Origin of the sequence: Burkholderia sp. M6-3 (assembly GCF_050858985.1) — a bacterium.
GTDB lineage: Bacteria > Pseudomonadota > Gammaproteobacteria > Burkholderiales > Burkholderiaceae > Paraburkholderia > Paraburkholderia caledonica.
In genome coordinates this window covers 57,672-115,342 of the sequence record NZ_CP110093.1, presented here as the reverse complement: position 1 = coordinate 115,342, position 57,671 = coordinate 57,672, and the positions used below count along the sequence as shown (strand labels likewise).

The 57,671-nt window shown below is 58.0% G+C and carries 50 protein-coding genes and 6 pseudogenes (1 of these 56 only partly in view); 24 read left to right on the top strand and 32 right to left on the bottom strand.

Translation table 11 applies throughout. The annotated features are described in order from the left end of the window. Positions 1 to 360: 360 nt before the first annotated feature. Both OH764_RS35705 and OH764_RS35700 read right to left on the bottom strand, forming a co-directional pair. Positions 361 to 2,058, bottom strand: a complete 1,698-nt coding sequence (locus tag OH764_RS35705) for a site-specific integrase (protein WP_498851978.1) — start codon at positions 2,056 to 2,058, stop codon at positions 361 to 363. Between the two features lie 60 nt (positions 2,059 to 2,118). Beyond that, positions 2,119 to 3,302 (bottom strand): IS3 family transposase gene (locus OH764_RS35700; protein WP_498848630.1). Its coding sequence is split into 2 segments (ribosomal slippage): positions 2,119 to 3,038 and positions 3,038 to 3,302, totalling 1,185 coding nucleotides; the frame shifts between segments, so codons are not numbered across the junction. Between the two features lie 509 nt (positions 3,303 to 3,811). On the opposite strand from OH764_RS35700, the gene OH764_RS35695 reads away from it, so the two are divergent. From OH764_RS35695 to OH764_RS35685, 3 genes are all read left to right on the top strand, one after another. Beyond that, positions 3,812 to 4,816, top strand: a complete 1,005-nt coding sequence (locus tag OH764_RS35695) for a hypothetical protein (protein WP_498851977.1) — start codon at positions 3,812 to 3,814, stop codon at positions 4,814 to 4,816. 165 nt (positions 4,817 to 4,981) lie between these two features. Further along, the gene (locus OH764_RS35690) at positions 4,982 to 5,713 is read left to right on the top strand and encodes a hypothetical protein (protein ID WP_498851976.1); all 732 of its coding nucleotides are present in this window, start codon (positions 4,982 to 4,984) and stop codon (positions 5,711 to 5,713) included. Positions 5,714 to 5,833: 120 nt separating this feature from the next. Continuing rightward, positions 5,834 to 6,805 carry a DUF2971 domain-containing protein gene (locus OH764_RS35685; RefSeq protein ID WP_498851975.1) on the top strand — a complete coding sequence of 324 codons (972 nt, stop codon included), beginning with the start codon at positions 5,834 to 5,836 and terminating at the stop codon, positions 6,803 to 6,805. Between the two features lie 392 nt (positions 6,806 to 7,197). Here OH764_RS35685 and OH764_RS35680 read toward each other — a convergent pair. After that, positions 7,198 to 7,527, bottom strand: a pseudogene (locus tag OH764_RS35680) (tyrosine-type recombinase/integrase); the annotation flags it as partial. 136 nt (positions 7,528 to 7,663) lie between these two features. Between OH764_RS35680 and OH764_RS35675 the strand changes: the two are divergent. Next, a pseudogene (locus OH764_RS35675) lies at positions 7,664 to 7,951 on the top strand (hypothetical protein); the annotation flags it as partial. Between the two features lie 31 nt (positions 7,952 to 7,982). On the opposite strand, the gene OH764_RS35670 reads toward OH764_RS35675, so the two are convergent. From OH764_RS35670 to OH764_RS35620, 11 genes and pseudogenes are all read right to left on the bottom strand, one after another. Beyond that, positions 7,983 to 8,477, bottom strand: a complete 495-nt coding sequence (locus tag OH764_RS35670) for a DUF3237 domain-containing protein (RefSeq protein WP_498851974.1) — start codon at positions 8,475 to 8,477, stop codon at positions 7,983 to 7,985. A 140-nt stretch (positions 8,478 to 8,617) separates the two neighbouring features. After that, positions 8,618 to 9,367 (bottom strand): SDR family NAD(P)-dependent oxidoreductase, encoded by a 750-nt coding sequence (locus OH764_RS35665; RefSeq protein WP_498851973.1) that lies wholly within the window; start codon positions 9,365 to 9,367, stop codon positions 8,618 to 8,620. 736 nt (positions 9,368 to 10,103) lie between these two features. Next, positions 10,104 to 11,214 (bottom strand): annotated as a pseudogene (locus OH764_RS35660) (alkene reductase). Between the two features lie 94 nt (positions 11,215 to 11,308). Beyond that, positions 11,309 to 12,472 carry an MFS transporter gene (locus OH764_RS35655; RefSeq protein ID WP_498851972.1) on the bottom strand — a complete coding sequence of 388 codons (1,164 nt, stop codon included), beginning with the start codon at positions 12,470 to 12,472 and terminating at the stop codon, positions 11,309 to 11,311. Positions 12,473 to 12,774: 302 nt separating this feature from the next. Further along, positions 12,775 to 12,912 (bottom strand): hypothetical protein, encoded by a 138-nt coding sequence (locus tag OH764_RS35650; protein WP_498851971.1) that lies wholly within the window; start codon positions 12,910 to 12,912, stop codon positions 12,775 to 12,777. 272 nt (positions 12,913 to 13,184) lie between these two features. Then, positions 13,185 to 13,649, bottom strand: coding sequence for a DUF3331 domain-containing protein (locus OH764_RS35645; RefSeq protein WP_498852023.1), 465 nt, complete (start codon positions 13,647 to 13,649; stop codon positions 13,185 to 13,187). A 243-nt stretch (positions 13,650 to 13,892) separates the two neighbouring features. After that, positions 13,893 to 15,002, bottom strand: a complete 1,110-nt coding sequence (locus OH764_RS35640) for an alkene reductase (RefSeq protein ID WP_498851970.1) — start codon at positions 15,000 to 15,002, stop codon at positions 13,893 to 13,895. 38 nt (positions 15,003 to 15,040) lie between these two features. After that, positions 15,041 to 15,760 (bottom strand): hypothetical protein, encoded by a 720-nt coding sequence (locus tag OH764_RS35635; protein WP_498851969.1) that lies wholly within the window; start codon positions 15,758 to 15,760, stop codon positions 15,041 to 15,043. A gap of 256 nt (positions 15,761 to 16,016) precedes the next feature. Then, positions 16,017 to 16,934, bottom strand: a complete 918-nt coding sequence (locus OH764_RS35630; protein WP_498851968.1) for a LysR family transcriptional regulator — start codon at positions 16,932 to 16,934, stop codon at positions 16,017 to 16,019. Positions 16,935 to 17,009: 75 nt separating this feature from the next. Then, a complete protein-coding gene (locus OH764_RS35625; RefSeq protein WP_498851967.1) occupies positions 17,010 to 18,143 on the bottom strand; it encodes an alkene reductase in 1,134 nt (377 codons plus the stop codon). 197 nt (positions 18,144 to 18,340) lie between these two features. Then, complete coding sequence (locus tag OH764_RS35620; RefSeq protein ID WP_498851966.1) at positions 18,341 to 19,267, bottom strand: LysR family transcriptional regulator; 927 nt, start codon at positions 19,265 to 19,267, stop codon at positions 18,341 to 18,343. Between the two features lie 257 nt (positions 19,268 to 19,524). Between OH764_RS35620 and OH764_RS35615 the strand changes: the two genes are divergently transcribed. Further along, the gene (locus OH764_RS35615) at positions 19,525 to 20,781 is read left to right on the top strand and encodes an MFS transporter (RefSeq protein WP_498851965.1); all 1,257 of its coding nucleotides are present in this window, start codon (positions 19,525 to 19,527) and stop codon (positions 20,779 to 20,781) included. 226 nt (positions 20,782 to 21,007) lie between these two features. Then, complete coding sequence (locus OH764_RS35610; protein ID WP_498851964.1) at positions 21,008 to 22,117, top strand: alkene reductase; 1,110 nt, start codon at positions 21,008 to 21,010, stop codon at positions 22,115 to 22,117. A 137-nt stretch (positions 22,118 to 22,254) separates the two neighbouring features. On the opposite strand, the gene OH764_RS35605 is transcribed toward OH764_RS35610, so the two are convergent. From OH764_RS35605 to OH764_RS35585, 5 genes are all read right to left on the bottom strand, one after another. Beyond that, on the bottom strand, positions 22,255 to 23,244 hold the full coding sequence (locus OH764_RS35605; protein WP_498851963.1) for a zinc-dependent alcohol dehydrogenase family protein: 990 nt from the start codon (positions 23,242 to 23,244) through the stop codon (positions 22,255 to 22,257). A gap of 166 nt (positions 23,245 to 23,410) precedes the next feature. After that, complete coding sequence (locus OH764_RS35600; RefSeq protein WP_498852022.1) at positions 23,411 to 24,337, bottom strand: LysR family transcriptional regulator; 927 nt, start codon at positions 24,335 to 24,337, stop codon at positions 23,411 to 23,413. A 117-nt stretch (positions 24,338 to 24,454) separates the two neighbouring features. Next, positions 24,455 to 25,573, bottom strand: a complete 1,119-nt coding sequence (locus OH764_RS35595; protein ID WP_498851962.1) for a Gfo/Idh/MocA family protein — start codon at positions 25,571 to 25,573, stop codon at positions 24,455 to 24,457. 89 nt (positions 25,574 to 25,662) lie between these two features. Beyond that, the gene (locus OH764_RS35590; protein ID WP_498851961.1) at positions 25,663 to 26,409 is read right to left on the bottom strand and encodes an SDR family oxidoreductase; all 747 of its coding nucleotides are present in this window, start codon (positions 26,407 to 26,409) and stop codon (positions 25,663 to 25,665) included. A 172-nt stretch (positions 26,410 to 26,581) separates the two neighbouring features. Beyond that, positions 26,582 to 27,262 (bottom strand): alpha/beta hydrolase, encoded by a 681-nt coding sequence (locus OH764_RS35585; protein ID WP_498851960.1) that lies wholly within the window; start codon positions 27,260 to 27,262, stop codon positions 26,582 to 26,584. A 275-nt stretch (positions 27,263 to 27,537) separates the two neighbouring features. Here OH764_RS35585 and OH764_RS35580 point away from each other — a divergent pair. Further along, a protein-coding gene (locus OH764_RS35580; RefSeq protein ID WP_498846769.1) for an IS5 family transposase occupies positions 27,538 to 28,349 on the top strand; the annotation gives its coding sequence in 2 pieces (ribosomal slippage) (positions 27,538 to 27,877 and positions 27,877 to 28,349; 813 coding nt in all). 15 nt (positions 28,350 to 28,364) lie between these two features. Here OH764_RS35580 and OH764_RS35575 read toward each other — a convergent pair. After that, positions 28,365 to 28,841 (bottom strand): nuclear transport factor 2 family protein, encoded by a 477-nt coding sequence (locus tag OH764_RS35575; RefSeq protein ID WP_498851959.1) that lies wholly within the window; start codon positions 28,839 to 28,841, stop codon positions 28,365 to 28,367. Positions 28,842 to 29,096: 255 nt separating this feature from the next. Here OH764_RS35575 and OH764_RS35570 point away from each other — a divergent pair, with 255 nt between their 5' ends. Beyond that, positions 29,097 to 30,074 (top strand): GlxA family transcriptional regulator, encoded by a 978-nt coding sequence (locus tag OH764_RS35570; RefSeq protein WP_498852021.1) that lies wholly within the window; start codon positions 29,097 to 29,099, stop codon positions 30,072 to 30,074. An 85-nt stretch (positions 30,075 to 30,159) separates the two neighbouring features. Here OH764_RS35570 and OH764_RS35565 read toward each other — a convergent pair. From OH764_RS35565 to OH764_RS35555, 3 genes and pseudogenes are all read right to left on the bottom strand, one after another. Then, positions 30,160 to 30,944, bottom strand: a pseudogene (locus OH764_RS35565) (alpha/beta fold hydrolase). A gap of 137 nt (positions 30,945 to 31,081) precedes the next feature. Next, positions 31,082 to 31,840: an alpha/beta fold hydrolase gene (locus tag OH764_RS35560; protein WP_498851958.1), complete on the bottom strand. Its 759-nt coding sequence runs from the start codon at positions 31,838 to 31,840 to the stop codon at positions 31,082 to 31,084. Positions 31,841 to 32,217: 377 nt separating this feature from the next. Beyond that, a complete protein-coding gene (locus tag OH764_RS35555) occupies positions 32,218 to 32,475 on the bottom strand; it encodes a hypothetical protein (RefSeq protein ID WP_498851957.1) in 258 nt (85 codons plus the stop codon). A gap of 183 nt (positions 32,476 to 32,658) precedes the next feature. Between OH764_RS35555 and OH764_RS35550 the strand changes: the two genes are divergently transcribed. From OH764_RS35550 to OH764_RS35535, 4 genes and pseudogenes are all read left to right on the top strand, one after another. Next, positions 32,659 to 33,432, top strand: coding sequence for an SDR family NAD(P)-dependent oxidoreductase (locus OH764_RS35550; RefSeq protein WP_498851956.1), 774 nt, complete (start codon positions 32,659 to 32,661; stop codon positions 33,430 to 33,432). A gap of 48 nt (positions 33,433 to 33,480) precedes the next feature. After that, positions 33,481 to 33,885, top strand: coding sequence for a nuclear transport factor 2 family protein (locus OH764_RS35545; protein WP_498851955.1), 405 nt, complete (start codon positions 33,481 to 33,483; stop codon positions 33,883 to 33,885). Between the two features lie 191 nt (positions 33,886 to 34,076). After that, positions 34,077 to 34,676, top strand: a pseudogene (locus OH764_RS35540) (YncE family protein); the annotation flags it as partial. 316 nt (positions 34,677 to 34,992) lie between these two features. Continuing rightward, a complete protein-coding gene (locus OH764_RS35535; protein WP_498851954.1) occupies positions 34,993 to 35,463 on the top strand; it encodes a 3'-5' exonuclease family protein in 471 nt (156 codons plus the stop codon). 115 nt (positions 35,464 to 35,578) lie between these two features. On the opposite strand, the gene OH764_RS35530 is transcribed toward OH764_RS35535, so the two are convergent. From OH764_RS35530 to OH764_RS35520, 3 genes are read right to left on the bottom strand one after another with little or no spacing between them, the layout of a single operon-like run. Then, positions 35,579 to 36,997 (bottom strand): hypothetical protein, encoded by a 1,419-nt coding sequence (locus OH764_RS35530; RefSeq protein ID WP_498851953.1) that lies wholly within the window; start codon positions 36,995 to 36,997, stop codon positions 35,579 to 35,581. A 1-nt stretch (position 36,998) separates the two neighbouring features. Next, positions 36,999 to 37,979 carry an ATP-binding protein gene (locus OH764_RS35525; protein ID WP_498851952.1) on the bottom strand — a complete coding sequence of 327 codons (981 nt, stop codon included), beginning with the start codon at positions 37,977 to 37,979 and terminating at the stop codon, positions 36,999 to 37,001. Positions 37,980 to 37,982: 3 nt separating this feature from the next. Then, the gene (locus OH764_RS35520) at positions 37,983 to 39,329 is read right to left on the bottom strand and encodes a hypothetical protein (RefSeq protein WP_498851951.1); all 1,347 of its coding nucleotides are present in this window, start codon (positions 39,327 to 39,329) and stop codon (positions 37,983 to 37,985) included. A 1,178-nt stretch (positions 39,330 to 40,507) separates the two neighbouring features. Between OH764_RS35520 and OH764_RS35515 the strand changes: the two genes are divergently transcribed. Then, positions 40,508 to 40,894, top strand: coding sequence for a hypothetical protein (locus OH764_RS35515; protein WP_498851950.1), 387 nt, complete (start codon positions 40,508 to 40,510; stop codon positions 40,892 to 40,894). A 419-nt stretch (positions 40,895 to 41,313) separates the two neighbouring features. On the opposite strand, the gene OH764_RS35510 is transcribed toward OH764_RS35515, so the two are convergent. The 5 genes from OH764_RS35510 to OH764_RS35490 form a co-directional block, all read right to left on the bottom strand. Continuing rightward, positions 41,314 to 41,676 carry a BON domain-containing protein gene (locus OH764_RS35510; protein ID WP_498851949.1) on the bottom strand — a complete coding sequence of 121 codons (363 nt, stop codon included), beginning with the start codon at positions 41,674 to 41,676 and terminating at the stop codon, positions 41,314 to 41,316. Between the two features lie 160 nt (positions 41,677 to 41,836). Next, positions 41,837 to 42,742 carry a methyl-accepting chemotaxis protein gene (locus tag OH764_RS35505; protein ID WP_498851948.1) on the bottom strand — a complete coding sequence of 302 codons (906 nt, stop codon included), beginning with the start codon at positions 42,740 to 42,742 and terminating at the stop codon, positions 41,837 to 41,839. 61 nt (positions 42,743 to 42,803) lie between these two features. Further along, a complete protein-coding gene (locus OH764_RS35500; protein ID WP_498851947.1) occupies positions 42,804 to 43,769 on the bottom strand; it encodes a fumarylacetoacetate hydrolase family protein in 966 nt (321 codons plus the stop codon). Positions 43,770 to 43,810: 41 nt separating this feature from the next. Continuing rightward, positions 43,811 to 44,272, bottom strand: coding sequence for a VOC family protein (locus OH764_RS35495; protein WP_498851946.1), 462 nt, complete (start codon positions 44,270 to 44,272; stop codon positions 43,811 to 43,813). A 16-nt stretch (positions 44,273 to 44,288) separates the two neighbouring features. After that, on the bottom strand, positions 44,289 to 45,335 hold the full coding sequence (locus tag OH764_RS35490) for a CDP-6-deoxy-delta-3,4-glucoseen reductase (protein ID WP_498851945.1): 1,047 nt from the start codon (positions 45,333 to 45,335) through the stop codon (positions 44,289 to 44,291). Between the two features lie 430 nt (positions 45,336 to 45,765). Between OH764_RS35490 and OH764_RS35485 the strand changes: the two genes are divergently transcribed. Beyond that, a complete protein-coding gene (locus OH764_RS35485; RefSeq protein WP_498851944.1) occupies positions 45,766 to 46,728 on the top strand; it encodes a SphA family protein in 963 nt (320 codons plus the stop codon). Positions 46,729 to 46,759: 31 nt separating this feature from the next. On the opposite strand, the gene OH764_RS35480 is transcribed toward OH764_RS35485, so the two are convergent. Next, on the bottom strand, positions 46,760 to 47,236 hold the full coding sequence (locus tag OH764_RS35480) for a MarR family winged helix-turn-helix transcriptional regulator (protein ID WP_498851943.1): 477 nt from the start codon (positions 47,234 to 47,236) through the stop codon (positions 46,760 to 46,762). A gap of 129 nt (positions 47,237 to 47,365) precedes the next feature. Here OH764_RS35480 and OH764_RS35475 point away from each other — a divergent pair, with 129 nt between their 5' ends. The 10 genes and pseudogenes from OH764_RS35475 to OH764_RS35430 all read left to right on the top strand — a co-directional run. Next, the gene (locus OH764_RS35475) at positions 47,366 to 47,854 is read left to right on the top strand and encodes a flavin reductase family protein (protein WP_498851942.1); all 489 of its coding nucleotides are present in this window, start codon (positions 47,366 to 47,368) and stop codon (positions 47,852 to 47,854) included. A 52-nt stretch (positions 47,855 to 47,906) separates the two neighbouring features. Next, positions 47,907 to 49,142 (top strand): acyl-CoA dehydrogenase family protein, encoded by a 1,236-nt coding sequence (locus OH764_RS35470; RefSeq protein ID WP_498851941.1) that lies wholly within the window; start codon positions 47,907 to 47,909, stop codon positions 49,140 to 49,142. Between the two features lie 17 nt (positions 49,143 to 49,159). Further along, the gene (locus tag OH764_RS35465; protein ID WP_498851940.1) at positions 49,160 to 50,149 is read left to right on the top strand and encodes an amidohydrolase family protein; all 990 of its coding nucleotides are present in this window, start codon (positions 49,160 to 49,162) and stop codon (positions 50,147 to 50,149) included. A gap of 86 nt (positions 50,150 to 50,235) precedes the next feature. Next, positions 50,236 to 51,603: an MFS transporter gene (locus tag OH764_RS35460; RefSeq protein WP_498851939.1), complete on the top strand. Its 1,368-nt coding sequence runs from the start codon at positions 50,236 to 50,238 to the stop codon at positions 51,601 to 51,603. A gap of 19 nt (positions 51,604 to 51,622) precedes the next feature. Beyond that, positions 51,623 to 52,732: a maleylacetate reductase gene (locus OH764_RS35455; protein ID WP_498851938.1), complete on the top strand. Its 1,110-nt coding sequence runs from the start codon at positions 51,623 to 51,625 to the stop codon at positions 52,730 to 52,732. Positions 52,733 to 52,747: 15 nt separating this feature from the next. Beyond that, positions 52,748 to 53,638, top strand: a complete 891-nt coding sequence (locus OH764_RS35450) for an intradiol ring-cleavage dioxygenase (RefSeq protein WP_498851937.1) — start codon at positions 52,748 to 52,750, stop codon at positions 53,636 to 53,638. Positions 53,639 to 54,051: 413 nt separating this feature from the next. Continuing rightward, positions 54,052 to 55,035: a dihydrodipicolinate synthase family protein gene (locus OH764_RS35445; RefSeq protein WP_498851936.1), complete on the top strand. Its 984-nt coding sequence runs from the start codon at positions 54,052 to 54,054 to the stop codon at positions 55,033 to 55,035. 56 nt (positions 55,036 to 55,091) lie between these two features. Further along, the gene (locus tag OH764_RS35440; protein WP_498851935.1) at positions 55,092 to 56,504 is read left to right on the top strand and encodes an MFS transporter; all 1,413 of its coding nucleotides are present in this window, start codon (positions 55,092 to 55,094) and stop codon (positions 56,502 to 56,504) included. A 171-nt stretch (positions 56,505 to 56,675) separates the two neighbouring features. Next, a pseudogene (locus OH764_RS35435) lies at positions 56,676 to 56,974 on the top strand (NADP-dependent oxidoreductase); the annotation flags it as partial. Between the two features lie 523 nt (positions 56,975 to 57,497). Continuing rightward, positions 57,498 to 57,671, top strand: partial view of a hypothetical protein gene (locus OH764_RS35430; protein WP_498851934.1) — the 5' end (the start) only. The gene runs 189 nt beyond the window's last position; only the first 174 of its 363 coding nucleotides appear in the window; its start codon is at positions 57,498 to 57,500; its stop codon lies off the right edge, out of view.

The following is a 57,671-nucleotide window of genomic DNA, read 5'->3' as shown; positions in this document are numbered from 1 at the left end:
GTTCCAAACGGTAGTGTAATGGACGTACCAAGATCAGGCGTGGCTGCAGCGCGATACGACATTGCGAGACTGCTCGTCAGCCCCCGAGGCGATGTGTGCGAGCGGACTTCGCAACTGGATACTAGTCCTGCCGGGGCATTAAAGCGAACGCAGAAGGCGTTGTGTCAGCTGCGCACGATCGTTGCCATACAAGTGGTAGCGCTCATCGCTATGGCTATCCTGTGGTCTCGCTTCGGATGAGCGGGTCTTGATTCGACGAGTTCATCATGCGGCGTTACTCACTCAGGCAGCTATCGTCGGCGACTTCGATCTGACTGTAGTGGCCGGCTGCGTCGCGGCGGCTCGACAACCGGGAAGGGCTCATTTCCCTTCAAATGCCTTCCTCATCTGCTGCGCCCGCTTGTCGTCGTCGCCGTGCAGATAGATGGATGTAGTTGAGACCGAAGCGTGCCGAAGATTGTCGCGCACGGTCGTGAGTTCGGCGCCGTAGGCAAGCGCATGGGTCGCATGCGTGTGCCGCATCCAGTGCGGACTCGCCCGGCGCAGCTTCCCGGCAAGCGGTAGATGATCGGCGGCGACCAGTCCCGCCACTTGACCGAAAAACCGCCTCAGCACTGCCCATAGGCGCATGCCACTGATTGCACCTGCGTCATCGCCATCAAGGCTTCCGATGAGCGGTGTGTCGGACTTCCACCGCGCCGGTGAAACGGGGAGTCGCCTTGCCAGCAGATACCGCGTGAGTGCATCCCATGCCAGCGGCGGGAGTGCGACCTTCCCCGCCTTCCGACCTTTGCCGGTCACCCGCAGCCAGTGCTCGCCGCGCGCATCCGTCTCAATGTGACCTAGCCGTGCGCCGACCAGTTCGCTGGCCCGCAGGCCTGTCGCGAAGCCGACGTCGAGCAGGCAGCGCAGCCGCTGCGCGGCAGGCGCGGACCAGCCATATGACCATTCGAGTCCGTCGGCGATCGCCCGAACCAGCAGCCACTCGCCTTCCGTGAAGGCCCGGGACGCGTCCAGATCGGCAGATTTTGTGCCCCCGCTGACCTTCACGCCTGCGAACGGGTTGGAGAGCAGGTAGCGCTGTTCCATCAGCCACCGGAACAGCGCGCCGAGAATCGACAGTGCATGCGCGGCGGAACGTGGCGACAGGCCGCCGGCAAACGGGCGCCAGTCCGGCGCACTGCGCGGCCGCAACGGCCCTACCCAGCGCTCGCGCGGCGTAGGGCGGCGCAGGAATGTCCTGTAGACGACGGCATCTTCCGTCGTTAGCAACGACAGCGCCCTTCCCCGTTCGACAATCGCCCAGAGGATCAGCCGCTCAGCTTCCTTTCGGTACGTGCGCTGCGTCGCCGCGGCTTCGTGCAGCGAAAGCCATGCCTGCACCGCTTCGTAATCGTTGCTGGCGTCGAGCGTGCAGGTCGCGGGCGGCGCCCGGAACGTTCCCGCCGAACCGTCCACTTCGTGCGGCAGACGCAGACTCTCCCACGGCACGATGCTGTCCGGGTTGTTGGTTGCGATGAGCGCCCTCGCCCGCTCCGTTAGCGCTGGATGAGCGGTGAAGAACGCCTCGATCTGCTTTGCGCTGGTTGCGCCAAGATCAGGAATGCTCTTCCACCATTGTCGCCGGCGCGGAATACGCACGGTAAGGTCGGCCAGCGTGACGATCCCCTTCGCGTGCAACGCGCGCACTGCTCTCGCCGGAAACCACTGTTCAACGGGGTCGGCGATCCGCGGTTCAGGTGGTTGCGCGTGCCGCAGCACCTCGATCACCTGCGCGACCGCTTTCGCGTGGCCCACGCGTTCGCCGGCTGGATGGCCGAGCAGCGTCGCCAGATCGTCGCGATGCGCTAGACGCGCGGCCGCGATGAGCGCGCGCCGGATCTGGCTTAGCACACCGCGCGCCGAACGCCTCTGCCCGGCCTTCCTCGGCAGATAGCGTCCGACTGCTTCTCGCGACGAAAGACCGGCGTACCAGGCGCGCAGCGCGGCAAGCTCGTCTGCATCAGGAAAATCCCCGTTTCCGACGGGCAATTGCGAAGAAGCGAGGCGCGTTTTCATAAGCGCCAGTTTGGCACAGTGACCTTGCCCTCGTTTGACGAATCCCATAGCTGGGGGGAATTATGCGGCTTCGCCTCGCTGAGCTGCGAACCAGTTCTTTTCGAACGTCATGGGGCTGACGTAATCGAGCGTTGAATGTAACCGACGCGCATTGTAAAAGCCCAGCCAGTCAATCACCTCATCCATTACTGCTCGCCGAGTGGCGAAGTGTCGTCCGTGCATGCGTGCTACCTTCAGCGAACCCCATAGACTTTCCGTCGGCGAATTATCCCAACAATTTCCACGTCGGCTCATCGACGAACGCATGCCGTAGGCCTTCAATGTGTCCTGAAACAGGCCGCTGCAATATTGGCTGCCCCTGTCGCTATGCACGATTACGCCGGCGTCAGGGCGACGCCGGAACCACGCCATTCGCAATGCGTCCGTGACTAGTTCAGCTTTCATGTGTGGCTGCATCGACCAGCCCACCACCTGCCTGCTGAACAGGTCGATGATAACCGCGAGGTAGACCCAGCCTTCGGCTGTCGCCAGGTACGTGATGTCGGTCGTCCAGACCTGGTTCGGTGCGTTAGCGGTGAAGTTGCGCTCCAACAGATTCGGCGCCACCGGCAAATCGTGGTTAGAGTTTGTCGTCGCGATGTACTTGCGCTTGTGGCGAGCTCGAATGCCATGCTGCGCCATCAGTTTGCGAACCCGTTCTTTACCCACGCGCACGCCTTGTGTGAGCAACTCCCTCCACATGCGGGGCCAGCCGTATTCGCCTTTAACCTGCGTGTGAATTGCCTTGACTTGCGCGAGCAGTGCATCGTTGCTTACGCGGCTTCGGTGCGGCTTGTCCTGCGCGGTGCGTTGCCGGCGCTGATGATATCCGCTGGGACTGACTTCCAGCACTTCGCATAGCACCGAGACTGGCCAGTAGCGTCGATTGTGCTCGATGAAGGCGTACTTCACATCGATTCCTTCGCGAAGTACGCTGCGCACTTTTTTAATATATCTCGCTCCATCTTCAGGCGCGCTACCTCCGCACGCAGCCGCGCCAGCTCCATCTGTTCCGGGCTCACGGGCTTCGTGCCTGCTCCCGCGAGCTTGCCTTCCCGGTCAGCCTTCACCCAGTTGTACAGTGTCTGTTCAACCACACCCAGTGTCGCCGCCACTGCTGCCATGCTTTGCCCGGCTTTCACCAACCGTACCGCTTCCAGCTTGAACTCGAGCGTGTACTGTGCTCGCTTTGCCTTGCTTGTCATCGTTCTTCTCCTTGCTTGAGTTTACCTGTTCAGCAAGGGATTCGTTTTTCGGGGGCAAGCTCACAGAAATGCGGCTACCAGGATAAGAAGGCTTATCTTAATAGCCGTCAAAAACGCCGCTCCTTGGGTCTAAACTCACCTCTTAAAATCCACTAATGGGCGTCCGGCTGGACTGCTGGTGGGCTCTGAAGACACAGCGACCGTTTGCCCATTAGCGTTGGTCGGGCGGCCGCAGCAGGCGTTCGGTTGGCCACTCGCTTAGAGTTGCCGGAAGTGTGTGTTCTGCGGCATGTTTGACGCGAAAACTGAACGTGGTGTTGCACAATACTGCCAAGCTGGCAAATCGGATATTGCGTTGCGAAGCCGCGATCCTCCAAGGACTGATTGCGTAGCACGCGATCACCGCAAAGGGTTCCGACGTGCCACCGCTGTTTGAACCAGTGGCCCACCGATCGATCCGGTCGCGGGCGGTGCACGCCGGTTACCTATGCTGAAAGGGAGCGAATAAAATGACTACACCCGCAGTGAAAGCAACAGTATTCGCAGTTGCCGACGAGCCATATTGTGTTTGGGAACACCCGTTTGACACACATAATTTGGATTTTCTTAGGGGAGTCGACGCGGAATACTTCGACGCCGTCGGCCGCATGGCTGGTACGGAGTTCCAAAAGACCAAAGAGGATGAGCATCGCGGCGCCACCGTCGCGCGGTTAGCACTTCATCAAGGAGTTGAGACGCTCTATTCGCTGTTGGCAGCGATGCTGCAGGCCCCGAAAAGCGTCTATGCCTGGCTTGCAAAATGCAGCAATCAGACTCTCCGAGATATCGTTGCCTCGATATCCAAAGGATCTTTTTCGGAACCAATGCAGCTTCGAGGGCCGACCCCCACCTGGGAACTGCTCGCGGTCTATATCTTTGAAGACGCGGGAGGCGACCCGGAGCTACGGGCGACTACAGCCAGGAGCTTCGGGGATCTATGGACACGGCTCGCGCATGATTTTGTCGACCCAAACACGGCGCAAGAATACAACAGCCTGAAGCATGGCTTTAGAGTCGCGCCGGGCGGTTTTACGATGGAGATTTCAGGGCCGTCCACTACACCCGACGCGGGTGCACTGCAGAAGATCGCTCTCGGCGGCAGCGCCCATGGGGTTAGCTACTTCCATCTTGAGAAGATTGGCGGGGAAAACCGCACTAACCGCAGCATCGCCGGACGTCTATACCGCAGGAATTGGAGCGCTCCGCAGACTATCCTCCTGCTGGAACTCGTCAGTTACTCGTTAAGAAATGTAATTTCAAGGCTGCAGCAGATCAACGACGTGCCGAGCGATGCCGTCAGGTACTGCTTTCCCACCGAAGAGCAGTTCGCTGCTCCTTGGGCACATTCGGTCGGGCTTGTCGGTATCAACATGAATCGGACCATGCCGATGGAACTCGTGCGCGCGACCACGAAGCAAGAATTAAACGACTTGCTAAAGGGTTGGCGATCGCAGGCCGACGCACAGGCGCAATAAGCACTCGGCGGCACGACAGTTGCCCCTTTTCAACCGCTTAAAGAGGACCGGCAGTGCCACGTTCGTCGCCGAATCTCACGTGTGACCCTGTAACGGGTGATCACGAGCCAGACACAATGGTTTAATAGCACGCGCTGCCGCAATATGCGCCAAACGAGAAGCACTATGGACAAGGATGCAATCCTGAGAGCAGCCGGCATTGATGGGGACATGCTTCGCGAGCTTCAGGTCGGCCCAAAGCCACTATTCGTGCGCTTCCACTTTTCGCTGCCAGTCGCGCAGAGATTTTCGGACCTGACGGGTATCAAAACCGATCTTGAGGCCGTCGAGAAAATCTGCGGCCGCCTGATCGCAGAAAAAGACCAGCGCGTGTTTCGCCCCGAGGCTGACCTCGGGATATCGATGGACGCGATTTTTTTCTCAGATGCGCTGTTCGCGGCAGCCGTTGTGCGCTTCCTGCGCACCCATCAGTCAGGCGCACGCTGCGGGATCCCTGCGGCATGGGTGCGTGATCTCCCTCCCGCGCTCAGGGCCGTCCATGAGCACATCAAGGCCTATCGCGACAAGTTCATCGCTCACGCGGTCGCACCACTTGAAGACAATCAGGTCTTTGTCTGCGTGCAAGTCGACGGTGAGACACCGGGAACTGTCACCGAAGTTAATGTTGATCACGGTCGCTTGATGAGCGGCGGCGGGCTTGATGCGTTTGCCCTCATGCAACTGGCGAAGGTTCTACGCGCAAAGGTTGAATCAGAAATTGAGATCGAGGCAGCGCAGGTGCTGGCGGCAGCGCGCGCGATGCCAGTCGAGGACATCATCAAGCGCGGTAGTCAGCAGGTGCCTGTGCCATCCACCCGGGCAGTGAGCAAGGGACGGAAAAAATTCATCGACAAGTGACGAATGACGACATGCCTGGCGCAGATCGAAGTTCATGGCAGCTCCGGTAGCATCTTTAAGCATGACACTTCGACTCCGCTGACCCAGCGCATCCTCAATATAACTGGACCCCTTATGGCGATGAGCGACGATTTCGATTACAAGGCGTACTTGCAGCCTATCTGGACAGACTTGCGGCCCGCCAACGAGCGCTTCCCGGCGTTCAGGCCTTTGATAGCTCACTATTGCTCCATAACCACGCTGGAAGCCGTGGTCAAAAATGAGCAGTTCTGGTTCTCGAATCCACTCTACATGAACGATTTTGAAGAGCTGGTGTTTGGGCTGGTGAATAGCCGGAACAGGTTCCGGGATAACACCGCAATCAGAAATGCCTTCAAGACGTCCGACCAATACGACAGGTTCCGAGAGCAGGTTTTATGGATATTCGATCAGTTCGACAAAGGCCTGATGTTCGACATCTACATTGCCTGTTTCTCAGCGCATGACGCAGCCGACAATGACGGTCTGCTGTCAATGTGGCGGGGCTACGGGGCCAATGGTAGCGGCGCTGCGATCGTGTTTAACACGGCAGCGCTAACCGAAATCCCCCACTCCCCGCTACGTGTCGATCCCGTCACCTATGGGACCAGCGACGAACGGCTCGCGTGGATAGACCAGATTCTTGAGAAGTTTGCCGAACTGGTGAGCGCTCGCGATATCCCAGAAGACGCAGTATTCACCTGCGCGTCCGAGCTTTTTGAGCGACTTCTTACGTTTTCCGTCTTCACAAAGCATCGCGGTTTTCGGGAGGAAAGCGAATGGCGGGTGGTGTACTCACGGCACTACGATCCCAACCAGATTCTGACGGGCATGCTGGGCTACTTTATCAACGGTGGGACGGTTGAGCCGAAGCTAAAGTTTAAGATCGCACCACTGGACGGTGCAGCTGCCGGCGGCGTCACGCTGGAGGCGCTTGTCAGCAAAATTATCCTTGGCCCGAACGGTGCGTCGGTCCGCTCAACCATGGCAGTCCGGCGAATGCTGGAAACCCTTGGCAAGCCGTTACTTGCAGAGCGTGTCGTGACATCGTCCACGCCGTATCGGGCGAAGTAGAATCCCGTTCGCGCTGACGTCATAACGGCAGGAGGTTCCGTAGAGGAACCAATGACCGGTATGTCACGTCTGCGCATGCGCGCCTTTGCGCGACAGGGGATTCTTCGCCATCGTCTTGTACCCACGAACGAGCGCAATGGCCGGACGCCGTGTACAGATGCATGCCGAGCGGTAGGGTGGGAAGAAATCAACCCTTCGGATGGCGCCATATCGCCTATGCATATTTGAACGAAGAGCCGCTATCAACGGTCAAGCGACGTCTATACGTCTGCCATCGACTTGCACGAACGGCCATAGTTGGGGTATGAGCAAGGTAAGCGCAATTTGCTATCATAAGTCTTGAAGTGATGAAATCCCTTGCGCTTATGCTCCAAATGCCATTTTCCGGCGGCCTACCGCTTGAACTCCCGTGAGCTAAACGCCTGATCGAACTGCCGATCTCGCTGTACCTCGTCGCTATGCAGATAGGTCGACGTCGTCGAGATCGATGAGTGCCGCAGGTTGTCGCGCACCATGATCAGTTCGGCGCCGCGCGCCAGTGCGTGTGACGCATGGGTGTGCCGCATCCAGTGTGGGCTCGCGCGACGCAGCTTTTCAGCAGTCGCGGGCCGCTCGTCCCGGATCGCGTCGGCCACCAGCACGAAGAATCGCCTCAGCACGCGCCACAGCCGCGTGCTTTCGATGCCCGCGCCATCCTCATCGAGACTCGCGACGAGCGGCGTCGCCGTGCGTCAAGGTCTGCGTACCAACTGCGCAATGCGGCCAGCTCTGCTTTGTTGGGGAAGCCGGAGTCGGTCTCGTTGACGGGCAAGGTGTCACGCGTTTTCATGATCGCCAGTTTAGACCACAAACGATGCTGCACCGATAAGGTTATTTATCACGCTAGCGGCAGTTTCACTGTTGACCGCGTTGCTTCGTCGTGTCAAGGCTTAGAGCGACACGGCTGGACGCGTCGCAACCGCACATGGTTTTCGGTCGAGCTTTCGGGATTGGGCGAGCGAACATGGCTACGCGCGCGACCTTGCAGAGCGAGCCCTCGCGCATATCGTTGCGAACAAAGTCGAAGCCGCATACCACCGCACTGACTTGCTTGAGCAGCGCCGGCCGCTCATGGAAGCGCAGGCCAGGCACGTCTATTCGACCTGACGCTCGATGCTGCAATGTCCTATTCTCGCGTTCACAGAACTTCAAACACGCTATAGGTAGGTCCATTCGCGAAACGATGGCCGGTGCCGATAGCAATGATACGATTCAGCCACTCGTATCGACCGGACGGTGCTTCGAAGATGGGGTTGATCCGGAAGTAGTAGCTTGATGGATCGACGACCTCGCCTCTTTCGAGTCGCTGTATCACTTCCACCGGCCCATGGCGAACGCCGCGGTACGACATGGCGATCGTTGAGTCGTCCTCGGTTTTCAGAATAAGGCGGACGTCGAGCGTGGTGCTGCCATCGCTGCGCACAGCCTGCCAATCGCTGCCTCCGTCGAGCACTTTTCCGGACAGTCTGTCGCCTTCGAAAGATCCTGATGGGACGATACCCACACGGCGAAAGAGTCCTGGCGTGGCGCCGACGACGACAATCGGCCTGACGTCGAGTCGCATGACAAACAATGGGCGCATCTGCACGCGCTGAAGGGGTGCCGGAAGGCTCGCGAACAGTGTCGTGGTCATGATGTCTTACCTCGAGAATGACGACGCGGGCCTCCCCACGCCGTTGAGATCGATGGATCGTTCATTGAAGCGGATTGCGTACACTTCAGAAACTAGCGCCTCGTCCTTGGCTGGAACACTTCAGTGATGGCTAGCCAACCTCAGGATGCTGTTTTCCCACCATTGACTCTTATGATCTCGCCGGTGATGAAGCTTGCCTTGTCAGATGCGATGAACACGATGGCGTCGGCTATCTCCTCAGGGGTTCCAGCGCGCTTAAGTGGAACGTTCATGAGAAAAGCGGTCTTCCTCTCAGCGGTGGCGGTCAGCCGGTCGAGCATTGCGGTCTCGACCGGACCCGGAGCGATAGCATTGACGCGCACACGTGAAGCAGCGGCCTCAATCGCTGCCGATTTGGTCAGGCCTTCCACCGCGTGTTTGCTTGCAACGTAGAGAGAGGCGTTCGCCGCGCCGCGCGTGCCCATCGTTGATGAGATATTGACGATGCTACCGCTGCGCTGCGCCAGCATCACGCGCATCTCGTGCTTCATGCTAAGCAAGGTGCCGAGTACATTGGTGTCGAAGACTGCGGCATAGCCCTCGGGGGTCATGTCCGTTACCGGTCCGGACTTGCCTTCTGTGCCAGCAGAGTTGACCGCCACGTCGAGCCGGCCAAAGCGCGCCACCGTCTTATCGACGAGGTTGCGTACCTCGTCTTCGAAGCGGACGTCGGACTGTATGAACTCGGCTTCCACACCGAGCGTGCGAAGCTCCTCTGCCAGCTTCCAGCCTTCGTCCACGCGCCGCCCGGAGACGATTACATGTGCGCCTTCTCGCGCGAAGGCCAGCGCGGTGGCGCGGCCGATGCCGGTCAGCGCGCCAGTGATCAGAACGACGGGATTGGTAGACATTGCGTTTCCTTGGTGAAGATTGCGATAGCGCCTGAAAGAGCCGCTCAAAGATCGGCGCCCGTGGGGACTGACGATGATGCGCCCTTCTTGTCGGCCAATCCAGGCAGTGCGCTGGTAAAGCTTTTCCTGATCTGCGGCTGTGCAGACCCTCTGCGCGTCGTCATGAATATCGTAGCGGTCGGGAGACGGAAGATAAACAGGCTGGGATTCCGATCATTTCGGACACGCGAGTCCGTTGCGGCGTGCTGATCCGCGGTCTGCCGCGCAGTTTTCGTACTGCATCTGAAAGCTCGGTATCTGCTGCTGCGACTCGCCCGGCAGCGAATGGCTCGATTGCGGACTGCCTTGTCCTGGATATTCGGAACCTTAATCTATTTTTCTTATGACGGTCCGTCCATACACTTTCCCTCAAAGTCAAATGCCGGCGGTTGATCGCACATCGCCAGCGACTCAGTCCCGAGGAATTTATGTTCAAATTTCATTACGCCGTCAAAGTCAGTCCTTATAGATTCGCCCATCGCATGGTACGCTGGTCTGTAGCAACGAAACGGTGGCAGCGTAAGCGGAGCACACGATGAACTCTGCGACCCAGCCCACGTCCCTCGCAACGCTTTACTGGCCGGCCTCCGAACTCTCGCGCTGCCCCGGATGATGGACGCCGGCTTCGCGAGGCGTCCACCGATTGAATGACCTCCGTGTGGTCCATCTACCCTTCTCTAAGCGGCCCCATGCAGTCTCACGCCATGACCTCAATGCGGGGATAGTCGGTATAACCGTGCTCCGCTCCCCCGTAAAACGTACTGCGGTCATAGCCGCTCAACGGCACCTGCATTTCCAGTCTTTGAACCAGGTCAGGATTCGAAATGAACATCCGGCCGAAGCCTATCGCATCGGCGTGCCCTTCGGCGATAGCAGCGCTGCCGCTCTCGGCGTTGTAGCCTCCTGCTGAAATCACAGGCCCCTTGAAAACCCGGCTAAACAGTGCGGCATTGTTCGCGCTATCGACGCTCAGGTCTTCCCCGGCACCGATCGACGACGAACGCGGCTCAATCAGATGCAGGTACGCGAGGTGAAAGCCGTTGAGTTCGCTGACCAGGTAACCGAACAGTGCTTGCGGATCGCTGTCGTACATGTCGTTGAAGTTGCCATGCGGTGACAGGCGCACACCGACCCGGTCCCCACCTATCGCCTCCGATACTGCGGCTACAGTCTCAAACAGAAGTCGCGAACGTCCGGCGATCGAGCCGCCGTAACGATCCGTGCGGCGATTGCTACCGTCCTGCAAGAATTCGTCGAGGAGATAGCCGTTGGCAGCATGCAGTTCGACGGCGTCGAAGCCGGCCTCGATCGCGTTGCGCAGCCTGGCGGAAATCTTCGACGATCGCGGCCACTTCCGCAGTCGCGAGCGCTCGCGGCGTTTCGAAATCAATCAGGGAGAACGTCGGCGTAAAAGCTTGGCCAGTCGCGGGAGCGATTGCGGATGGGCCGACAGGCAATGATCCGTCGGCGTTGTATGAAGAGTGGGACGCGCGTCCGCTATGGACAATTTGCAACGCAATGCGGCCGCCCTGTTCGTGAACCGCCCTCGTGACCTCGCTCCAGCCGGCGATTTGCTCGCGGCTATAAACGCCCGGCATGTTCGGATAGCCATGCGCCTGCGGCGTGATTGCGGTTGCCTCTGTAATGATCAGGCCGGCGGTAGCCCGTTGTGCATAGTAGGTTGCACTGAGCAGGGTCGGCACACCGCCTGCGGCTGCCCGCATGCGAGTCAACGGCGGCATCACGATCCGGTTGGGCAACTTCAGCGCGCCGAGGGACAAGGGAGCGAAAAGGTTATCGATGGACATGATGGTCTTCCTGTTACAGATAAGGTAATCAAAGTCAGACAGTAGATTGCGTGATTGGCGATGGCAAAAATCATCGCTTTAAACGTAGGAAAACTCAGTTTCTTATGCCTTTAGCAACCAGCCTGGGATCGTTCTGTACAACGGAGATTGCTGGCTTCGTTTCGCCTCTGCTGCTCACCAGCAGCAGAAGGGCTGCGATCTCGCACAGTGCACCGACCCATCCGAGGTCCTCCACTCCACCCCGGTTCAGCGTGTATGCCCCGATCGATGCACCTAGCGCAAAGCCGAGGTAGAGAAAGGATGCGTTAAGCGACAGTGCCACCGGCGCCACTTGACTTCCCGCGACCTGAATCAGACGAGCCTGTTGTGCCGGATGAATCGCCCATGCGGCAATACCCCATACGACAACGATTACGAGTACCGGAATCAATGCAACATGGGGAGAGACGAAGTGACCCAACAACGACAGCGAAATCAGTGCGACGGCGAGTACAGGCAGTCCAATCGCGATGACCTTTCTTGCGCCGAGACGGTCTGTGCCGATACCGCCAGCGAATACTCCCACCGCCGCCGCCGTTCCCCAGAGAAAGAAAGCAATACCGAAGTGAATAGGTTGCAGCGTCGTGGTTGACGAGAGCAAGGACGCCAGATACGTGTACACGGCATAGGTTCCAGATGACCAGAGTGTCGTCATCGACAACGCCTTCAGGACTGCCGGGCGTCGAACGATCGCGAAGCGTTCCCGAAGCCCTGCCACCTGAGCTGTCGAATCGGTATGCGTCTTGAGACCTACCATCAGCCCCAGGGTCGCAAGCGTGGCAAGGACTGCCACCGACACAAATGTCGCATGCCAGCCATATGCATTGCCCATTAGCGCACCCAGCGGCACCCCGAGCGCAATCGCGACCGTCGTCCCTGCGCTGACAATCGCCAGCGCTTGGCCGCGGCGGGCCGGTTCGATCAACGCGCTGGCGAGAGCGATAGCAGCGGGCATGTACACACCTGCAGTCAGCGCCAGCATGATCCGTGCAACGACCAGCATCCAGTAGCTGTGCGAAAGCGCGGCAATCACATTGCTGAGTGCGAACGCGCTCATGGACACGAGCAGCAGCTTTCGACGGTTGTGTTGGCTGGTTAACGCAGTAATCACCGGAGAGCTGATGGCGTAGGCCAACGCGAAGATCGTCACCAGTGTGCCGGCGGTGGCGGCAGAAACAGAGAGTTCCTTTGCCACAGACGGCAGGATGCCCGCGATCATGAAGCCCTCCGTGCCGATGGCGAAGGCCCCAAGGGCCATCCAGTAGAGTGGGGCAAGCGAAACACGGCCAGCGGGAACATTCGTCATTTGGGCACCTCGTTTAAGTCAGCATGCGTCATGCAGGTGAAGATACAAGAACGCAGATTTGAAATAAATCCGTATTTATATAACTTATTATTTCTATGATGGAATAATCTAACCAAACGCGTGCCCGGCACGTCAGGGTTAATGCATGGCTAGTCGACTGCTTCGGCGATAAACGAGCGTCTATATCGCAAGGTCGATCGAAACATGTTTCTTCGCTAAAGTGCAGCAACCAATCCAAGCTGCTGAGTCTGTGCCGCTTGCTGCCGAGCCAGTTGCTGTTGCTGTGCTTGCATGTCCTTCTTCAAAATCTCTTTGACTTCATCTTCAACTGTCGTGCGCTCCTTCGGCGTCATCGTTTGAAATTGTTCGGGGGAATGCCAAGTTGCGCCAAAATCGTTGCCCAGAGACGCTGCAATAGCGTTCGCTTGGCCAAACCATTCAATCGGGCAGGCAGGGAATGAAACGACAGTGCGTCTTTAGACGCCTAAAGACCTTTGCGAATCCGGACTAGCAAGCCCACTTGCAGGCGAGTTAGTCGAGTCAAAAATTTCCGTCGCGAAGCGACTCAAGGGTGAAAGGGCATTCGTGAGCGTATATGCTCTCGATATGTCAAATGCGATAAGCATTAGCGATGTATCGAGGGGTGGCGGATGGCACGATCGGCATCCCCCAACCCGCTTTGACGCGAACGAGCCCATAGCGCCGAGAAGAGGATCATTTCATGCCAATTGGCCGGCACTCGCAAACCGCGACACTGCGGTTTATAAATCAGGTCGCCACGCCGGATCGGCAAGCCCGTCAGCGCACAGCGCCCGCTCTTACGCGCCATCACGTTGATCCAGAGTTGGTCGACATAGTGACAGCATGTCGGGTCGCACCAGAAAACTAGCAGCGAGCTTTTGCCATGCGGCTCGATAGCTCTTACCGAGGTACGATGCCTGGTCCAGCTCGTCGCGGCAGGCAAGCGGCGAGTCGAAGGTTGAGCGCGATGCGCAGGCGCTAGTGCGGATATCTCAAGTATTGCGGAGGACTGCCCTGAAGCGACGGCGAGCGATATCAGGATTCGGTCCCATGAACTGCATTCATCCATACGGCTGATTTCCATGATCGATGTGTTCTTGTGGCTTCAGTAGTGTTGTCGCCGCCCTGCTTGCTTCGTCTACGTTCCAAGGCCCAGACTCGCCTAAAGTTTTATTGTGGAACTGCGCAATAGCCTGCGGACGAGACTGCCCTTAACCCGGGGCAGTTGGCGCGCGAAACGAGATTGGGACGCATTCCATGCCGTGCGCGAAGTCGCAACCCTCCGGGTCGCGATCTGGTCCACCCGATTCGGTCAAACCGACTCGCTCAGCGTCGGGTAGTCCGTGTAGCCCTCGGCGCCTCCGCCATATGCCGTCGCGCGATTGAAGGCATTTAACGGTGCGCAACGCAGGATGCGCAGAGGAAGATCGGGATTGGCGACAAACATCCGGCCAAATGCGACTGCGTCGGCGAGTCCGTCGCGCATCGCCTTCGCCCCGGTCTCAGCGTTATATCCACCTGCGGTGATGACCGATCCGGCGAAAAGATGACGGAACAAGGCCGCGTTGTTCGCGCTATCGATGCTTGCGTCGTCTCCGAGTCCAGCCGACGACGCACGTGGTTCGATCAGATGAAGATAGGCAATAGCCCGTCTGCTGAGCTCGCTGACGACATAACTGAAGTGCGGTACCGTGGCGCTGTCGTTTAGGCCGCCAAGATTGCCGTGGGGAGACAGCCTTACGCCAAGACGCTCCGCGCCAATCTCAGCTGAAATGCTGTCGACCACCTCCAGCAGCAAGCGAGCGCGATTTTCGATCGAGCCGCCATAGTCGTCCGTGCGATGATTACTGCCGTCTTGCAAAAACTGGTCGAGCAAAAAACCATTGGCACCGTGTACCTCAACGGCATCGAATCCCGCCTCCAGTGCATTCAGCGCGGCTTGCCTGAATGTTGCCGTGATGGCCGGCAGGTCAGCGGTTTCGAGGGCGCGAGGCGTTTCATACGGCAACTTCTGAAACGTGGGTGTGTAGGCCATGCCTGGCGCTGCAATGGCCGACGGCGCCACGGGTAGGCTGCCGTCGGCGTTATAGGACGAATGCGACCAACGTCCGTGATGGACAATTTGAAGTGCAATGCGTCCACGCTTTGCATGCACGGCATCGGTCACGGCTCGCCAGCCAGCGATTTGCGCCGGACTGTAGATGCCCGGCATCTGCGGATAGCCGTGACCCTGGCCGATGATCGCAGTCGCTTCAGTGATGATCAAGCCGGCTGTCGCGCGTTGCGCATAATACTCGGCGGTGATTGCCTGAGGTGTGCCGTAAGCATCGGCCCTCATGCGCGTCAAAGGCGGCATGATGATTCGATTCGGAAGCTGGAGCGCTCCTAACCGCAGCGGGGTGAAGAAGACGTCTTGGGTCAAGGCACGGCCTCGTGATAGTCGAGTTTCAGGTAGCGGCGTTAGCTGAACTTCAGTTCGCCGAAGTCTAGCGACACGAGCAAAGGTTCCGGGACCTTCTGCAACTGCTCGTCATAGGCGTAGATCCGCCGCGTTGTCGGCATCTTGATGCCTTGAAATTCCCGATAATTCGTCGTGTAGTTCGCGCCGCTCGCGCCACCGAGAATGTCGACTGTGTAGTCGTGACGGCGCATCAAACCGTCTGGGCCGAAATGCGTGATCTGCGTTTTGGTGTGGCTGGCAATGTAGTCGGGAAAGGTGACCTTCAGGCGGCGCCACTTCTCGCCATTTTCGTACCACGGTTCGATTTCTTTCGTTTCGAACCCGGGATAGGTGTACAGGAATGGCGAGGTCAGATAGGTCCACAACGCCTCGCTGGCAAAATACGCAACGTGGAATTTGTCCCAAGGCGTCTCGAGCGTCTGGCCTGCATAGGCTGCCTCCGGATGATCGCGCGTCTCGACAACATCGCCATTGAGCGTCTCCAATGTCAGCTTCCCAGGAACAAAGACGCTCTTCCGGTCGGGGGCGCTAAACGGCGTGATGGTGAGTTGCTCTGCGTGCGTCTTGATCGAGAACACCTTGTCGTTGAGAAGACCGGGTTGCTGCTTGAGATGCCAGATAGCCCCGTCGATCGACACGGGCGCCTGCAGTTCCGTGAATTCGTTCCAGCGTTCGAGTCCACCGTGCGCGGTAACCGCAAAATCCAGCAAGTCGTTCATAGCGTGCTCCTTTAGATAATCCAGGCGGTATTCCCTGAAACCACCGCGATTTGCAGCAACGACTGTTGCGATTTCAAGCGCAGAATCCCGCAGCGACCCGGCAGCGGACCGCGATTCAGTGCACAAATTCGCGGCTGAAATGGCTTTGCTGACAGGCATTAATCTAACCGGACGCCCAAATTTTCGAGCGCCACAAATCCCCCCTTTTGCGACATCGCGAGGTGAGTCGGGAGACGTCTGTGATGCCGGGGCCGTATCAGGAAATTTCTCGCTCCCACGGCGGCACCGGTTGCCATGCTTCGACCAGTCGATCGATAAAGAGCCGAACCTTCGGTGTCAAATGCCGCCGCGTCGGATAGATTGCGCGGATCGGCGCTCCCTCGACAGCAAAGTTCTGCAGTAACGGCCGCAGCCTGCCCTTGCGAATGTCCGTCGCTAGCAGATAGGTGGGCAGGTTCACGATCCCCACGCCGCTGACCGCCGCCGCGACAAGTGCTTCGGCGCTATCCATGCGCAAGCGGCCACTCGTCTCCAGCGCCGGTTGGCCGTTGCCGGAGAAGCTCCACGGCTGTGGACGCCCGGCGCTCATGAATTGAAGACACTCGTGATCGACGAGGTCGGACGGCGTGGCCGGCACGCCTCTTTCTTCCAGATAGGCAGGAGAGGCGCAGACTGCCAGATTTTGCGTTGCTACCGAACGTGCGATGAGACGCGAGTCCGGCTTGGGTTCGCCGATCCTGATGGCAATGTCGATACCCTCATCCACCAGGTCTACGAACCGGTCCGTGAAGCTGACGTCGGCCGTGACCGCGGGCCAGCTCGCCAGGAAGGATTCGATAACCGGCCGCACCTGCCGATGGCCAAGCGCAATGGGAACACTGATTCGCAATGCCCCGGTTGGCGTCGCGCTTCGCGCGGCCATTGCTATTTCGGTCTCTTCGAGATCGTCGAGAATCTGCGTGCACCGGGCGAAGAAGACCGAGCCGTCGTCCGTGAGCCCCAGGCTTCGCGGCGTGCGATGAAGCAGGCGCACCTGCAGACGCGTCTCGAGGCGGGCAACGATCTTGCCCACCGCCGAGCGCGTAATGCCGAGTTGCTGTGCCGCCGAGGTGAAACTTCCCGCTTTCACCACGGCGACGAAAGTCGCGATGTCGTTCACGTTGCCAAGTGCCACGTCGATTTCCTCGCAAGTTGAAACGTCCCGCGCCGCGAACGGGATGCCGCACGGGACGTGTACTCACGCCTGGACTCAGGCGACTGACTTCGCTGCCGGCTCCCGACTCGCAACGGGCGCCTGATAGAACGGGTAGTCGGTGTAGCCGGCAGCCGTGCCACCATAGAACGTATCGCGGTCGTAGTCATTCAACGGCAGTTTGTGACGGAAACGCTCCGGCAGGTCGGGATTGGAGATGAAGGAACGACCGAACGCCACCAGGTCAGCGCTGCCTTCGGCAAGGATCGCTTCTGCTGAATCCGCGTCAAATCCACCCGCAGCGATGATCACGCCGCGATAAGACTGGCGGAACAGACGCGCGGCGATAGGATTCTGGTCCCGGCTTTCGTCCGCAGCATTGCCCGCTACACGCGGTTCGATCAGATGGAGATAGGCCAGATCCAGTCGATCGAGTTCCTTCACGACATGCGTGAAGAGTGCCACGGGGTCGCTATCCGACATGTCTCCAAACGAGCCGCTGGGTCCAAGGCGGACGCTCACGCGAGCACTGCCCCACACGGAGATCGCTGCCTGAGTGATCTCGAGCAGGAAGCGGGTGCGGTTCTCGATCGACCCGCCATAAGCGTCATTGCGCTGATTGCTACCGTCGTGCAGGAACTGGTCGATGATATAGCCGTTCGCACCGTGAATTTCCACGCCGTCGAAGCCCGCCTGGAGACCGCGCTCTGCCGCGGAGCGGAAGCCTTCGACCAGCGCCACAACTTCGGCCTCGGTCAACGCGCGGTTCGGCGTACTCGGCACCCATCCGCTGGCGGTATAGGCCAGACCTTCCGATTCTACTTCGGAGGGCCCGACAGGCAACGCGCGATTCGGCTGCATATCACGGTGCGATTGGCGGCCTGCATGGAACAACTGGAGGAAAATGCGGCCGCCCTTTTCGTGAACGGCGTCGGTGATCTTTTTCCAGCCCGGAATCTGTGTGTCCGAATAGATCCCCGGCGCGCCCAGATAGCCGTTGCCATTTGCCGATACCACGGTTGCCTCGGACACAATAAAGCCGCCGTTTGAGGCGCGCTGTGAATAGTATTCGCGCATCAACTGATTCGGCACGTCGCCCTTCTCGGAGCGCATGCGAGTCAGCGGCGCCATCACGACGCGGTGTTGCAATTGATAACGTCCCAGTTTGATGGGCTTGAAGAGTTCAGACATGTCGATCACCTGTTCCGTGAATGGTGCGCCGCAGGCCCCGTCGCAGAGAAAGGCGGAGACCAGGCTGGCGCTGCATTTCTGCATGTGGCAACTGCTCGGGTGAGCAGATGGACAGAGATTAGGCGATCGTCCGTCGGCAATAAATACCCATTTTGATCCCACTTTATTTCATGGTTGGAACAATGCGGATGGCTGAATTACCTGCGCAGCACCGGCTTGTTCGCCGTGTCGCTAGTAGAAAACAGCTCGACCAACCAGTCGACGAATACCCGGACCTTCGCGCTCAGGTGCCGGTTCGGCGGATAGACAACATAGACGGGAATCGGATCGGCCCACCAATCGCCGAATGCAGGCTCCAGGGTGCCCTCATCAAAGTGCGTACGGCTTAGAAACGTCAGTGCATGCACGACGCCCAAACCCGCCAGGCCCATGGAGAGGCATGCAGTCGAATCGTTCGCGGTCAGCGTGCGATCGGGCGTCACCTCGACTTTCTCGCCGCTCCTGCTAACCACGATAGGGAAAACCCGTCCAGTTCGCGCCGCGACCATCTGGATCACATCGTGTCCGTGTTCGAGTTCGGACGGATGCTTGGGGCGACCGTGTCTCATCCAGTAACCCGGGGTCGCGCAAAGTACCTGACGGACTTCGCCGAGCCGTCTTGCGACCAACGACTGGTCGGCGACCTTCCCCGTGCGGACAACGCAGTCGATATTCTCAGCCACCAGGTCAAGCGGCCGATCGCTCACGCCGAAGTCCAGCTTGATATCAGGGTAGCGTGCGACAAAATCAGGCAGCGCCGGAATAATGAGGCCGAGGCCAATCGGAACCGGAAAATCCACGCGTAGCCGGCCGCGAGGATTACTCTTCGCCCGCGACATGACGCCTTCGAGCTCCTGAAGCTCGTTAAGTAGCCGTACGGCGCGTTCATAGTAAGCAGTGCCGTCGGTGGTCGGGCTGACCTTGCGGGTGGTGCGGTTTAGCAGCTTGGTATCCAGCTGCGCTTCCAGCGTCTGGATCAGCCGCGTGACGGTTGGCTTGGGAATGTCCAAGGTCTCCGAGGCCCTTGTGAACGTTCCTGTTTCCACCACGCGCACAAAAGCCTGCATCGCCTGAAACTTGTCCATGGGCAACCCCTGTTTGAATTTGCTTTGTCGAGTCACACCGGCAAGTGGTGCGACTCGATGATACATCGAGTCAGGGCCATTTTTTGTCGTCGCCAGGCGCCGCTTCTGACGGCATTGCAATCGCTTGTCGTCTTTAAGGGGACCCACGTTCCCCATTGATACTCCTACTCTCTGCTTAAGGAAGCAGTTCTGATCGACGGTCAGCTCAGGGCCCCCCGCGCCGTCGACACCCTATTTACCTGAATCGGAGAACATCCATGGATACCAATCAACTAGCCGGCTCGTCCACCAGTCCGCCCCTCGTGGGGAGCAGCGCGCTACACACGCCTATCAAGACCGCCTCGGACCGGCAATCGTGGCTCGCCGTTTTATCCGTCGCGGTCGGTTCGTTTGCCTTCGTCGCAACCGAATACATGCCCGTGGGCGTGTTGCCGCAGATCGCGCGAGAGCTCGGCGTCACACCCGGCACGGCTGGACTCATGACGACGACGCCGGGCATCATCGCCGCGATTTCCGCCCCGGCCCTGCTGCTCGCTGCCGGGCGCATCAACCGCCGGCTGATTCTGCTGATGCTGGCCGTACTCCTGCTGGCATCCAATCTGATCTCGGCTATCGCGCCGAGTTTCGCAGTGATGCTAATCGGCCGCGCCCTGCTTGGCGCGAGTCTCGGTGGCTTCTGGACCGTGGCGCTAGGAGCATCGGGACAATTGGTCCGGGAGGATCAGGCTGCCCGGGCAAGCGCGACGATTTTCATGGGCATCACACTGGCCACCGTGATCGGCGTGCCGCTTGGCACATTGATCGCCGATCTGACTTCGTGGCGCATGTCGTTCTTCGCTACCGCGCTTCTTGCGGCGTTGGCGCTGGCGGCGCAGGCCGTGCTGTTGCCGTCGATTCCGCCAAAGGCCGCGATGCGAACCAGCGACTTCGGCGCGATGCTGTCACGTTCAAACGTCAGACGTAGCCTGTTGATGGTGGGGTTGCTGTTCGGCGCGCACTTCGCGGCGTACACGTATATCGCGCCGTTTCTTGAGCGTAATGCTTCGCTCGGCGGACACTGGATTACCGCCGTGCTGCTTGGCTTTGGCATCGTCGGCTTCGTCTCGAACTTTGCGGTCTCGGCATTTGTCACGCGGCATCTGAAGGTGTCCCTGCTCGCGCTGGGGACACTCGTCATGGTTGCGCTGTTCGCGTTGCCGATGTTGCAGACATCGCACGTCGGCGTGATCGCGACAGTCATGGTGTGGGGCATCGTGTATGGCGCGATCCCGCTCTGTCTGAGCGTGTGGATGCAATTGACGTCGCCAGATCGCCCAGAAGCAGGCTCCTCCATGTTTGTCAGTACAGTGCAGATCGCAATCGCGCTTGGCTCGCTCGGCGGCGGCGCAGTGGTCGACCACCTCGGCATTGCGTCGACGATGCGCTTCGGCGGCGTGCTCGCCGCGCTCAGCTTGCTCGTGATCATGACATTCAGCACACGCCAGACGACGCTCAAAGAAGTGCTCGAAAAGTAACCGGTACGGTAACAAAACACAGTAATCGGCAGGCCCCAACAATCGGCTCCCAACCGTGCATCCTCGCAACCATGCGGCTTTCGGCGCATTGCGGATTGCACGGTCCGAAGTCTGCGGAGCGTCAGGTGGTTTTTCTGTGCGGTCCGTGCCTATAAATTTGAGCCCCACGCCATTCCAACTATCGCGTGGATGGCGAGAGCATTTACGGCTAATTTTGGAGAACACCATGAGCAAGCTTTTTACCCCTGTCAAAGTTGGACCCTACGAATTCTCGCATCGAGTCGTGCTTGCGCCCCTGACCCGCATGCGTGCGGATGATGGCGCGCGGCCCGGTCCTCTGATGGCCGAGTACTATGCACAACGTACGTCGGCTGGCGGATTGCTGATCGGCGAAGCGACGATTGCAGCTGCCAACGGCAACGGCTATCTCGGTGCACCGGGGCTGTACGAGGAAAGCCAGATTGAAGGATGGCGCCAGGTGACCGACGCGGTGCATGCGAAGGGCGGCAAGATATTCCTGCAGCTGTACCACGCGGGACGTCAGTCCAACGCCGAGTTGCAGCCGGGCGGACTTCGCCCTGTCGGACCGTCAGAGGTTCCGCATGGTGGTGTCGCCTATACGAAGGCCGGCTGGATTCCAAACACGCCGAACCGCGCGCTCGACGCAGCCGAAATCGCTGCTATTGTCGAGAGCTTCCGCAGCGCGGCTATGCGTGGCGTCGAGGCGGGTTTCGACGGCGTAGAGTTGCACGCGGCGAACGGCTATCTGTTCGACCAGTTTCTGCAGGATGGCAGCAACAGGCGAACCGACTCATACGGCGGCTCGTTCGAAAATCGCGCACGCTTTCTGATGGAAGCCATGCGTGCCGTGATCAGTGTGTGGGGTAGCGACAAGGTCGCAGTGCGCATTGGACCGAGTGGTTCGTGGGGCGACATGTCGGATAGCGATCCGGCCGGCCTCTTCTCGTACATCGCATCTGAACTCGCTAAATTCGATCTCGCGTATCTGCATCTGATCGAACCGCGTATCGCCGGCAATGTGGAAGACGAAAGCCGCGATCCGAACCCGGTTGCCGCGCAGTTGATCCGCAAACACTACCCGGGCACCATCATCGCGGCCGGTGGTTTCAAGGGCAATACGGCAGAAGCGATCCTGGTGGATGGCGACGCTGACCTGGTCGCCTTCGGCCGCGACTTCATCGCGAACCCGGATCTGCCCGAACGGCTGCGCCGCAAGTTGCCGCTTAACCCGTACGATCGCCCGACATTCTTCGGCGGCACGGAAATCGGCTATACCGACTATCCGTTCTATGCGGAAGAAGCAGAGACCGCGTAAGCGTCTGGGAAGGGTCCGTCGGTCCAGCAAAGGCAGGCGCGTTCAGCAATATGCTGGATGCGCCGTTTCGTTTTCCACTAGGTGACAGAGAGAGCAGACCGGCCGTGGAGCGCAAGACCGGTCTGCGAGAGAAGCGATCAGACCATGACGACGAGACGGCCGAAATGCTGATTTCGCTCGAGTGTGCGATGAGCTTCAACGATGTCATCGAACGCGAAACGTTGCGCGATGACTGTCTTCAGCCTGCCGGACGCGAGGCCATCGACGATAAACGCGACCGCGTCCTTTTGCAGCGCAGGCGTGGTGGTGGTGTCAAAGAGGTTGTAGCCGTGAATCGTGATGCGCTTCGCAAGCACCGCCAACATGGGGAGCGGCGTAACTTCCTCGCTGAGGGCGCCGTATACCAGTATCGTCCCTCCAGGTGCGGTTGCATCGACCAGCTTTGCGAAGCTGGCGCCGCCTACCGGATCGAATACCAGATCGGCACCCCTCCCTTCTGTGATTCGAGCGACCTCCTCAACCAGATTCTGCTCACCCGTCACGATCACATGCGCCGCGCCGGCCTCCAGTAATGCGTCTCGCTTTTCGCGAGTGCGCGTGAGCGCAACCGGAATGGCGCCGAGCGCATTCGCGACCTGAATCGCACCGATCCCGACACCGCTGGACGCCGCGGGAATCAACACCGTTTGTCCGGCGGACAGGCGATTATTTTCGGTGAACGCCGCATAAGGCGTGATGAACACATTCCAGAGAGCTACCGCATCTTCGAAGGCAATCGGCGCCGTATGCTTGACGACCGCATGCGCTGGGGCGAGGACCACTTCACCATACATGCCGTAATCGTTCATCGAGAATGACGGTACCGTGCTGACAACGTCGCCCGGCGCAACATGCGTGATGTTCGCGCCGACTGCGTCGACTACCCCGGATATTTCGTAGCCCAACCGCGCGGGCAGTTGCGCGGGTTCGACGTAGACGCCGGTGCGCCACATCGCTTCGGCCCGATTGAGGCCGATTGCTTTAACCTTGATGCGGACTTCGTCGGCGGCGGGCGCCGCGACCTGGATATCGTGAATCTCGAGAACCTCAGGTCCCCCAAAGCGGGAAAAACTGACTACGCGTGACATAACTACCTCGACAGATTAATGAATTTGGCAAACGCCATGCGGACCTCAGCGACACCCTGGTCGCGTAGCTCGCCGGCCTGCTATTCAATAGTGACGTAGTTCGGTATGCAGATAAATCGATACCATCGCCAACACTTGTTGGTGACGACCAACAATCGGAACTTCGCTATGCGCGTCGATCCGACGTGTCCTGCGAGGACGCGTCAGGGACAGGGAAGAGATATTGACTCATGAAATCGACGAAGACGCGTGCCTTGGGCGCGATCTGCCGGCCCGACGGCCATAGCGCCCGAAACATGCTGGGACTGCCGAGATACGGCTTCAACACAGCGACCAGCGAGCCTTGCGCAAGCTGCGCGCGCACGGTGAAGTCGGGAACGCAGGCAAGGCCGAGCCCCTGTTTGGCGAGAGATATCAATGGTTCGACGGCTGTCGCGATGGCACTGGTGGGCAGCTCGATGTCGAGCGTTTCGCCATCGCGCGTCAATGGCCAGCGACGCAGCTTGCCGGTGGAGGGAAAGCGATGTTGCAGACAGAAATGATCGAACAGGTGTTCCGGTTTGGTCGGTGCGCCGTGCCGCGCGAAGTAGCTTGGCGAGCCGACGATCACGTGCCGATAAGTGCCCATCGCACGGGTAACGAGCTGGGAGTCGCTGACTTCTCCCGTGCGCATGACGATATCGAATCCCTCCTCGATGACGTCGACCAGGTGGTCCGAGAAATCGATGTCGAGCACGATCTCAGGAAAGGCCTTCATGAACGCACCGATCACGGGCATCATCAACATGCTCACCATCGGCATGCTGACGCGTAGCCGTCCCCGCGGCGCCGACGTTGTCAGTGCCAGTTCCGTTTCGGCGGCTTCGATTTCCTCGGCTATGCGTTGGCATCGCCTTAGAAAAACTTCGCCCTCGGGCGTGAGCGAGATGCTGCGTGTGCTTCGATGAAAAAGGCGTACGCCAAGCCGTGCTTCGAGCCGCGAAATCGCCTTGCCGACAGCGGACGACGAGATGCCGATCTGGCGTCCCGCCTCGGTGAAGCTCCGTGTTTCCGCTGCGCGCACGAAGACATTGAGTGAGCCGAACCGGTCAATCGCACGAGCAGTCGCACCGGACTTGCCTGCGCTCGATGTCGGAGGGCGCGGCGTCTTTTTCTGGGCAGGCTGATCGGGAGGTTTGGACGACGGCATTGGCTTCGCGACGCGTCGGTCTCAATCGAATTCGATATGCCGGCCGGCATCCGACGACTTGGCCGCGGCATTGATCAACTTGTGCATCCGGATCGCGTCGTCGAACGTCGGGGCGATATGGCTACCGGTGCGCAGATCATCCGCGTAGGCGGCGTACAACTGCGCGAGTTCGAGCACGGCCGACGGTAAATCGGACGCCGGGAGCCGGTCGTACCACGCGGGCACAGGCAATGGCCCAACAGGCAGATTGTTGCCATGCGCACCCTCGACCACATAGTCGTCGCCGACATTGCCGAACGCCGAGCGGTTGGTGATTCGAAGATCGCCTTCCGCACCCGTGATGTCGATCTGAACCCCCGAACCATTGCGTTTACCGCCCTCGATATGTACCGAGACAACCGCGCCCTGCGGTAACCGCCCGGCCAGCACGAGCTGATCGGGCGTCGATGTCGGCAACACTTCGCCGGTCTGCTCGATCGTCACTTGCTCAAACTGATTGACACTCAGTGCTGCAATGCTGAGGGGCCAGCCCGTCGCCTCGAACAGCATGTCGAGGAAGTGCCCTGCGTAGATGGCGATGACGCTCGAGAAGTTTTCCGGCGGGACGGTCCAGCGGAGTGCATTTGAACGCAGCGCCTGGAAGTAGTTCATGCTCACATGCATGCGGACCGAGCGGAGCTTGCCGACATAACCCTCGGCGATCAAGTCCCGAACGTAACGGTTATGCGGAGCAAGCCGGCGCTGCAGACCGACTATATGACGCACGCCCGCCTTGTTGGCGAGTGCGGTCAGTTCGCGCGATGTGTCGACATTGGGTGTGAGCGGCCATTCGCAGTAGACATTCTTGCCCGCCGCGATCGCCGCCCGCACGCCTTGCTCGTGCTGCGGCGCGGTCGTCAGGATGATGACAAGGTCGACTTCGGGATGCTCGACCAGTTCGGTCAACGAGTCGGCGACATATTTGAAGCCGTAACGTTCGGCCACAGAAAGCGCGGCGTCACGTCGTTGGCTGTACACGGCGGTGAGTTCGTATTGTGGCAGAAGGCTCAACACGCGAACATGACCGTGTTGGGCCCAGTTGCCTACGCCGACGATACCAACGCGGATCGGGGCGGGTGCGGATACTGCAGAAGTAGTCATTACATCACCTGCGTGAAGCGCGAATGGGGTAGCGACAGAACGACATTGCTATCGCATTCGAGCGGGTCATTCAATATGCCGAAGGAGCATCAGGCTCCAGTGAACATGTCGTTGAACTGCGTGACGAATGCCGCTTCGTTCGGTCCTGCGTTGTTGCGCATGGGTCGGGCGATTTCGACGATGGCTTCGTGTACATCTGTGCCGAGTTCATGCATTGTTTGCTCGATGAACGGCGCTAGCGGCATCGCTCGTGGTTCGTCTTTGCTGTCCAACAAGTCGGTTTGAACCCACGGTGGGGCGATTTCGACTACATGTACGGATGTGTCTTTAAGCTTGTAACGCAGCGATTGCGTGTACGAATGAATAGCGGCTTTGGTCGACGAGTAGACGCCGGAAATCGCCATCGGCACGAAACCAAGCACCGACGACACATTGATGATCGTCGCGTCGCCCTGCTGCTTCAGATGCTCGACGAGCGCGCCCGTCAAACGGATCGGCCCCATCAGATTGGTGGTCAGCGTCGACACCAGCATCGCGTCATCAACAGGCCGGCTGAGATCATCGATGTGCATCACGCCCGCATTGTTGATTAGCACGTTCAGCGACGGCCATTTAGCGAGAAGTTCCTGCGCGCCCGAAGCTATGCTCTGCGGATCGGCGATGTCGAGTTCGATCGCCTGCATTCCCGGGTTGGCTGCGATCGTTTCGTCCAGATTCGCACGACGCCGTCCCGCAATGATGACCTGATTGCCGAGTCGGTGAAATGCTTCAGCGAGGCCGCGGCCGATGCCGGAACCACCGCCGGTGATAAGAATGGTGTTGCCAGTCGTTTTCATGGAATTTCTCTCAAATTAGATGGGTATCGATGTGTCAAGTCAGGCATCGATGGGATACCGAAATATGTCCGACCGTATTGTCTGGATCAAGCGGCTGGAACCGAACGCACAGTTTCACGGTGCCAAACAATGGCATGGGTGAAAACGCCCCCCGGATCGCAGAGGCTCCCTCTCAGCCAACCGCGCGCAAGACGAACTCTGCGACCGCTTCCGGTTGGGAAAGCATTGCCACATGGCTGGCCGCAATGCTGACGGTGGTTGCGTTGATCCGCTTGGCCATCGTTTGTTGCAGTTCTGGATGAATTGCCCGATCCTGATTCGCAATCAGGTACCAGGCCGGCTTGTGCTCCCAGGCGGGAGAGGTCACAGTGTCACCAAGCGCGTTGCCCGACACAGGGCCTTGTGTCGCAAACACGATCGCCCTTTCGTCGTCAGACAGATCCTGCGCAAATGCTTCGTCTACGCCCTCCCGGGACAACTTCAAAAAGCCATGCGAGTCGGGTCTGAGCGCTTCCGGCAATCGCGTAGCCGGGCCACCCGCGCCGAGTGAGCCCGCCGATTCTCCCGCTGCGGGCGCGAAGCCCGCTACGTACACCAAGCCGCTTACTTGTGGTTCATTGCCGGCTTCACTAATAACTACGCCTCCATACGAATGCCCCACTAGAATCACCTTACCATCCACGAGTTCAACCGCCCTTTTGACTGCCGCTGCGTCGTCAGCTAACGACGTGAGCGGTAACTGGACCGCCGTCGCGTTTACCCCTGCACGCTCGACGATCGGCAGCACTTTTGCCCACGCGGATGAATTGGCCCATGCACCATGCACAAACAGAACGTTCGCTACTTTTGACATTTCGAGTTCCTTGGTTGAATGAACTGCTTCAGCGGCAGTGAGACAACGATACTTGCCATCGAATGAACAATAAATAGCGTCCACGGCAACCCGTCATTTCACCGGTGAAATAATCGAGACCTTCTCGGATGTTTGGCACGGCGATGCTCAGTGCCCGCCAAGGGCCCGTGATCGGATGGCGGCCAGTTAGAAGCTGTTGCGAAATTAAGTTCTGGGCCTGTTAACTTTTCTGACTTGGTGTTAACTTCCTGTCTTGTTTTGTCCAACAGGAAGCGATGCCTAAAGAACTCATCGACGACGAATTGTGGTTGCTCATCGAACCGCTTTTACCTGCTCGGGCACCGCGCAATCGCCAGTATGCGGGCCGCAAGCCGACTCCCGACCGTGCCGCGCTGACGGGCATTGTGTTCGTACTGCGCTCCGGCATTGCGTGGAATCTGCTACCGCAGGAGATGGGATGCGGTTCGGGCACCGCCTGCTGGCGGCGGCTCGTGGCATGGCAAGAAGCAGGAGTCTGGCAACGCATCCACGAAACGCTGCTGGCCGAACTGCGTCGCCGTGGCGAAATCGACTTGTCACGAGCGCTTGTAGACAGCTCGTCGATTCGCGCGATGCTGGCGGGAAAAAAACCGGCCCGAATCCCACGGACCGGCGCAAGCTCGGCAGCAAACACCACCTCATCGTCGACGCGAAAGGCATCCCGCTCGCGGTCATTCTGAGCGGGGCGAACCGCCACGACGTCACCCAGCTTGATGCACTCGTCGATGCCATTCCACACATTAGAGGCAAGCGGGGACGCCCGTTGCATAAACCGCAAATCGTTCAGGGCGACCGGGGCTACAGCTCGGAACCACATCGACAGCGTTTGAGAGAGCGCGGCATCACGCCGGTGCTCGCAAAGATTGGCTCGCCCCATGGCAGTGGTCTGGGCAAAACGCGTTGGCCAGTCGAGCGCTCGATTGCATGGCTTCACTCGTTTCGACGCCTGAAGATTCGCTACGAACGTTATGCCCATGTCCATGAAGCCTTTCTGTCCCTGGCTTGCGCCTTGATTTGCTGGACGCGACTCAGGCCAATGTTTAACTAATTTCGCAACAGCTTCTTAGGCAGAAAGGGCGAGTACCTGCTCGAAGGGACGATGATGAAGCCAGATACGGCTTAAGGCGCCGCTCGCATTACGACACAGAACCGTGACCCCTGCGACCGCGTTGCCGGCGAAGATGCCTTCCCTCGCCAGATACATGTGCGAGTTACTGCTCGCTTCGTGCACGAACGCAATCGACTCGTACATTTTCCGCGTCGCATCGAAGAAACATCGGATTTCGGCACCGCCGACCACTGGCTCGTTAAGTACAGATGTTTCAAGCGTCGCGTCTTCTGCGAAGGCCGTTGCAAATGTTTCCGGGGAGGGCTCGTTGATCAGTTCGATCCATTTGCGAGCAGACAACGCGAACATCTTGCCCATTTCCGTTCGCTCCGTCGTAAGCAGCTCTTTTTGGCGTTTTCCGCTTCTAAAGTTGGCGTCTAGGGCGGACGTTTCGAAAGCCAAAATATCGTATAGGAATACTGGATTCTTCACACGTCAAAAAGCCCCCGTTTCCGGTCAATCAAACGGTCGCAGGCGCATTTGTTTCGGCCAGCGGAACAAAGGGATCGGCCCATACGAAGACGCTTTGAACAGAAACTGGCCCGTGATAAAGTTCGCACGCTCGTGTCAGTTAAACACACACCTACAACCCTCGAACGCAGGGGCGTTTAAATAGGAGTACGTCTCTGCGACGCACGACTTTTTTGCCGACGCGCCATGCGGGTCACCTCAGGCTATCAACAAGACATGCTGCGTATCGGCCTCGTTCTATTCCCAGGTTTTGGTGTCATGAGTCTCTGCACGATGTCGGTCTTCGACATCACAAATATTGAACTGGGTGAGAAATTTTATGACGTTCACCTGATCTCCGAGGCTGGCGGCCCAATACGCAGTTCAATGGGTGCTATCGTCGAAACTGAAGCGCTCGACGATTCGTCGTTCGATACGCTGATTATCTGCGGTACCGGGAGCGTGCCGGCCGGCGCGGCGTTCCAGGCTTATCTGCGTAGGGCGGTTGGTAGCGCAAGGCGCGTCGGAGCGACTTGCAGAGGGGCGTTTGCTTTAGCAGAAGCGGGCGTTCTCGATGGTGTTCGGGTCACAACGCACTGGTCCTTTGCCGCTGATTTCCGACGCCGGTTTCCAGGTGTCAAACTGGACGAGAATCGGCTCTTCATTGCAGACGGCCCTATATGGACGTCGGCCGGCATGACCGCAAGTATCGACCAGTCCCTCGCGATGATCGAGAAAGACCTCGGCTTCAATATCGCAAAAGCCGTCGCGAAGAATCTCAACCTGCCCTACCGTCGATCCGGTGGTCAGCCGCAAGCCTCCGTTTTGCTTGATATCGGACCGAAGGCCGACCGGATTCAAAGTGCGATTACCTATGCGCAATCGAATCTTCACAAGAATCTGTCAGTCGAAGAACTTGCGCGCGCTGCGCATCTGAGCCCGCGTCAGTTCACCCGCGTTTTCCGGTCCGACACGGGCATGTCCCCGGCAAAAGCGATCGAAAAGATGCGTATAGAGGCTGCCCGATTGCTCGTGAGTGACGGACGTCACTCAATCGAGCTGATCGCAAGGCAAACTGGCTTCGGAAAGGCTGAACGCATGCGGCGCGCTTTCATGCGCGTGTTTGGTACGCCGCCACAAGCGATCCGACGCGATGCGCGTGTCGACATGGATGAGTGTGAGAGTGAGCGGTCGTTGACGAGCGTCATTGAGTAAGCGCGCTTCAGCATATTGCCCAGTCCTTCTTTCCGATTCGTACCCGGCATGAAGGACTATGCTTTCCGGTCAGGCGGTCGGCTAATTATGACCGAAGGAACGAGAGTAGATCCGCGTTGACCTGGTTTGCTTTACCAAACACATGCAGTGCGAGGCGTCACGATAAGCTTTTAGTGTTGCATTCCTCACGATCTTCTCGGACAAGCGCCCGGTATCGTCGATTGGCACGATCCGGCCATCGTCGCCTTGCAGGATCAGCGTTGGAACATCGATCTTCGTCAAGTCTTCCGTGTACTCAACTTCCGGGAGCTCACGGATGCAAGAATACTGTCCGTCAACCTCAGACTGTCATTGCTTGCGCCCAGAACGTATCAATCGTGCCTTGCGCACAATTTGGCATCTAGCCGATTGAAGCCATAAAACGGAATTGCAAGGTCGTTGTAGAATTGTGAGCGATTTTCGGCTAGATGTCTGCATTTCAACGGTTTTCAGCATGATCGGGGACACTGCACCGATCAGAACGGTTCTTGCCACGCGCTTCGTTTCATGGCGGCCAAAATAGTATGTAACCTCGCCCTGCCAGTTGAGTGATCGACTAGCGCGCGGCCTCGCGCAGATCACAGATATCGAGGAGCGCAGCCAGATCGTCGACATACATATTCATGTCATTGCCTTTCCATGGCTGCCCCGAGGACCATGACCCCGGCGGTCATGCAAAATCACCCGGCAGCCGAGCTGCTGCAGAAACAGCATCTGCGCATGCCGAGCGTCTCGGTTGAGTTGCCAGCCGTGGGAGTAGACACCTCGACGGCCTTCCCCGCATTCTTTGTAATAGATTTGCGTACCGTCTTTAGTCGTGATCGTGCTTATCGGATGTACTCCGTGGGGATAATAGCGAGTGAGGCGGTTCAAAACTTTGCGGTCGGCGCCGCGAAGAGATCTCTGTAACGTCCCGATGGCTGACACTGCGGCAGCCCTGCAAACTGGCTACCGCGGCCGTCACTCGCTCATTGAGACTTAGCAGCCTCTTCAATCACCTTCGCTACAGCGCGTGGCTGAGATATGTAGACGGCATGACTCGCGTTGATCTCGGTTGTCGTGGAATGCGAGCGGCTGTACATCGATCGTTCCAGATCGGGATTGATCGCGTGATCTTCGGTTGCGACAATGGCAAAGCTCGGTTTGTTCTTCCATGCGGGAGATTTGATTGTTGCAGAAATGGCATTTACAGAAGGTGGTACCTGCGAGACTGCCATGATGTCGGTTTCGGTCCGCGGCAAGTCCGCTGCGAAGTCATCATGGAACTTGGCCGGCAGGAGGAACAGGAATCCGTCCTTCGTCGGCGCGATGTCGTTCGAGGCGGCCGGTTTGCTTGCGAGTAACTCCCCAGCGCTTTCTCCGGTGTCCGGTTGTAACGCGGCAACATAGACGAGACGCTCCACGCGCGGATGATTGCCAGCCTCGGTGATGATCGCTCCACCGTAACTGTGACCAACCAGTACGGTCGGACCGTCTTGTTGATCAAGAATCCGATTGGTTGCCGCGACGTCGTCTTCGAGAGAGGTTTCAGGCGGCTGCACGATGCTGACCATATAACCGTCCTTGCGGAGGATGTCGGTGACCGGCTTCCAGCCAGACCCATCAACGAAAGCGCCATGTACCAGCACGATATTCTTAATCGCCCCAGCGGGCGCAGCGTGGACGTGCGTGGCGCCCACAAGCATGGTCATCAATAAAGTTGCTATCAGGGAAAGACGCGTAGGCATAACACCATTCCTTCTTTGTGTTGGTGGAGTCAAAAGCACTGGGGAGGCCGTCGGGAACCATGAAGCCCGATCGTTTTGAGCGCGGAGAAAGGCTGCAAGCGAAAAGTCGGCGCGTACCAGTGGGCCGCCGATAACCACCTGCCAGCATTTCCGAGAATCCTATATAGATCCAGCTTTCGTCATCGGTCGCAAATCCCTCTTTTCGCGTCATGTTGATACGCTGAGGCGCCATATTCACAAGTCGCATTCGACGTGTTGTCGCAAACGGCAGAAACGCTGATTCTTCAAGCGGCCGTTCACCTGGCGGGACTCGTTGGGTTGTGAAGAGCCATCCGAGCCGGCGGCTGGCGAGTTGAGGCTGCATCTGAATGTCCCGTTCAAAGCCCGGAGGCGAGTACCCACTTCACGCGGAATGCAAAAACGTTCTCAGGAACAGGAGGTTTGAGCAGATCGTTCACGCGAGCGACGATCCATGTGCCCACGTCGGCTTGCCCGCGTGACGACCGTGTGCCCACTGGGAAGCCCCGTGACGAGCGCAGCTCGCAGTTGGCCACCGAGAAGTTGTCTAGCGCGTAGAACGCCTCGCCTGCCACGATATCCGCGAACTCGAACAGTAACTGCGGCGCGAGCGCCATGGTCTAAAACCATCGCTGAGCAGAAAACCGATCCGGTGGGTGCCCCTTTCCACCAATCAATGTCCTAAATAATGCCTATTTACGTCATTTACGCCACACAGAAACGAACCCAGAATGCACTCACACATTCATTAACCACTTCGTAAAGGAGTGACATCATGCGCCCACGCATAAGGTGCAGCCTTGATCACCGGCGCGTCGTCGGGTATCGGCGCAATCTACGCAGACCGGCTGGCACGCCGGGGCTACGACCTGATTCTGGTTGCTCGGAGCCGCGAGCGGTTGATCAGCCTCGCCGACCGCATCACGAATGAGACACATCGGAGCGTCGAAATCGTCGACGCGGACCTCAACGACCGCGGGGCCCGCGCCGGCGTAGAAGCAAAGATGAAAACGGATGCAAGCATCACGCTGCTGGTCAACAACGCGGGCGTGGGCACGCATAAGCCGCTGCTCGACAGCGATGTCGATGCGATGACGCGGATGATCGAACTTAACGTCACCGCGCTCACCCGGCTTACATATGCCGCCATCCCGGGCTTCGTCGCGCGAGGCAGGGGCGCTGTCATCAATATCTCATCCATCGTCGCGATCTCGCCGGAGACGCTCAACGGTGTCTATGGGGGTAGCAAGGCTTTTGTCCTTGCCTTCAGCCAGTCGCTGCACCATGAACTTGCTGACAAGGGCGTACAGGTGCAAGCGGTACTACCGGGTGCAACTGCCACTGACTTCTGGCAGACCGCCGGCCTCCCGATTGAGCAATTGCCCGAGAGTATCGTCATGTCGGCCTCCGACATGGTCGACGCAGCCTTGACGGGCTTTGATCGTCGCGAACTCGTGACCATCCCGTCATTGCATGCAACTGAAGAGTGGGAAGCCTATGAATTCGCCCGACAGACGATGTCCCCGCATCTGTCGACCGATACCCCTGCACCGCGATACAAGACAGCCCGATAGACTGCGAGTATCAGGCTACACCTTGTTAGAAATCACCGGAGGTCTATCATGACTGCAACACTTGAAGAGAAGAACACAGCACTGGTTCTCGATGCGTTGGACACACTGTTCAACAAGAAAGATTATGCGAAGGCGGAGCAGTTCTGGGCGGATTCCTACGTCCAGCACAGCCAGCTTGTGCCGGCCGGGCGCGAGGGGCTTTTCGGCTTGGTCCGGGCGCTTCCCGATGTGCGTTTTGAGTACGATATGGTTGCCGCCAAAGGCGATTTTGTCTGGGTGCACAGTCGATACACCAATTCGGCACGTTCGACCGCCCTGATTGGCGTGGATATCGTGCGAATCGAGGATGGAAGGTTCGTCGAGCATTGGGACGTTTTGCAGGATGAAGCGACACGCGGCGATTCCGCCGGCGGCTATCCGATGTTTGGCAACACGTTCCCGGACGAACGGTAACGCCAGCGATATATCGCGTCAGACGAGGAATACGCGTTGAGCGTGATAGCCAGCGGAATGCCCGGGCGGTCCACCGCGTTATGACGCTTGTATCACTCACGCTTGCCCCGAGCTGTATGGCTAGGCCCGGCCTGCTTCCCTCACCGGCTGTACACGCTCGCGCCTAGATACTTACACGTTTCCAGTTAACGGCTTACGCGCCCGACGTACACAAGCTCTACGCATCAGACGAGAACGGCAACACCGAGACCGTCGTTGATGTCCGGAGTAACCAGCGTGTCACGACCGTTCCTCGTGGGGGCGAGGTCGGCAATACGCAATACGATGCGCAGTCACATCACATCTTCGTCAACGTCCAGACGCGCAACGAACTCGTGGAAATCGACCCGACCGGCGACAGGATCGCGGCCCGTTTTGCGCTCCCCGGAGCCGAGCACAACCATGGATTGTTGATTGATTCGCCGGACCGGCTTGCCTTCATCGCCTGTCAGGGCAACGACAAGCTCATTGTGTTCGACCTGGAAGAGAAGCGCGTTGTCCAGTCGTTCGATATTGGGAAGGACCCCGACGTGCTGGCCTTCGATCCGGCGCCTGGCCGACTTTACGTGGCCGGCGAAGCCGGCATTGTTTCAATCTTTAGCGTGAAAGGCAGGAACGTCACCAAGATTGGCGAAGGCCGGCTTGGGCCCAACGCGCACGTGGTCGCGATCGCCCCCACCACCCACCATTCGTATTTTCCGCTGAAGAACGTCGACGGACGTCCGGTGCTGCGTGTAATGGCTCCTCGGTGATCTTTTGCCCTCGCACGCCAGCGAAGACCCATGACCATCGCGCTATCGCGCGTGGGAGGACAATATGGACCCATTGGCGCGTTAATCGCCTATGATGCCAGCGCTACCCGCCGTCGTCGTATGCGCAGGACGGCGCCAGGCGGATCAAAAGTGAATTCTTTCCCGGCCCAGCATGCGAAACATGCTGCCGGTCGCCGTTCCGCGTCACGTTTTTGCTGTCGGCCCAGTGGTAACCTAGGCCCCGTCAGATCGAAGCTCGGACAGGCGCCGCAGAACGCACCTGTCCTTCAGGGAAGAACGAATAGAAATGCCCGCAATGAATGTCCCTCGCAGCCCATGGAAGACGCGCTACTTCCTCGATACCGAATTTACGTCATTCGACGCCTGCCAGCTCATCAGCATCGCGATCGTCGGAGAAGACGGCCGAGAGTTCTACGCCGAGCGCTCCGACTTTGATACGTCGCTTTGCAGTGATTTTGTGCGCCAAATTGTGCTGCCGAAGTTGGGCCAGTTCCCACAGCGTTCAATGCCACTGGGTGCTCTCAGGCAGGAACTGGTGACCTGGCTGCATGGGATACCTCTCAGGCCGAAGCCCGTATTGTGCTATGACTACGAGGGCGATTTAACACTACTCGGCGATCTGCTCGACGGTCCACTCCCCCGTGGATGGAAGGCTGAAAACATTTTTATGCGCCTGGATGCGCGGCGCCTTGCTGAGTATTTTGCCGAGCACGGTGAGCACCATGCGCTGGTTGATGCGAGGGCGAATGCGCATGCCTTTATCTGACCCCACCGCGAAGGCAGGCGGCGTCTCCAATGTCTGCGGCGGCCGGCTCAATTCCATTGGAAACGCGCAGCGCCCTTCCCTACCCTCCTGACACCAGTCGCGCCCGAAGTTGTGATCAGTCAGAGGGAGCCGCAACCCAGCGGATGAGACGCAAACCCGCATCGGCATGCACCACGCGAACGCAGTATCTCGGATCTTCGCGATGCCCCGGTGGGGTGCCTTCCTCGATATTGTCCAGCCACGTTGAAATGGCGCCGTAAGCAGCCTCGATCTCCCAGATAGAAGCGGTATTGAGCAACTCGGTCAACGGCGAATCGTCAGCCCACCGGCAGGAGGACGGGAGGTCCTGTCCGATGTAGAGATAGCCGTTGTCCGATACTTGCGCCTCCTCCGTGTAATGAACGAGACCCGCAGCGTGCATTTCGTGCACCAGATCGAGGAACCTCACCTGCTCCTGCACTAGTCTGCGGTTACTCACCGCCTGATCAAATCCTCCCCACCCGCGGTCAAGTTCCGCGAGCGCAACTTCAAATGGACAGGGAGTAGACCAGTACGGCTGTTCGTCCGCATGCACCCTGATCCAGTGTGACTCCCATCCTCCACGAAAGAGTGCCCATTTACAGTGACAGCTACCATGCCGGGCACTGAGCAAACCCCTGACCACCCGAAGATTCGCAACAAACGACGGCGGATGTGGGGCGGACGGGCCGATGCACTGGAATACCTCGAGGACACGCGCAAAACCCAGGCCGAGCGAATCGAGGCGTTCGAGTTCGGTCTTTGCACCTGCCGGGAACAGTTGGCTTTCCATGCGCCACGTTCCTCCGGTGTCCGCCAAGAGCGCCTCGAGCGCCTCCGGCATCGGCGCAAGGGCACGCAACTGCCCGAATGCCTGAGCGCGCGATAGCCAGAAGGCCTCCCCGTGTCGTGCCGTGCGCCAGATCTCTGCGTTTGAAAGGCACGCAGCGGACTGACTCGCGCGAAGCACCCAATCCCTTAGCGCTGCCACTACTTCGTCGCTGGCGGTTCCAGAGGCATCGTCGCAGCGAGGCCACGACGGGCAGTGCTTGCGCATGACAAGCCCAAGCGCTTCCATCTGTCGCGCGGCGATGCTTCCGGTGTGCGCCGCGATGTAAGCGTCTTTCAGATCGCATCGATGAAATGGACACCTGAAAAGCCACTCGCGTTCATGCAGGTGACTGTGGTAGCCCCGGCTGGCGCATTCCTCGCAATAACGGATGAATTGCCGGTCGCGGGTATTGGGCGGGGGGGCATACCGGTCACAGCCGACAAAGCGGATAGAAGGCTGGAAAAGCGATTCGATCTCGTGAACGGACTCGCGCAAGATCGATGAAAGCCTCTCGATGGCATCGGCGCCCATGGCCAGATCCGCGTGCGGACTCATGCCCAGAAACTCAAGACATTTGCGGGCGCTGATACCGTTCAGATCGCGAAACCTTGTGGCAAAAGAAACCCTGGACTCATGGGGAAAGATATTGCCGGGCCACCAGTTGACGGACGGATAAGCTTGCATCTCAGAGACCGGTCGAGATGATTCGCATGTGGTCGGAAAAGTTTGCTCTCGTGAATTCGCGCAACCAGGTCTCGTATGCCGTCGCGCGCTCCCAGTCCTCACCTCTTGCCAGCTGGAAGAGTACCGACTCCGTGGCCGTCGCGATGTGCTGCATCGGAAACTCCAGATGTCGCCTGGCGGCGTCGGGCGTGAGCTCCACAAGTGCCTTCCACACATCTTCTACGCAGTCGGTCAATCTTCGACGAGCCGCGAAGTCGGCTGGCGCGAAGTACTCAAGATAGGAAACGCCGCTGCCTCCGGGCCACTCCGAGTCGACATCGTAGCCATTCAGAACGTAGGCAAGTTCGTCTGACGAACACAGGCCGTGGAAACGCGCGTGCGCCGCCATGAAACGGGCCGCAACATGGGCGTTGCCAGTGACGGCCATATACTCGTGACGGTAGCTCAGTTGATGGGAGCCAACAGAGAACACGCTGAGCAGGTAGCCCTCGTAATCGAGTTCGTTTTGCAGACCGACGAGCCACTTCCACTCTCGGAACGTCAGGTCCTGCGCCTCATCGATGAGCAGCACAATGTAGTTGCGGCGGGCATTGTTGGCGATGGCGATAAACCGCTGTTTGCATATGTGCAACGCCTCTGCTTTGCGCGGGGGTTTGAGCGGGTTCGCAAATTCAAACCGGGAGGCAAGTAGCAACTGATGCCAGAAGCCAGCTTCGCTCGTCTGGCTGTCAGGACGGCGGTTCCAGACAACGAGAGGGACGATTGCCTCAAAGCGTTCCTCGAGCACGTTCGCGAGGTACCACTGGACGCACCGGGATTTTCCCAACCGGGAAGCGCCGTAGATATAGCCCCCGGGACGCTGCTGGTCGATCCATTCGCCGATCTGCTCGATCATCTCCTGCATGGGCGGGGTATACACGGCATATTGCTTCGTGACCACGCAGTGCCGTGGATCGATACGCTCCGGTAGTGAAAATGTCATCGCTTACCCAGACTGCGCCATCCGGCGCGGTGGCAGCGCTTTAGCGGCCGGGCTTTTCACCCCCGGACCAGGCCGCTGGTAACTGCCCTTCACCACAACCGGCTTCCGGGTGGCGGATTCAGTCGTCGAGACGTCCGGATCGGTCGCCCGCGCCAATGCGGATTTGAGCAACGAAGGGCCAATTCTCTGCGTAGCCGCCACCGCAAGTATCCGGCGCGCCTCAATGTACGCCGGATGTACAGGTAACCTCCTGTGCGGCTGACTTTCTACATATTGCAGAAATACCTCGACTGCGTCGCCTCCACTGGGAATCGAAAACTGCCCGTGAGAGGTAGCCTGACAGATAGCAGTGCGAACAGACAGACTGTGAGGAGAGACATTCCACGGCGGCGCCGCTCTCAGCACGCCGAGCGACATGCCATCGAGCGTCGAACCGAGTGCAACGCGGCAGTCATCCTCCTTGTTGCAGACAACCCAGATATGTGACCCAACAAGATCCTGGCGGCTGTGAAGCACCTCGTTCGAATAGCGGCCGTAGTAGAACTCAACGAACGGCGCGCGCCCCTTTTCTGCTCCACCCCTTACCAGGCAGCGTTTGCGGACGCTGAACAGTGCTTCGATTATCGTCGGGTCAGCCCGGCGAAATTCCTGGTTGGAGTTCCGATGCAGGAATCGCGCATATGCAAGGGGTGTCCTTCCGCCGATGCCCTTGTGTGGAGAGGCGTTGTAGTTTGCGATGAGGACATCGAGCAACTCTTCGGCGTATTCATACTGGAACCAGCTTGCCAGTGCGACCGCTTCTGGTTCGCGACCTTTTCTGTCCTGGGGCTTTGAACCGGTTGTGTTGGACATTCTCTGGAATCCCCGCCCCGCGATGTTGCGGAAGAAAGTCTCAATGAAGGGGCGATCGTCCTTGCTTCTGCGCCTGGAGAACGACGTGGCAGGTTCAAGCAGCGCGGCCCCCACTGCATCCCGGAGCGCGTCCCGAACATGGGTGCAGGTCTCGGCAAGAGCACCATCCACGCTTGTCTCGTCCCAGCACAATCCCACGAACTCGTCGCCAAGCACGGAAAGCAGACCTGCTCCAGGCAGGTACGGCGCGTCACAGAAGGTGACTGGCCGCAGGCACCATACGTTTAATGCGCGCTTGACCGCGCGTAGTACGTCGTCCTTTGAAACTTCCCGCCTCACGCTGAAGTAGTAGCCGAGGACAGCACGTGAGACGACCTCGATGATGACGATGACCCACAGCCGATGAACGATCTTCTCCTGGAAGCCGCCATCCAGGAGCGGAAGGGATACGCAGAAGCGGCCGTCGAGCTTGTGCGCATCCATCTCGACGCGCTGCATGAATTTCAGGACGGGGCCGGCTACCATCTCCAGTTTTAAGCTTTTTGGCGGCCTCTGGTCCGCCCGCTATCTCTGCGAGCGCTCTCGGATCAGTCGCCAACACAATGTCTATATAGCGGCAGATGGAAACGTAGCCACGGCTTGACGTGTTGAACGGCCACTCTCCCCGCGCCTCGTACCCCAGGGAGCGCAATTGATCGAGAAACCAGGCGCAATGTCGCCTTTTCGAGCGTCTGACCTCGACCAGTCGTTTCGCGGATCCTCCCGCGCAGATGCGGCGATCGAACGCTTCTCTCAGGTCCGGAAGCGACAGCAGCAGAGCTTGCATGGCTCCCGCCGCACCGCCACCGAACTGGTCAATATTGACTTTCTTGCGTCTTTGATACGGCCGCACCCTGAACCACGGAACGAGTCCGCGCCAACCGAACGGCTGCCCGTCAGGATGAGTTTCAAGGCAGCGCTCCCGGATCAGTCGATAGACCTGCTTTACACAGAGGGATGTGGAGTGCCGAATGTCATCGGGCGACGCGCCGGCAAGGTAAAGCGACACGGCATTCTTTCGCGCAAGATATAGAGCACGCCTGTCGCCTTGCAGCGCTCCTTCGTCGGGCGTAGCCCATTGCGACGAGTCGATACCGCGTCCACCGATCGTCCGGACGGAACACTGCATATTGTTGTCAACGCCGTCTGACTCCATGCGCATCCCCAAAAAGCGGTCGCCCGGCGGTGTGGGGCATGGCAATGAACCATAGACGCCTTTGCGAAGAATACAAGTTCGCGATTTGTCAATGACGTCGGTAAAGCTACAAAATTGCTTAGCCCGTCGGCCGGAGGAACACTTTTACTTAAATAACCTTAAAGGAATATTGTTCATGACCGTCCGATTCGCCGCTTCGGGCCAGAGGCAGGGAAGGAACAAATTTACTTAAACCGACGGCTGTCTGATGCACGAAATCTTGAGCTGAATGCTAGCGCGCCGGATAACGCTCGTAGTTGATGCCGCGGCTCTAAAGGTTACGTTCGATTGGCCGCTATACCCGTCAAGCACGCACCTTCATACTGCCAGTCACCTTCAGAGGTGTGCGAACTCCGAGTAGTGTGCTCGCTCGACGTCGCTAATAGTAGGGGGCTAGCGGGCGTTGCCACCCTTTCTTCACAATTTGTCAGAGAACACCGACATGTTTATCAACCTTGAAATCTGGGATGAGAAACCGCGGCATGACAACGGTCAGCCGGTAGCATTCGGATCGTCGCTGGACGCTCATCTGGATATGCGTCGACTCAAAGTGCGCCATCGACCGATCAACCTGGGCGGTATTTTGTCTTTTGAGACGATTCGAGTTTGGACAAATGGCCGCCCCGGCACCAACGACAACAAGTCCGACGCGCTAGCTGGCGTTCCCCTACTTCTCGTCGACGGGTCGCAGTACATTGTCATCGATGACAAAGATCCGACTTTCGTATCAGCCATCGGTCAAGCTCGCCTTGCGAGCGAGGCGGTCTATAACTACGGTCCATCGGCTTATATGCAACGCTTTGGCAACCGTGCCGGGTCCGTTCTGTAAGCCAGGGAGACCTAGTGAAAACCATACAGAACGCCCCCTCGAAACCGTGGTGGCAATCACGCGAATCGGATGCTGCGCGCCACGTTGATCACCCGGCGGCGTACTACTTGACAAACGCTTTGAGCCTCATCTTGTCGGGAGCGCTGGTTTGGAATGCGTACTTTGCACAAGATCACTTCTGGTCGAACCTGAACATGATATTCATGGCTGGTGCGCTTTCCATGGCAACTGCGGCTAGATCATCGAATTGAGAAAAAGATTACAAAAGGCCTTGTTTGCAGAGGCTTCTTTGACGATTTCTGCTAGCAACGTTACTGAACACGCTACAATCAATAATCTTCCCGTGAACTATGCCTAAAAAGGCTATGGACGACCTGTGCATAGACGTGAAAGTATTTGTACACAGGTCGATACCGCCATCAGCCACCCTTCCGATGCAACACCCGCAAATAGTTTTTTACTGACGAGACGCCCTGTACGCCTCGGGCGACCGTCTCCGCCTCGTTTTTCTCGTCTTCGGTCAGCACCGATCCACTGAGTGTCACAACCCCGCTCTTCGCACGCACAGCTATTGCGGAAACATCCAAGCCCAAGGATCTTCCAAGCTGCGTTCTCACAAATGATGCCAAGGCGCGGTCAGCTTTCCGATCGGCCTTGACACTTGCGGATGGTGCATCAGCAGCGGATGCGGACGTCGGCTGTTGTGCGTGCGACGCGGCGCATACTACGATCGTGATGCAAGTTGCCGCCACCATTGCCAAACTATCGGTCATTTTCTTCATTTGTACCCTCCCCTTGTCGAGTCATGCGCTCTGTGCAAACGAACAATGATGCCGCATACGAATCACGAAAATATCAACAGTCATCTTGCCTGGCAGACATCATGTCCATGGAGTTGATTCTGTTGCAGACGTCCAGTGGTTTCGCTCAAAGGTGACGCGATCACGCCAAACTGCCAGCGTACTCGGCCAGCCTCCTGGTCAGCAGGCAAAGATTGGCGATCCGCTCGCGCACTGCCGACATCGCTTCCGCGCGAACTTTGGCCATCTCGGAAATTTCCCCCATTGAAGCGATCACCTCACCGGCACGCTCCCTGCCGACCTCAGCGTGTTCGATGACATCCTCAATTCCCTGCACTGCTCTGGACGCGGATTCACTGAGCGCGTTCGCGATCCCCCCTATTTCGCGACTCGCCTCCGCGGACCGGTCGGCGAGCTTGCGGACCTCGCTGGCCACGACGGCAAACCCTCTTCCAGCTTCGCGGGCATGCGCCGCTTCGATCGTTGCATTGACCGACAGGAGACTTGTCTGACGAGCGATAGACTGCATCGTCTCAACGATAGGTCCGATTGACTCCGACAACGCATGGAGGTCATTGAAAGTTGCTGCTGACGCCCTGGCGAACTCTGCCAAGCGTTCGATGGCGTGCGAAGCCTCCCTCGTGTTATTCGAGCCATTTTCAATCAGCGCCCCAGCCCCCTGAGCGATCACGCTAGCATGCTCCATTGCCTGGACCGAGACCTGAGCACATTTGTCTACCTCATTGATCAATGGTGCAAGCACCGACAGTGGTTGCTCGACTCTCGATTGCAGGGACAAGGGCTCGAGGCGACTACACTCCTGTTGGTTCTCAACATGCCGCTCGACATCTTTGTGTACTGTGGCAATTGCTGTTTCCGTCGTCAACCGGCTCATCAGAAGACATATCCAGGCATTGGCCAGAGCCACCGCGGCGACGCCTGCGTGAACTGCCGCTGTGAAGGCTGGGTCTCGAAACACCGCCTGCACACCGCTGGCGAGCGCTACGATTGCCGAAAGGACGATAGATACACGCACTGGCAGTTGCATCGGGGACTCCGTGTTATCCCTACGTTGATCAGGTCCTGCACGCCTCACCTAACATACAGGACTAGCGAATCGTATTCTCAAGTACCCCCAGGCCCTCGATCTCGAGCCTGACCACATCACCTTTCTTGAGAAACTCCCGACGAGCCATGCCGACCCCCGCGGGCGTACCTGTGAGAATGACATCGCCCGGGAAAAGGGTGGTGCGCGAACTGAGATGTGCGACCTGCTCAGCGATGCTGAAAATCATCCGATGCGTCCCGGAATCTTGCTTAAGCGAACCGTTCACCCACAGCTTCATCGAAAGATTCAATGGGTCCGGCACAAATTGCGCCGGTACTAATGCTGGACCAAGCGGACATGATCCGTTGAAACATTTTTGCGACACCCAGTCATACGCGAATGGAGAACCGATCTTAACGTCAGCACGCTTCACGTGGTCACGTGCTGAAAGGTCGTTCGCAATGGTGTAGCCGGCAATGTAAGTCAGCGCGTCCTTGACGCTCACACAATGCGCAGTCTTGCCTACAACAGCAGCGAGCTCAATCTCCCAGTCGACCATGGACGAGTACGCAGGTATATCCACAATGGCCCGGTGCCCGACCACGGTGTTCCGGGGCGTCTTAATGAAGTGCCAGGGAATTTGCCCTTGCTCTTTTGGATTTTCAATGGGCACATTGAGGACAGATGCCATTTCCTCCATGTGGTCCGAGTAATTGGCGCCAGACCCGTACACCGCTGACGGGTATAGAACCGGAGCGAGCAGTTGTGCTTGTTCAACTGCCACCCCGGTCGTAACCTGACCGCTGACGATTTTGTCGACTGCCACCGCAAGTTCCCGCTGCGCCGTATCCCATTGCTCAAGGATTCCGAGAACCATATCGAAGGCATACCGAGGCTCGCCGACTGCGGCAGATACCGTCGCTGCGGCAGGGTAGATCCGGCCGTCGACGACGATGCCGGCAATCGCCTTCCCGTCTGGGGCTGTATAGGTCGTCAGAGAATAAGGTTTGCCGGAAGAATTTTGCATCGTGATTGCCTTCAATAGAGCAGTAACGGAAGCGCGTGTCTTTAGAAGCGGTCGCCGAAATCGTAATAGTCGTCGTGCTGGAAACCTTCATAGAATTGGATTTCCCACCAGTTGTGGTCCAAGTCCTCCAGGTAGAACGAATAAACGCCATGCTGGTTCACGATATCCATTACTTGTCGGATGCCATATTTATCCTTCAACTCAAGAGCAGCCGCATGAGCCTCGTCCACTGCCTCCTTGCTGGCGACATCCAGGCCCCAATGGTTCAGCAGATTCGTGGGATGCACTTCCGGTGTTTCCACCGCAACGATATGGAAACGCAGGCCGCAACGAATTGCGAGCGCGGGCATAGCGTGACGCACGCATTCCAGGCCAAGGAACTCTTCATAGAATCGACGCGACTTCTTGAGGTCGTAACACTCAAGCGTGCCGTGAGACAAAACGTAGGGCTTAACTACCGACTTCTGATTGTTCGGTGCTACCGAAGCGGGTTCCGGAATCATTATCTATCTCCTTGAATCAGACAGCTTTTTCGCCGCCGGCCTTTTCCACAGCGGTCAGGAACGAATCTGCGAAGAACTCAGAGGCAGGCAGGCCGCGCTCGTGGACGAATTCTCTTCGTGCGGCATCGACCATCGCTGGCGCGCCGCACGCATAAACCTGGTAGTCGGACAAGTCCGAACGATGCTCCATCACCACGTGATGCACGAATCCCACCTCGCCTGTCCAATCGCACTCCTGAGTCGGGGCAGACAAGACTGGATGAAACGTAATGTTCTCGTGGCTGGCCGCCCACGACTTCGCGAGTTCCATCATGTAAATATCCTGCTTGCGTCGGCCGCCCCAATAGATTTCGATCGGGCGCTTAATACCACGGCGGATGGCATACTCAACGATTGACTTGATGGGCCCGAAACCGGTGCCGCTCGCTAACATCAGCATCGGCTTTTGAGAATCTTCGCGAAGGAAGAACGTTCCGAAAGGGCCCTCGAAGCGCAGCACCTCGCGCTCCTTCAAGGACGAGAACACGCGATCCGTGAATTGCCCTCCAGGCACATGCCGGATGTGCAATTCGATGTGCGGCAATCCCTCGACGTCCGGCGCCGTTGCGATCGAATAGTTGCGGCGTGAACCGTCCGGCAAAAGCATTTCGATGTATTGCCCGGCCATGAATGTCATCGTCTCGTTCATGGGCATGCGAAGCGTGAGCACCATCACATCAGGCGCGGCGCGCTCCATTTTCGTAACCCGGCACGGGTAGATCTTCGGCTGAATTGCAGCCATGCCCTCGAGCTCGGTCACCTCGACCACTAGGTCCGAAAGCGGCTTCGCAGAGCACAGTAGCGCATATCCCTGCGCCCTCGCCTCATCATTCAGGTATGTCTTCAAGACCATCCCATGATCGACCGAGCCCTCTAACACTTTGGCCTTGCATGTGTTGCAGACCCCGGTACGACAGCTATATGGCAGGAATTTTCCTGCGGACAGTCCTGCTGAAAGGACCGTTGCGCCGTCCGGCACCTCGAACGAGTGGCCGCTTGGCTTGAGCACTATGTGGTGCGACATGGTTTGCTCCAAAAATCTAGAACGACGAGCGTTACCTGCGGCTCCCTTGCGAAGAACCAACGACACTGATCGTCTGTGAATTGCATTTGCAACTATTGTATTCGAAATTCGCTGTCAAATTGCTCGGCGTAAACACCTAGCCAAGCTGGACAGGTAAGCGCGTGCTGAATACTGTCCAGCGGCTCTCGTGCGGGCAAACCTCCCAAATGGCGGCTGCATCTCTCCGTTAGGGTTTTTCTTAGACAGTGGGTTTCATTTAGCGCTTGCGGCAGCGAGTGCAGATGTGTTGCAATTCATTTGCGGTTGCAAGTGTTTTATTTGCAACAAATAGAGTCGACGGCAGCGTGTGCCCGAAACGGCGAAGCACGCCTTAAGCCGTTAGTAATTCTAATAAGTCCGCGACGCGGTCATGCAACTGGAGATCTGCAACTTGAAACCCATTATTCGACGCGCCAAAAGAACAGGGAAGCTCGACGCGCTCGCCGCCATGGCCAGTGCGATTGCACTGTTTGCCTCAGCCCACACGTACGCAACCGAAGGCGGAGGTTCGATCTACCCGGTGGGTGTCAACACGATCTTGGCTGGCGTGATGCCGCCTCCAGGAGACTATATTTATGCGTACGGCGCGCGATATGATGCAAGTCACACGCTGGACAGCAACGGAAATGACAAGCCGAACATCAAAAACTTCAACGCCCACGCTAACGCGCTAGCGTTTCGCTATGACCATGTATGGGACGGGGTGACGTTTCTCGGTGCGAATCTTATGACTCGAGTGGGAGTGCCGTTCGTTGATCTGCACTTGAGCTTTGATGTCAGAACACCAAAAGGCATCGTCCACCAAAATGGGGACAACACTGGCCTATCGGACGCTGCCGTCATCCCTTTCGCGTTGGGATGGCACAGCTCATGGCTTCATCAAATGGTGGGCTTCGAATTCTTCTTTCCTACAGGATCTTACGACGTCCATCGGCTTGCTAACGTCGGCAGGCACTACTACACGGTAGCACCCGAGTACTTCTTTACGTTGATCCCGCTCCCGAGCGTGGAGGTGAGCGCAAAGGTCATGTACCTGATCAATTCGCCGAACCATGAGACTAACTACCATTCCGGCAACGAACTGATCATTGATTACAACCTCGGGTATCAAGCGACCCCGAAGATTCAGTTTGGCGCGAACGGCTACTTTTACAAGCAGACCACCGACGACACGGTCAACGGTCTCACGGCTGGAGATGGAAACAAAGGCCAGGTATTGGCGCTCGGCCCGTTTGTGAAATACCAACCGACCAAGTCGCTCGCGTTCGTCCTAAAGTGGCAGCACGAAATGCTGGTGGAAAACCGCACGCGCGGAAACCGCTTTTGGCTGCAAATGGCCTACAAGTTTCGTTAAGCACCACGGTGCGCGGCACCGTCCGCGCACCTTAGCTGTCGCTCGACAGTTCCGTAATATCCATCTCCTCTTCAATGCTGTCTAGGCGTGCGAAGACGTCGTTCAATGTCTTCTTGAACATCTTCAGCGTCGCAGGCGGCAGCTGATTCACGGCGACCTCTTCGAAGTGCTGCGCGATCGGCATGAGCTCGCCAACCAATTTGTCGCCCTGTTTCGTCAGAGCGATAGCGACCGTCCTACCGTTATTTTCAAGCCGGCTACGTGAAACCAGGTTGAGCTTGATCATGGTGCCGATCAGGCGCGACAGCGTCGAAATCTCAATAGTCGTCATCGACGCCAGATCGTTAAGGCGTTGATCAGGGATTTCCCTTAGGGACGCCATCACCCGGTACATCGGCAAGGTCACGCCGTATGACGCAATGCGGCGTGAAAACAGGTCGCCCATCCGAACGCCCACGCGGTTGAGCAGGTAAGGAACAGAGTCGGTCAATTTGTACACAGTTCGCATCCTCACAAGTCATCAACCAATTCTATCAAAACAACTGTTCCATCTGGATTATTTTCATTGTCAACATTTGCGTCTGCAACTATAGTAATTCCCAAGAGGCGCGAATGCCTACTTTAACCAGGAGACAACATGAATGCCCTGCCGTTCACCCAACCGGAAATCGGCGAATCCTTTCGCGCAGCGATGCGCCGTATCGCCTCGACCGTGACCATCGTGACGGCGGCAGACGGATACCGCCGGCACGGTATGACGATGACAGCCGTAAGCTCGCTGTCGATGAACCCGCCCTCAATGATTGTCTGCGTTAACCAGGCGACGTTCCTGCACGACATCCTTCATACGGCCAAGGACTTCTGCATCAACGTACTTCGTCACGATCAATCAACGGTCTCGACCATGTTTAGCGGCAAGGCGTCTCCCGATGAGCGGTTCGCAGTCGGCAACTGGCAGCGTGCGAATGATGTGGATTTCCTGGCCGACGCACAAGCCAATGTTTTTTGTCAGAAAGTCGCCGCACTTCCGTTTGGAACGCACACGATTTTCATCGGAACCGTTACAGACGTGCGGTTGACCGAGGACGACAAACCACTTCTTTATCGCAACGCGACCTACTGCTGATGCGAGATCGCCGCCGCGAGGTGGCTACTGACAACCCCTTGGAGGTGACACCATGATCGTTGAAGAAAGAGAAGTTCAAGCTATCCAGGCCCCTGCCGCTGACCGGCCCAGCGTCGAAGAGCTTCGCAGCCGTATTACATCGTTGAGCCGCACCTTGATTAATCGTGCCGCGCATGTTGAGGCGAACCGCCGCGTCCCGATGGAGAGCATCGAGGAACTGCGCGCCGCCGGATACTTCAACGTCGTTAAGCCGCGTGCTTTCGGTGGCTACGAATACGATTTCTCTAGCCTCGTTGATTTGAACATCGACTTGGCCAAGTGGTGTGCCTCTACAGCCTGGGTGGCGGGACTGCTTGCCGCGCATCAATGGCTCGTCGCGGGTTTTCCCGAACAAGCTCAGCACGACGTTTGGGATCCTAATCCCGACGCTCTCGTGTGTGGTTCATATGCTCCGGCGTGCCAGGCTGAGGCGGTAGACGGTGGCTACGTCATCAGCGGTCGATGGAGCTTCGCAAGCGGATGCGAATGTGCCCAATGGTCATTGTGTTCGGCAGTGCTACCTGCAGGCGGCGACCGTGCAGCGCCAGCGCCTGCATTCTTGCTCGTTCCTTCGACGGACTACTTGATCGAAGACACGTGGCACGTCGTCGGATTGGCCGGAACCGGTAGCAAGACGCTGATTCTGGACAAGGTTTTCGTTCCGGCACATCGCGCGTTGATGTTCTCCGAGACAACGAGCGGCAAGACGCCAGGCGCGCGGCTGTACGCGCACCACCCCGGTTTTTCCGTTCCGATGCTCAGCGCGATTCCCTCGTGTCTAGCGTCGGTCGCCGTCGGTGCCGCTCACGGTGCTTTGGAAGACTATCTGGAGCGTACCAGCCGCCGCGTAACACGCGGCGCCGTCTCCGGGGCCGCGAACAAAATGGCCGAGTTCCCCACCATTCAGTTGCGCGTCGCCGAAGCTGCCGCGAGCTGTGACGCTGCAAAGAAGGTCCTTCTTTCCGACCTGCGCGAGCGGGAGGCGACCGTGAATGAAGGCCGCGATATCACGGTCGAAGAGCGCATCACGAGCCGTCGCGGCCAGGCGTTCTCCGTATCGCTGGCCATCCGCGCGACTGAGGCGCTGAACGCGTCGACTGGAGGCCAGGGCCTGGACCTTTCCCATCCGGTGCAGCGTGCCTGGCGTGATTCGAACGCGGTGGGTCGCCACATCAGCATGAACTGGGACACCGTTGGCACGATGTACGGCCAGATGGCCCTTGGACTGGACCCGAAAGGGCAATATTAAGCGTATCGGAGTTGGAAATGGCTTTCAAGGCAGAACGGAAAATCGCTCTCGAAGAGCACTTTGCGATTGAGGAAACGGTCCAGGACTCAGCCGGCTTTGTGCCCGGTTCGTACTGGGACGAACTTGAACATCGCCTGCTCGATTTGCACGACCGACGCATTCGAGAGATGGACGAAAACGGAATCGAGTTGATGATTCTTTCTCTGAACGCTCCGACGGTTCAGGCAATTCCGAATTCGAAAGCAGCCTACGAGCTGTCCAAACGCGCTAACGACTATCTTGCGGAACAGATTGCGAAGCGCCCGGACCGGTTCAAAGGCTTTGCAGCACTTCCTATGCAGTCGCCGGAACTTGCGACCAGAGAACTCGAGCGTTGTATTGCGGAGCTCGGATTCGTCGGCGCGCTGGTCAACGGATTCTCCCAGAGCGAGACTGACGAGATCCTCTACTACGACCTGCCGCAGTACCGACCCTTCTGGGAGACGGTTGAACGTCTCGATGTGCCGTTCTATCTGCACCCTCGCAACCCGCTGCCCGCGCACGCGCCGATCTACGATGGTCACCCCTGGCTGCTCGGACCCACGTGGGCCTTCGGTCAAGAGACGGCCGTTCACGCGCTGCGTCTGATGGGATCCGGTCTGTTCGATGAATATCCGGACCTGAAGATCATTCTCGGACATATGGGCGAGGGTCTGCCCTACAGCATGTGGCGCGTCGACAACCGGAACGCGTGGGTCAAGACTGCTCCGAATTATCCGGCGAAGAAACCAATCGCTGAATATTTCCATGCAAATTTCTGGCTCACGACGTCGGGCAACTTCCGCACGCAGACGCTCGTCGACGCCATGCTCGAGATTGGCTCTGATCGCATCCTCTTCTCCGCTGACTGGCCGTTCGAAAACGTCGACCATGCCGCTCACTGGTTCGATTCCGCGTCTATCAGCGACAACGATCGAGTGAAGATTGGTCGCACCAACGCCGAGCGACTGTTCAAGTTCGAAAGCTGACCCTACCAATCTGACCGAATGTTCCGGTGCGCACGGTCGACGTACGAGATCGACCGGTGCCCGGCTTAGATACGGAGCGAGACACCATGCAATCGACAGTCATTGACGTACAGGAAGAGTTGGCAGAAGCGAGTATAGGTAAGCTACACATTCGGCTGGGTACCATTCTCGCCCTTCTCACGCTATTTGACGGATACGACACCTTCAATCCGGCGTACGTCATCCACTACGTGCGCGGTCCTTGGGGCTTGACGCTGCAACAGGCTGGAATGCTGGTCTCGAGCGGTTTGATCGGCTTCCTCTGTGGCGCGGCCTCGCACGGAATGCTCGCTGACCGTATCGGGCGAAGAAGCACCCTGATCGCTGGTTTATGGATTACCACGGTTTTTTCGTTGTCAACGGCATTGACAGCGAACTCTTTCCAGAGCTTCTGTGTGCTTCGGGTGTTGACTGGATTAGGTCTTGGCGTCTTGCTGCCCCTTTCGACCACCTATATCAACGAATTGGCACCACGCCGAGCGGCGAATCGGTTTGCATTGTGGGGAGTCGCATTGGGCTGGGCGCTGGGCGGCGCTGCCGCAGGACTCGTGGGCGTTTTTATCACACCCCGTACGGGCTGGCGCGGACTGTACTTCATCGGCTCGCTCTCGGTGTTACTGATTCCGTTTGTCCATTTGTACCTGCCCGAATCGCCAAAGTTCTCGTTGTTGCGCGGCAAAACCGACGCGCTTCGCAATTTTCTGTCGGAGCTTCGTCCGGAAAGAGTGGGGCTTTACCGCGATGCCGAAATCTCGGTTCCACGAACTCCTACACGCGCCCCACTTTCCGCGCTACTGAATGACCAATATCGCAGACTGTCTTTTTCCATCTGGGTGACGAGCTTCTTAAGCCTGTTCTGCATCTTCGGTCTGTCGGCGTGGATCCCAACGCTGATGCTCAACCGAGGAGAGAGCTTCGCGAGCAGTTTTGGATTTGGCGCTTTGATGCAGATCATGTCCTTCGTCGGTGGTCTGGTCTGTGGCCATATTGTCGACAAGCGTGGCGCATCTCGGACTTGGCTGTGTTTGTGGTGGCTTGCTGGAGCGGCGGCGATTCTGAGTCTCGTCTTCTTCCACGATCACCTGACGAACGTTGTCTGCACCGCGATGGCTGGCTTTTGCATCATCGGTGCGCAGTTCGTTCTCAACAACTTTACGGCTGCTTCTTACGACACTAGCTTGCGAGCGACCGCAGTCGGCATGGAGCTTGGAGTGGGCCGCCTCGGCGCGATCTTGGGGCCGTTTATTGGTGGCGCCTTGCAGCAGCACTTCGGTGGTCAAAATGCAATGCTCGTTGCGATGTGCATCGCAGCGGCGGCAGCTGCGATCAGCATCCTGTTCGCTGTGAGCCGCGCGAAGGACCGGTCTACGGCATCCGACGTCGCAAGCGCCGACGCATCCGCGCGCACAGTTTAGACCGCACTCTTCCGGAACTATGATGACAGACGTTTCTCTCGACACTTTGGCACCGTTCGTCTACGACAGCTTGCCGAGTCGCGTGACATTCGGCAGTGGTGCAATTGAGCATGTGAGCGCCGAGGTTCATCGGCTCGGTATCTCACGTGCTCTCATCCTACACGGTTCTCCGCATAACAAAATTGCTGAGGACATTGCCGAGAAACTTGAAGACCGCCACGTCTGTACGTATGGCGGAGCGCAAATGCATACCCCGGTAGCCGTGACCGAGGAAGCACTCGAATTGGTCCACGCGCTGAAGGTTGATGGCATTATTGCTATCGGGGGCGGTTCCACAACCGGTCTGTCAAAAGCTATTGCCTTGCGTACCGACTTGCCGCAGGTCGTGTTGCCCACGACTTACGCTGGGTCGGAAATGACACCGATTCTCGGCGAAACGCAGGACGGTATCAAGGTCACGCAACGGTCCCACAAGGTTCTTCCCGAGAGCGTGATTTACGACGTTGACCTCACTCTGGATCTTCCAGTCGGCATTTCAGGCGTGAGTGGAATGAACGCGATTGCGCACTCAGTCGAAGCGCTATACGCAAAAGATGCGAACCCCGTCATCAGTGCTCTCGCGATCGAGAGCATCCGCGCATTGGTGCGCGCTCTGCCTGTCATCCGGTCGGAGCCGAAGAACGTCGCCGCACGCAGCCAGGCGTTGTACGGCGCTTGGCTCGCCGGAATGTGCCTGGGCTCGGTCGGCATGGCCTTGCATCACAAGCTTTGTCACACACTGGGCGGCAGTTTCAATTTGCCACACGCGGAGACTCATGCGGTGATATTGCCCCACGCCCTCGCCTACAACGCTCCGTCAATTCCTGAGGTAATGGAGCGGTTGTCTCGGGCATTGCAGGTCCCAGATGCCGCTCGCGCCCTGTACGAAGTCAACATCGCGGTGGGTGCGCCGACATCACTCGCGGTTATCGGGATGCCCGAAGAAGGTGTCGAGAAGGCGGTCGAGTTGACGCTTTCGAATGCTTATTGGAATCCTCGCCCCCTTGAGCGTCAGGCTCTGCGCGAACTGCTCAATCGCGCTCATCTAGGACTGCCTCCGCAAAGCGCCTCAGACGCCACTGACGCGTGATTTAGGAACCAAATCATGACCACTAAAGTGCAACGCAAGTTTCCCCTTTTTCGCGAGGAGGACTCCGCCGAGATTGTCAACGCGCGCATCGGCCCGAATGTCGACGCGCGTACTCGCCAGATTGCGGAGACAGTCGTTCGGCACCTCCACGCCGCCGTCAAGGAAATCGAACCCAGCCATGAAGAGTGGCTGGCCGCTATCAAATTCTTGACCGATACCGGCCATAGGTGCACCGACTGGCGACAGGAATTCATCCTGCTGTCCGACGTGCTCGGCGTTTCAATGCTGGTCGACGCAATCAACCACCGGCGTCCCGGGAAAGCCACGGAGAACACTATTCTGGGACCATTCTTTGTAGAAGGCATTGGCTTTTCCGAGAACGGCACAAATATCTGCAAGGATGGAAAGGGTGAACCACTGGTCGTCCGCGCGTCCGTAAAAGATACGGACGGAACTCCCGTTGCCGGAGCAATCATCGACGTTTGGCAGACCAACGATGACGGTTTTTACGACGTGCAGCAGCAAGGAATCCAACCTGAGGGAAATCTGCGCGGAAAATTTGCGACCGATGCCAACGGGTGCTTCTGGTTCCGGTCTGTCAAGCCGCGCGACTACCCTATTCCGTCCGACGGGCCGGTGGGAAAGCTTTTGAGCCAACTCGGACGCCACCCAAACCGGGCCGCTCATATTCACTTTATCGTGACAGCGGATGGTTTCGATACGGTCATCACGCATATCTTCTCGCCAGACTGCCCCTACTTGGCCGAAGACACGGTGTTCGGTGTCAAAGACAGCCTGATTGGCGACTTCAAGAGCAACTCAGACGCAACAGAGGCTCAGTCGCTTGGCTTTACTGCTCCGTTCTGGTCGGTCGAACAGGACTTCGTCCTTAAGCGTTCAGCATAGAAATTGCATTAGTTAAGTCCCCGTTTGCGGCGGTCTCTTGCCTTCTGGGCCGTGTTGGGAGACCGTCGCTTTTTACATCCACCTTCCGTTGCTCAGTTCGAATACATCGAGCCCGCGGACGTATTCACCGGTTCGGTCCGCAAGGCGCCACTGCACATAGTCCATCTATCTTTCGCAACCTCAGTTAGTAAATCGAATCGTCAGCACGAAAGCTAAACGTACCGAAATGGCGCGGTTGCCTTCTGCCAGCCGTTTCGTTGTACTGATAAGTGGCGTGGTGGCCTTTGCAGCGCTCAAAAAGGGTAAACGCCACTTTTACTCATTTGCAAACGCAACTATCGTAAATGCTCAGTCGCAGCTGGTTTCCCCGTACAGCGGGACCGGTATCTCGACCAAAACAACGGAGGCAATAGATGCACGATCTTGCGAAGCGTTACTACACCGCGATGGTTCTACCGACCAATCCCGACTACACAATCGATGAGAACGGTTTGAGGAAATTGACGCGATACTTCGTCGACCATGATTTCGCGAAAGTCGGTGGGCTGATCGTCAACCCCGAAGCAGGAGAAGTGTTCTACCTTGATCGCAAGGAGAAACAGAGAGCCATCGAAATCGTTCTGGAAGAAAGCAACGGCGCGATGCCGGTGTTTGCCGGGCTGTATGGGTCATCGACCGCCGATTTGCTCGACGTGACCCGCGACGCGAAAGCGATGGGCGTGGACGGGATCTTCGTCATTCCGCCCGGTGGCGCGATGGACATCACGTATAGCTGGGACGCGAGCAAGTATCCCGAGGTCTGGCTCGACCAAATCAAAGAGCAAGACCGTGCCGTCGACTTGCCGATCATGACGCATCCCATCGCGCCCCCTTCGCCGAAGTTCGGAATCGGTCTTCCGCTGGAACCGACCCTCAAGATTTGTAAAGAGGTTCCAAATATCATCGGCTGGAAAATGACGTACAGCTACGACGGTTATCGCGTGATCGCCCGTGCGCTTCGCGAACAGACCGATGTCGGAATCATGGGAGCGCCGGCGCATTTCTTCCACGAAGCACAAGCCACAGGGCAAATGGACGGAACTGTCTCCGGCTGCTGGTGCTATGCAATGGAGCCCATGCTTGAGCACTTGCAGGCGTGGCAGCGCGGCGACTTGAAGCGCGCCAGGGAGATTTGGGACAGTGGCCTCGCCGCTTTGCATGAATACATCTTCGCAGAATGGGGCCGTGTCCACGTGCGTTACAAGGTCGCTAGCTGGCTGCGCGGCCTGACTTCGCATCCTCGCATGCGCCCTCCGATGCCAGAGCCGCGCGAGGAAGAGGTATTAACCATTCGCTCCTTGTTGCTCGCGCTCGGTTTGTCGGTCATCGAAGCAGAGAAGCAAGCAGTAGCAGCTTAAGGCAGCCTCCAACCAACGGTCGGTCACAGCCGACCGTTTTGCTCATTTGGAACACCATGCGCTTCTCTATTGACGAAATCCCGGGCAGCAGTATCCCTGCTACCGCAGACGGCTTGCTGGCACGGCTTGAACGTATTCCGACGTCTATGTGGCACGTTCGCACCCGTATGATTGTTGGTGTCGCGACGTTCTTTGATGCGTTCGACATTCTTGCTCTGGCATTTGTGTTGCCCGCGTTGATGCGTGACTGGCATTTGACCACTGCACAGGCAGGCCTGTTGATTTCAGCAGGATTTGCAGGACAGTTCGTCGGCGCTTTCGTGTTTGGTGCGCTCGCTGAGAGAATTGGCCGAATTCCGACCATCACTATAAGCGTGGCGTTGTTTTCCATTGCAAGCGTTCTTTGCGCATTTACAAATAGCGCTGCCGTGCTCATGATGCTACGCGCCGTCCAGGGAATCGGGCTCGGCGGGGAAGTGCCCGTGGCTGCGACGTACGTCAACGAACTGACGAAGTCACATAAGCGCGGCCGTTTCATTCTGCTGTACGAGATTATATTTCCCGTCGGAATCGTGTTTGCCGGCTTGCTCGGCACTTGGTTGGTGCCTACATACGGCTGGCGCTATATGTTCCTCGTGGGCGGTCTGCCCGCTATCCTTACGCTCTTCATGACCCGTCTGCTGCCCGAATCACCGCGTTGGATGATTAATAAGGGGAAACTAGCTGAGGCGGAAGCCGTCATTGTGACTATCGAGGCTGCATCCTTGTCTTCGAGCGCGGATGTAGTGAGCGTAGCGGGCACCAGCCCCACCTCTCGCCCATCCACGCCATCTGCCGGGAATGCCCCGGCTGGCGCGCCGAAACCTGTAAAGCTTGAGATTCTGTCCCGATTCTATCGAAGAAGGACGCTCGTGATCTGGTCGCTCTGGTTCTCTTCGGCTTTCGTAGTGTACGGGCTTGTCAGCTGGCTTCCCACCATCTACACGACCGTGTACTCGGTGCCAGTCAACGAAGCGTTGCTCTTCGGATTGGTGACCAACGTTGCAGGCCTTCTCGGAACAGTGTGCTGCGCGTTGCTTATCGACTGGTCCGGCCGACGTATGTGGTTCAAGGGCGCTTTTGCTTTCGGTGCCTTGACGCTGCTGCTCACCGCCAAGGCCACAAGCCTCTGGCTCGTTGTAATCCTCGCATCGGCGAGTTACTTCTTCATCAACACCACCGCACTCGCACTTTATGTCTACACCCCGGAGTGCTATCCCACGCGGTTCCGCGCATTTGGTACGAGCGTGGCGACCGCCTGGCAGCGCGTGGCGGCCGTGATCGGTCCTCTTTTTGTTGGAAAGCTCATGGGCGGCCAGCAGGTCACCCACGTGTTTGGCCTTTATTGTTTCATAAGCTTGCTTGGCCTCGCCGCTTCCTTCGCGATCACCGAAACGGCCAACAGATCACTTGAAGAATTGTCGCCTTGAGCACACTGGGCCGATGGTTTCTGGGCCTTTTGCCTCGCACGGCGGCGCTTACGTATGGTTGAGACCAGACTCGCTATTTCAGAACACAAAGCTGATTCAAGTTAATATTGCAGCTGTTTCATGCACAATCAAATAAACGCATTTTTGAGGGCGATCATGAAAACAGATCGTGATGCGATTGAAAAATCCATAGGCGTCCTTAAACCGGGGAGCAAGGTTGTGTCTCTCATCGGGGCGCCGGACGCAGCATTCGCCGTGCTCGCGGGCTGACCTTCAGTCTCGCGGTGTTCGGGCTAATGAGCCGCAAGATCATGCGGCTTGCCAACACGCGGGTTGTGACGTGTCCATTTCTCTTCGTACGCCCTGATGGAACCCAGCTCTCGGAAATTGGCAAACTCCTCAAGTCAGAACAGGTTCGTGCAGTGATTGATGTGGTCTCCGCACCTGCGGGGCATGGCAATGAACCATAGACGCCCTCGCAGGAAATTCGAGTTCGCAGTTCGTAAACCGCGTCGGGAAAGGTTCAGCCGCCGGCGGAAAAACACAACGAGACAGCCAGCGGCGGATAGCCTTTCTTTTGTGCCATTTCGGTCGATGACGATCTAACTCAAACAATCATGAGCCTCTCCCTACTTGAATGTCTTGCAACCGGGCTGTCCGCCGCGTGCGTGACCGCACTCGTTGCGTTCACACTTGTTGTTCGCCGCGCGCGCGCAGATAACATCACCAAAGAACGAACGAAACCGCGAGCACACGTTCGCGAGGTTGCAGATGAGCTAGCGCACGCGGTTGAAACCGTTGACCGCTTCCGCATCCGCCGGAGCGCGCACACGCTAAAGCTTCTGCTCAACCCGTTCGAGGTTGAGGACGAACAGATTGTATCTACGGTGATGCGACTAGCTGATTGCTCTCTCGACAAAAGGCACGAGGTTCTCAGTGAGGTAACAACGCGGCTTGCGCTTCTCTTGCAGCATGACTGGGAGCAGTGCAAGTATGAGACACAACTATGGACGCCACGACGGGGCGCACCCAAGCGGATCTGTTTCGCACCCTCCATCAAAGACGTCGTCACCGAGCGCCGGCAAACAGAAGCAGTCGTCAGGGCTTTCGATCTTCGTCTCAAGTGCGCTGCTCCTCTTTGTGGCAGCAACACTGTTCTTTCTATCG

What these genes read in the sequence shown, in the direction of transcription:
- OH764_RS35505 (WP_498851948.1), bottom strand. Translation starts at nt 42,742, where the DNA reads ATGCAACTGCCAGTGCGTGTATCTATCGTCCTTTCGGCAATCGTAGCG.
- OH764_RS35645 (WP_498852023.1), bottom strand. Translation starts at nt 13,649, where the DNA reads ATGGATGAATGCAGTTCATGGGACCGAATCCTGATATCGCTCGCCGTC.
- OH764_RS35620 (WP_498851966.1), bottom strand. Translation starts at nt 19,267, where the DNA reads ATGGACAAGTTTCAGGCGATGCAGGCTTTTGTGCGCGTGGTGGAAACA.
- OH764_RS35455 (WP_498851938.1), top strand. Translation starts at nt 51,623, where the DNA reads ATGATGACAGACGTTTCTCTCGACACTTTGGCACCGTTCGTCTACGAC.
- OH764_RS35650 (WP_498851971.1), bottom strand. Translation starts at nt 12,912, where the DNA reads ATGACGCCGAAGGAGCGCACGACAGTTGAAGATGAAGTCAAAGAGATT.
- OH764_RS35450 (WP_498851937.1), top strand. Translation starts at nt 52,748, where the DNA reads ATGACCACTAAAGTGCAACGCAAGTTTCCCCTTTTTCGCGAGGAGGAC.
- OH764_RS35610 (WP_498851964.1), top strand. Translation starts at nt 21,008, where the DNA reads ATGAGCAAGCTTTTTACCCCTGTCAAAGTTGGACCCTACGAATTCTCG.
- OH764_RS35570 (WP_498852021.1), top strand. Translation starts at nt 29,097, where the DNA reads ATGCTGCGTATCGGCCTCGTTCTATTCCCAGGTTTTGGTGTCATGAGT.
- OH764_RS35690 (WP_498851976.1), top strand. Translation starts at nt 4,982, where the DNA reads ATGGACAAGGATGCAATCCTGAGAGCAGCCGGCATTGATGGGGACATG.
- OH764_RS35545 (WP_498851955.1), top strand. Translation starts at nt 33,481, where the DNA reads ATGACTGCAACACTTGAAGAGAAGAACACAGCACTGGTTCTCGATGCG.
- OH764_RS35685 (WP_498851975.1), top strand. Translation starts at nt 5,834, where the DNA reads ATGAGCGACGATTTCGATTACAAGGCGTACTTGCAGCCTATCTGGACA.
- OH764_RS35590 (WP_498851961.1), bottom strand. Translation starts at nt 26,409, where the DNA reads ATGAAAACGACTGGCAACACCATTCTTATCACCGGCGGTGGTTCCGGC.
- OH764_RS35515 (WP_498851950.1), top strand. Translation starts at nt 40,508, where the DNA reads ATGTTTATCAACCTTGAAATCTGGGATGAGAAACCGCGGCATGACAAC.
- OH764_RS35665 (WP_498851973.1), bottom strand. Translation starts at nt 9,367, where the DNA reads ATGTCTACCAATCCCGTCGTTCTGATCACTGGCGCGCTGACCGGCATC.
- OH764_RS35500 (WP_498851947.1), bottom strand. Translation starts at nt 43,769, where the DNA reads ATGCAAAATTCTTCCGGCAAACCTTATTCTCTGACGACCTATACAGCC.
- OH764_RS35615 (WP_498851965.1), top strand. Translation starts at nt 19,525, where the DNA reads ATGGATACCAATCAACTAGCCGGCTCGTCCACCAGTCCGCCCCTCGTG.
- OH764_RS35605 (WP_498851963.1), bottom strand. Translation starts at nt 23,244, where the DNA reads ATGTCACGCGTAGTCAGTTTTTCCCGCTTTGGGGGACCTGAGGTTCTC.
- OH764_RS35655 (WP_498851972.1), bottom strand. Translation starts at nt 12,472, where the DNA reads ATGATCGCGGGCATCCTGCCGTCTGTGGCAAAGGAACTCTCTGTTTCT.
- OH764_RS35470 (WP_498851941.1), top strand. Translation starts at nt 47,907, where the DNA reads ATGATCGTTGAAGAAAGAGAAGTTCAAGCTATCCAGGCCCCTGCCGCT.
- OH764_RS35510 (WP_498851949.1), bottom strand. Translation starts at nt 41,676, where the DNA reads ATGAAGAAAATGACCGATAGTTTGGCAATGGTGGCGGCAACTTGCATC.
- OH764_RS35670 (WP_498851974.1), bottom strand. Translation starts at nt 8,477, where the DNA reads ATGACCACGACACTGTTCGCGAGCCTTCCGGCACCCCTTCAGCGCGTG.
- OH764_RS35475 (WP_498851942.1), top strand. Translation starts at nt 47,366, where the DNA reads ATGAATGCCCTGCCGTTCACCCAACCGGAAATCGGCGAATCCTTTCGC.
- OH764_RS35585 (WP_498851960.1), bottom strand. Translation starts at nt 27,262, where the DNA reads ATGTCAAAAGTAGCGAACGTTCTGTTTGTGCATGGTGCATGGGCCAAT.
- OH764_RS35445 (WP_498851936.1), top strand. Translation starts at nt 54,052, where the DNA reads ATGCACGATCTTGCGAAGCGTTACTACACCGCGATGGTTCTACCGACC.
- OH764_RS35705 (WP_498851978.1), bottom strand. Translation starts at nt 2,058, where the DNA reads ATGAAAACGCGCCTCGCTTCTTCGCAATTGCCCGTCGGAAACGGGGAT.
- OH764_RS35695 (WP_498851977.1), top strand. Translation starts at nt 3,812, where the DNA reads ATGACTACACCCGCAGTGAAAGCAACAGTATTCGCAGTTGCCGACGAG.
- OH764_RS35480 (WP_498851943.1), bottom strand. Translation starts at nt 47,236, where the DNA reads ATGCGAACTGTGTACAAATTGACCGACTCTGTTCCTTACCTGCTCAAC.
- OH764_RS35595 (WP_498851962.1), bottom strand. Translation starts at nt 25,573, where the DNA reads ATGACTACTTCTGCAGTATCCGCACCCGCCCCGATCCGCGTTGGTATC.
- OH764_RS35520 (WP_498851951.1), bottom strand. Translation starts at nt 39,329, where the DNA reads ATGCAGCGCGTCGAGATGGATGCGCACAAGCTCGACGGCCGCTTCTGC.
- OH764_RS35440 (WP_498851935.1), top strand. Translation starts at nt 55,092, where the DNA reads ATGCGCTTCTCTATTGACGAAATCCCGGGCAGCAGTATCCCTGCTACC.
- OH764_RS35490 (WP_498851945.1), bottom strand. Translation starts at nt 45,335, where the DNA reads ATGTCGCACCACATAGTGCTCAAGCCAAGCGGCCACTCGTTCGAGGTG.
- OH764_RS35525 (WP_498851952.1), bottom strand. Translation starts at nt 37,979, where the DNA reads ATGACATTTTCACTACCGGAGCGTATCGATCCACGGCACTGCGTGGTC.
- OH764_RS35530 (WP_498851953.1), bottom strand. Translation starts at nt 36,997, where the DNA reads ATGCAAGCTTATCCGTCCGTCAACTGGTGGCCCGGCAATATCTTTCCC.
- OH764_RS35460 (WP_498851939.1), top strand. Translation starts at nt 50,236, where the DNA reads ATGCAATCGACAGTCATTGACGTACAGGAAGAGTTGGCAGAAGCGAGT.
- OH764_RS35560 (WP_498851958.1), bottom strand. Translation starts at nt 31,840, where the DNA reads ATGCCTACGCGTCTTTCCCTGATAGCAACTTTATTGATGACCATGCTT.
- OH764_RS35625 (WP_498851967.1), bottom strand. Translation starts at nt 18,143, where the DNA reads ATGTCTGAACTCTTCAAGCCCATCAAACTGGGACGTTATCAATTGCAA.
- OH764_RS35495 (WP_498851946.1), bottom strand. Translation starts at nt 44,272, where the DNA reads ATGATTCCGGAACCCGCTTCGGTAGCACCGAACAATCAGAAGTCGGTA.
- OH764_RS35635 (WP_498851969.1), bottom strand. Translation starts at nt 15,760, where the DNA reads ATGAACGACTTGCTGGATTTTGCGGTTACCGCGCACGGTGGACTCGAA.
- OH764_RS35535 (WP_498851954.1), top strand. Translation starts at nt 34,993, where the DNA reads ATGAATGTCCCTCGCAGCCCATGGAAGACGCGCTACTTCCTCGATACC.
- OH764_RS35465 (WP_498851940.1), top strand. Translation starts at nt 49,160, where the DNA reads ATGGCTTTCAAGGCAGAACGGAAAATCGCTCTCGAAGAGCACTTTGCG.
- OH764_RS35555 (WP_498851957.1), bottom strand. Translation starts at nt 32,475, where the DNA reads ATGGCGCTCGCGCCGCAGTTACTGTTCGAGTTCGCGGATATCGTGGCA.